Genomic DNA, 57,671 nt, shown 5'->3' on the forward strand with positions numbered 1-57,671 from the left:
CCGGCGCGGCCTACCCGACGGTCGCGTACCGCCTCTACACGATGACGGTGCGGCTCGACCCGGCCAAGGAGGTGGCGGCGGTGACGCTGCCGGCCAACTCGGCGGTGCACGTCTTCGCGATGACCGTGGGCACGGAGGAGGTCGTGCCGCCGCCGATCGCCGACGGGCAGTACTCGCTCGGCAACGTCGGGTCGGGGCTGGCCCTCGAGGCGCCGGGGTCGGACTCCTCCCAGCTCGGGACGGCGGCGGTGTCGTCGTCGGCCTCGCAGAAGTGGGTCGTGACGCTGCAGGAATCGGGTGTCTACCAGGTGAAGAACGCCCAGAGCGGGCAGTGCATGGACGTCTTCTCCAGCTCGCAGACGTCGGGCGCGCTCGTCGGGCAGTACACGTGCACCGGCACGACGAACCAGCAGTGGACGATCACCCGGTCGGGCACGCAGCTGAAGCTGACGGCCAAGCACAGCGGGCTGTCGCTCGCGGTCGACGGCTCCGGCAAGGTCGTCCAGGTGACCGACACCGGCGCGGCGACCCAGCGCTGGACGGCGACGGCGAACTAGCCGGCGCCGGTTGGGGCCGGGTCGGGCCCGGTTCGAGGTGTTGCGCGCGTGGAGACGCGCACGCGAACACCTCGAACCGGGCCCTCGCTCTGTCAGCGCCGCACGTATCCCTGCACGTCGGCGACCAGCTGCGTCCCGGCACCCGTGTGGAGACTGACCCGGCCGTCCGTGCCGACCTTGACCAGGACACTGTTGGAGACCGTCTGGCCGGCAACGAAGTTCAGCGTCGAGGTCGGTGGACGGCTCGACCCGCTCGGGTAGGCCGTCACCACCCCGGGCGCCCCGGGGGCCGTGACGGTGACGTTGAGCAGCACGGCGGTCACCCCGGTGGCGGGGACGCCCCCACGACCCGTGACCTGGAGCCCCACCACCTGACCTGCAGTCAGTGCCCTCTTGGGCGCCCCGAGCCCGGTCCGGGTGTCGAGCACTCGGGCCGGGGTCAGGGCCGTGAGGTCAGAGGACGACGGGAGCCAACCGGCCACGTCCACGACGACGTCCGAGGCCGAGTGCGAGTAGATGCGGACCTTCCCACCGTCCCCGAGCTTCGCCACCGTCATGCCCGACACGACCGCGCCCTTGGGGACGTTGACGTTCGAGGCGTCCGGCCGGGCCACGCCCGTGGGGTAGACCGTCAGGAAGCCGGGAGCCGACGGGCTCACCGCGGTCACGTTGAGCACGGCCGAGGCGGCACCGGACGGCACCCCGCCGCGACCGGTCACCTGCACGTCGACGCTGCCACCCGCGGGCACACGCACCTTCGTGGCGCGCGTGTCCAGCAGTCGTGCCGGAGGGAGGGCTGCGTAGTTGGGACCGGTTGGGTAGTAGCCCGCGACGTCGACGACGGCGTTGCTGTCGGCGTGCGAGTAGATGCGCGCCTTCCCGTCGCTGCCGAGCGTGGCCACGACCTGGTTGGCGATCGTCTGGGACTTGGCGTAGTTGAGGGTCGAGGCTGCGGAGCGTGTCGTCCCGGACGGGTACACGCTCATGAATCCGGGTCCCGCCGGGGTCACAGCCGTCACGTTGAGGACGACGGCCGACGCGTTCGCCGGCACCCCGCCCCGTCCGGCCACCTGGAGCGCGAGCTCGTGCCCACCTGTGATCGGGGCCTTGACGCTGCCGAGTCCCGTGCGGGTGTCGAGGATCCGGGCGGGCTGGAGCGGGACGTAGGAGTCGGCGAGGACCGAGACGACACCGGTGATGGTAGGACTCCCCGTGACGTCGAGGGCGCGACCGCCGGCTCCCTCCGCCGCCAGCGTCCACGTGTAGGCGCCCGCCGGGACGATCTTGCCGACCGCGTCTCGTCCGTCCCAGTCGACCACGGCTTCGCCCAGCGCGGCGTATGCCGGGGCGCACGGCTTGGTGATCACGCTCGCCCCGGCGCTGGTGCTGATCGTGAGCGAGCAGCTGGTCAGCGGCTCCGTGAAGACCCACTCACCGCGCCATGGCGACGGGCTCGAGCGGTAGCGAGTGCTCGGGGTGATCGGGTTGCCCTCGTGTCTGGGGGCACGGGGAGCGCGCGGCAACGCCACTGCCTTACCCTCGCCGGTGACGTCGTCGGTCCAGTAGATGCCGGAGCTACCGATGTGCATGGAGTCCCACCCGGGTACGGCCAGCACCGAGGACCCGCTCGATGTGTCCCAGACCGTCCGGGCCGGCCCGTTGTCGGTCAGGGCCGTGGTGACGACGAACTCGTCGAACGTCGACTGTGAACCGGGGCGAGAGACGCCCGGGATCACTCCGTGCACCCCTGTGCGCCACGCGTACCACCCGACCTGCTGCGTCCCGCTCGAGGCGCCCCCGTCACCGAACGCGTAGACAAGCAGCTCGGATCCGACTGCCAACGGCGTGATCGACCAGCCGGACGGCAGTCCCACCATCGCCGGGGTCAGCCAGGTCGAGATCTTTCCCGTCCCGAGGTCGACGCGACGGATGCTGCCGGCTCCTGAGTCGGCGGCCGCATACGGTCCCCAGAAGGTGCGCGCACCGACGATGCCGTAGTCGCGCCACGTTCCGGTCACCACGTCGTAGAAGCGGTTCGGGCCAGCGCCGGGACTCGCATCCAGGATTCGGTGCCCCGACATGCCCACGGGCCAGTAGCTGGGCCCCGTTGATCGCGTGACCACGCCGTCGTCCACTGCGATCCTCCCGGTCGTCTTGTCCTGGAAGGCCGTTCGCCGGCCGTCAGCCACGACGTTCGGGTAGGTGGACGCGGCAAGCCTGTCGGGCGGCCCGATCCCCAGTGGCGAGCGTTCGAGCACGGATGCCGAGCGCACGGACCAACCGCCGTCGAGGTTGTCGCTCCACAGGACACGCCCCGGCGGGAGGCTCGCCTCGTAGGCCCAGATCCTGGACGCCGGGGCCTGCCAGACACGCGTCGCCGTGGTGCCGTCCAGCCGGTAGACGCCGCCAGCAGCCCCGGCGGGGACTGCGGCGAGCACGACGTCACCTGTCTGCCGCACCGACGTCGCGTCGCGCAGCCCCGGGAGCTCAGTTGGACCTCCCCCGAGGGGGATCGAGAGGAACTGGTAGCCCGTCTCTCCCCGGACGCTGAGGTAGGTACGAGACGGTGTCATCAGGGCCGATCGGACCGAACGCGCAGGCACCAGGGCCGTCTCCGTGCCGGCGCCGTCCCGCCGGTAGACGGTGCCCCGGTAGACCCCGTCGTCGTCGCGTGTGGTGCGCAGGTAGACGAGGGCGTGCCCGTCCCGAGCCACGACACCGAACCTGTCCAGCGAGCTGACGGGCGAGGACATGAGCTGCTCGAGCGAGCCGCCGTCGCCGGTCAGCCGGAAGACGTGCACCTGCGTGAGGTGACGTCCGATCACCGTCCATCCGTCGGCTTGGCAGGTCGCCGTGACGGTCAGGGCCTGGGCAGGGTCCTCGGGGTCGACGACGGAGGCGACGAGCGCGTCGTCGCCGGTGCGCGCGTCGATCCTGTGCAGCTCGACCGTCCGCTGGCCGTTCGTGGCGACCACGTCCTGCGACTCCAGCCATCCCGCCGGAGCCCCGCTGAGGAGGGTCCTGCCCGGCGCGAGACGGCGACTGCCCTGCTCATCCGTGAGGTCGTCGTGCCAGCGGACAGCGCCGAACTTGTCGTCCAGGCCGGACGCCATGGAGCCGCAGCCGTTCAAGGCTGCTCGAGCCGGCAGGGCCAGGGTCTCGGCCGTGCCGTCGGGACGGACGAGGAACTGCTCCTGGTCACCGCGCAGGTGCAGCCCCACGTCCGTGGCCCCCGTGGGCACGGGCGTCGAAGGGATCGACACCGATCTACCGGTCGCGATGGTCTGGGTACCGATGGGGTCGCCGCCCGCCGATGGAGCGGCCGTCGCGCCGGGCACGGCGAGGGTGGCTGCGAGGACTGAGGTCGTCACGGCGATGGCCGTGGCAACCCAAGATGGTCGTGTGAGCACGTCTTCCCCTGTCACCTGCAGCGATGTCCGACGAAGTATGCCGCGCGCTGGCGCGAATCGGTGACGTTCCTCGCAGATCAGCCACACCGCAGGGAATCGTGACCAACCGTCCTCAACAGGGAGGGTGCTACGTCCCAATGGTGTCGGTCTGCGCTGCTACCTTCTGCTCGCGCCGGTAGCCGCCGGAGCACAGGGGACTCACAGAAGGCACCTCACACATGCGTTCAGCACTGCAGCGCGTGGGAGCGGCACTGGCAGGGGCGTTGATCGCCACCTCGGTCGTCGCGGCTCCCGCATCCGCCGAGCCCGCCACCCTCTCGGGGACGGTCGTCGACGACGCCACGGGCGCCGCCGTCCCGGCCTGCGTCACCGTCTACGACACGTCCTACTCCTACGTCGACCAGGCCTGCACCGACGACCTCGGCGCGTGGAGCGTCACCACGACCGAGTCGGGTGTCGCCTACAAGCTCGAGATCCAGCCCAACGACGGCATCCACCTGGCCGAGTGGGCCTCGGACGCGGATGGATTCGACACGGCCACCGAGATCGTGGCTCCCGCGACCGTCCCGTCGCAGGTGACCGAGGGCGCCGTCATCACGGGGCACCTCACCCGGTCCGACGGCTCTCCCGCGGACGACACCACGGTGTCGCTGTGGCCCGAGAACGCTGCTGCCGCAACCGGATCCGCCTACGTCTGGGAGGGCACCTGGCGCGCGCTCGTCGCTCCGGGGAGCTACCAGGTCGAGTTCAGCAACCAGCCGTTCCACCAGTGGGCCACCGGTGCCGCCGACCGTGGCGCGGCCGCGGTCTTCACCGCGACGGCCGGTGAGGAGACGACCGTCGACGACGTCCTGACCGTCGAGGAGGCGGTGTCGCTCCAGGGGACCATCACCGATGCCAAGACCGGAGCGCCGCTCGACGGCTGCGTGACGGCCTACGCGGCGGAGACCTACGACTACGCCTCGTCGGCGTGCACCGGATGGGAAGACGGCACGACCGGCCAGTGGAAGATCTACGGACTGCCCGTCGGGGCCGGCTACAAGATCGAGGCCACCAGGTACGACGGGATCCACCTCGGCGAGTGGGCCCAGGACGCGTCCGACTTCGGCACGGCCGACGAGTACGTCACTCCGGCGACCGTCGACGTCGCCCTCGGCACCGGCAGTGCTCTGACCGGCACCCTGCGCGGCACCGACGGTCAGCCCGTCGAGGGCGGCTACGTCTACATCGAGCCCGACGACGGCTCACCAAGTCTCTACGCGTCGATCGAGATGGACGGGACGTGGCGGTCCGTCGTCGCTCCCGGCGCCTACCGCGTCGAGCTCTCCTCCGGGGGCGCGGACCAGTGGGCCGTCGGCGCCTCGACCCGCGACGAGGCGACGGTCTTCACCGTCGCCGAGGGCGAGACCGTCGACGCCTCCGACCAGCTGCTCCCCGGAGCGCAGGTCACCGGCGCCGTCACGACCACGACGGGCACCCCCGTCGAGGGCGCGTGCGTCGACATCATCCGGATGCCCGTCGTCGACTGGCCCGAGACGGCCGGTCAGGCCTGCACCGACGCCGCGGGCCACTACGAGGCCGACCTCTGGAACGGTGGCGGCACCTTCACGGCGCGCATCTCCGACCCCGAGGGCCGCTTCGTCGGGGAGTACTACGACGACAAGGCAACCCTCGACGCCGCCGACACGTTCACCGTCGTCCGTGGCCGGCCCGCGGTTGTCGACGCTGCTCTCGCGAAGGGCGCGACGATCACCGGTCTCTCGGTCGACGCCAAGCTCGGCACGCCGCTCGAGGGCGCGTGCCCCAGGGCGTACGTCGGTCACGACGGCGACCGCGTCGACGGGCAGGTCGCGACGTGCAGCGACGCGTCCGGTCGATGGACGATCGCTGGCCTGCCGGCAGGGTCGTATGCCGTCCACCTCGGGATGGGGGAGGGCCCCTACCCGTCGGGTGACGTCTGGGCGTTCAAGGCGACCTCGCAGGCGACGGCCGACCTGATCACGGTCAAGGCCGGCGCGACGAAGACGATCCGCAACGTCAAGATCGACCCGCCGGTGACGCTCTCGGGCCGGATCACCGACCCGTTCGGCAACCAGGTCGAAGGGGCAACGGTCAACCCGCGCGGACAGCTGCCCGACCGCAGCGGTGAGTGCTTCGACTGCGCCACCACCGACGCGGACGGGCGCTACACGCTCGGCCCGATCGCCTCGGGGACCTACCGTCCCGTGGTCTACACGGGCTACTTCAGCTCGGGGACGTGGGCGCCGGAGTGGTCGGGCAGCTCGACGACGTACGAGGGCGCGACGCCGATCACCATCAAGGCGGGGCGGTCCGCCACCTTCTCGGCACAGCTCGCGCCCGCCAGCACGATCGCCGGCGAGCTCGTCAACGCCGACGGCTCGCCCGCCGGCGAGGGATGGATCGGCTTCGTCGAGAGCTCGACCGGTCGACACATGGGTGACTTCGACGTGTTCGGCGGCAACACCTTCCGACCCGTCACCCTGCCGGCCGGCGACTTCCGCATCCACCTGCGGAACGCCTACACGGGCGAGGAGGCCTGGTACGACTCGTCGTCGACCGAGTCCGGAGCCACCGTCGTCACCCTCCGTGAGGGCGAGGACCGCTACCTGACGATCCATCTGCCGGCGTCGGCCGGCTGAGTCGACCGCCGGGTCGGGCCCGGTTCGAGGTATTCCACGCGTGGAAACACGCACGCGAACACCTCGAACCGGGCTTTCTGCACGTCGGCGTCAGGTCGACACGTCCGGCAACGCGGTTCACACACGGTAAATCGCCGGTAGGTTTCAGCCGTGGAACAGGGGCTTTATGAGTCGATCGTGACGGAGGCGCTTCTCCGGCGGCTGCAGGCCTTGCCTGACGACCTCGCGGACCGCCGGCCCCTCCATCGGGCGGAGGCCGCCGACCGCATCGCGATCCACATCGGCCGTGAGGTCGAACGAGCACTGTCAGCCGTTTCTGACGAAAAGCGCGTTGAAGTGGGAGTCCGCGTCGCACGGGCAATCTTCGATCAGCTCGGCCAACTTTCCACTGCCGACGTCGACGAGAGCCCTGTCTCCGGTGGCGAGGTACTGCGTGGCGTTCTGACCCGTCTACCCGATGGGCGACCGCAGCCGGTCGACGAGCCGCTGACCCCGCTGCTTGACACTGCGCTTCTCACGAATGCACCGGGTGAACCGAATCTGTGGAAGCAGATCCAATCCGAGATCGCCTCAGCGGACTCGATCGACGTCGTCATGGCGTTCGTGCGCCGAAGCGGCATCAACCCACTACTCGAAGCACTGCGGCGCCATTGTGAGGCGGGCAAGGAGTTGCGGCTGCTCACGACGATCTACACGGGATCGACGGAGGGGTCCGCACTGGATCGGCTCATCGATCTCGGTGCCCAAGTGCGTGTCTCGTACGACACGACAACGACGCGTCTCCATGCCAAAGCCTGGGTGTTTCATCGCCGTACGGGTTTCTCGACCGCCCTGGTCGGCTCGTCCAACCTCACCCACTCCGCGCAAGCCACAGGTCTTGAGTGGAACGTTCGCGTGTCCGCGGCCAGGAACCGACCCGTCATCGACAAGTTCGCCGGCACCTTCGATGCCTACTGGTCGAGCGGCGAATTCGTGGACTACGAGCCCGACCAATTCGAGGAACAGGTTCGGACAGCCACGTATAACCCTGCGGGACCGAAGGTCATCCTGAGCTCCATCGAGGTAACGCCGCGGCCCTTCCAGGAGCGGCTCCTGGAGTTGTTGACTGTCGCGCGGCTGCACGATCGTCACCGCAATCTGCTAGTAGCAGCGACGGGCACGGGGAAGACGGTGATCGCCGCTGTCGACTATGCGCGTCTGCGTCCAACGCTCACCCGCTCACGTCTCCTCTTTGTCGCGCACCGCGAGGAGATCCTCGACCAGAGCATGGCGACATTCCGGCACGTCCTGAGAGACGCCTCCTTCGGCGAGAAGTGGGTGAGCGGGTCCCGACCACGGGAGTTCCAGCACGTCTTCGCTTCGATCCAGAGCCTGAATGCCACCGGAATCGACAACCTCGCACCGGACCACTTCGACATCGTCATAGTTGATGAGTTTCACCATGCGGCGGCTACCAGTTACGCGCGGCTCCTTGAGCGCCTGCGTCCGGTCGAGCTGCTGGGACTGACCGCCACGCCTGAGCGCTCTGACGGCCTGCCGATCCTTCATTGGTTCGACGACCGGATCGCCGCTGAACTGCGCCTCTGGGATGCCATCGAACAACAGCATCTGGTGCCGTTTCAGTACTTCGGGATCCACGACGGGATAGACCTGCGAGACGTCCCCTGGCGGCGGGGCGCCGGTTATGACGTAGGCGCCTTGAGCGACGTCTACACCGGCAACGACGCCTGGGCTCGCCAAGTCATCCAGCAGGTCCAACGCTTTACTGATCCCGGCCAGATGCGCTGTCTGGGCTTCTGCGTCAACATTGAGCACGCCCGGTTCATGGCCCGAAAGTTCGAAGAGCACGGGATCCCGGCGGTTGCCGTGTGGGCAGACACACCCGGCACGGCTCGCGAGCAAGCCCTGCGGGATCTCGCGTCAGGATCAGTACGGGCGGTCTTCTCCGTCGATCTGTTCAACGAGGGCGTCGACGTGCCCACCGTCGACACCGTGCTCATGCTGCGGCCCACTGAGAGCCCGGTGCTCTTCTTGCAGCAATTGGGCCGCGGACTGCGTAAAGCGCCGGGCAAGAGTGTCTGTTCGGTGCTCGACTTCGTCGGGACCCATCGCAAAGAGTTCCGCTTCGACCGTCGCTACCGCGCTTTGCTCAACGTGACGCGCCGTGAGCTGGAGTCGGCCGTCGTCCAACAATTCCCTTATCTGCCGGCAGGCTGCAATATGCAGCTCGATCGCGTTGCCTCAGACATCATCATTCGGAGCCTTCGCGAGGCGATCCCGTCCCGATGGCCGGCGAAGGTGGAAGAGTTCCGCTCCCTGCGTCACCGGGTGCCCGATCTCGGCTTGGCCCGGTTCCTTGACGAGTCGGGTCTTGATCTCGACGACATCTATGGTGGCAATCGCAGCTGGTCCGATCTCGTTCAAGCGGGTGGAGGCTCGACGAAGCAGCCTGGACCGCGTGAAGAGTCCTTGCGCCGGGCGGTGGGTCGAACGCTTCACGTGTCAGACCCTGTGCGCTTGAACGCCTATCGCTCACTCGTCTCTCACTCGAGGTCGCCGCTCGTCGCCACCATGGCAACGGCCGAGAGACGCCTTGTGCACATGCTGGTGGCCTCACTTGCCGATCAGCACATAAAGGCGGAGTCATTGCAGGCCGCAGTCGATCTGGTGTGGCAGCACCCGCAGGTCCTATCCGAGCTCAGCGAGCTGTACCCCATTCTTGACGGTAGATCAGATCACGTTTATGCGCCCTGGAGTGACCGTGAAGACGTCCCTCTTCAGGTTCACGCCCGATATACGCGCTCAGAAATCCTTGGCGCTTTTGCAGGAGGGCCAAACGCAGTGCTGCCTCCTTGGCGAGAGGGTGTGCGTCACCAGTCGGATGCCCAGTGTGATCTGCTCGCCTTCACGCTGGACAAGACCAACGGCACATTCTCCCCCACCACGCGATATCGCGACTATGCCATCAGCCCAACGCTCATCCACTGGGAGAGCCAGTCCGGCACGCGCGAAAGCAGTCCGACGGGTCAGCGCTACATCAACCACGAGTCGATGAACCACTCGATCCTGCTCTTCGCTCGTATGCGCCAAGACGATCGCGCGTTCTGGTTCCTCGGCCCCGGGCGTTACCGCGGCCACACGTCCGAACGCCCGATGGCCGTCACCTGGGAGTTGGACCACCCGCTGTCCGGGGACTTGTTCGCAGCCTTCGCCGCCGCCGTAGCCTGACGCTGCCAGGCGCCGGCTAAAGGGCATTCCCGGTCTGGCGCGCTCGGGCCCAAAGTTCGGGACGTCGCCCTGTACGCGAAACGTCGCACCTAACCGGGCTTGCTTGTCGCGCTGGACGTCCACCGCGTGGCGATGACGACGGCGCCCGTCGTTGCTGGCCTTCCGGGGTACGGGCGTGAAAGAGCCCCTCCCCGGATATCGGAGAGGGGCTCTGACGTGTGGTGGAGCCAAGGGGACTCGAACCCCTAACCCCCTGCTTGCAAAGCAGGTGCGCTACCAATTGCGCCATGGCCCCGAGTGGGGGAGAGCGGCCTCAGGACGAGGTGTTGGCCTCGTCGGTCGCCGTCGGAGCGGTGGCCGGTGCGACGGGCGCCTGCACGTCGTCGGTGGCCTGGGTCCACAGGTCCTGCTCGGCCTGCTGCTGCTTCGCCTTCTTGCGAAGGAAGACGACGCCGGCGACGGCTGCACCGACGAGGGCGAGACGCTTCAGCATGCGAGGGATCCTCTCCGTGGTGGCGGTGATGGTGGGCCTAGGAGGACTTGAACCTCCGACCTCTTCCTTATCAGGGAAGCGCTCTAACCGTCTGAGCTATAGGCCCATCGTCACCTTCGCGCGGCCGATCCACCTCGTCAGAGATGACGACCGGACGCGAGGGGAAACGTTACCCGATGCACCTCGCCTCATACAAAACGGCCCCCGCCCGCGAGGGTGGGGGCCGCCTGCGTATGCCGTGTGGCCGCGTCCGAGACGCCGGCCGAGGACCCGCCGGGGCGGGTCTCAGTCGTCGGTGAGCGTCAGCTGCACGCCGCCGACGAGCGCCGAGCAGATGTTGTAGAGGAAGGCCATGACGGTCGCGATCGCCGTCATGAGGATGACGTCGATGACGCCGATGACGATCGAGAGCGACACGACGCGGCCGAAGCCGACGTAGTCCTTGATCGAGAACGGGTCGGACGTCGTGGTCTGGAGCGACTGGAGCACGCCCTCGATGTCGGTGAAGACGTTCATCGTCGACAGGATCATCCACAGGACGGCCGTGAGGATGACGCCGGCGATGCCGAGCGCGACGGAGAGCAGGAAGCTCATCTTCATGACCGACCACGGGTCGACGCGCGCGACGGCGAGGCGGACGCGGCGCGGGCCCTTGGGCTTGCGGTGGGCGGTCGTGGTGCGCGCACCTGCAGCGGCCGTCGTCGACGCCGCTGCACCGGACTGGCCGGAGCCGACCCGCTGCGTCGGGGCGGTGCGGTTGGTGACCGCCCCCCGCGAGAGCGACGTGGCCTGGTCGGTGCCCGAGGCGCCCGACGTGCTGCCGGACGACCCGCTCGAGCCGCTCGAGGCGTAGTAGGAGCCGTTCTGGCCCTGGTCGTCGGTGAAGCCGGAGCCGCTGCCCGTCCGAGTCGACGTGCCGGGGCCGCTCACGGAGCCCTCAGGGCTGGTCGCGCTCATTCGTCACCTCCGTTGTCGGTGTCCGACGAGCTCGCCTCGTCACCCGACGTCTGGTCCGACGGTACGCCATCGGCGCCGGGAACCGTAGCGGGCGCTCCCGGAGCGGACGACGCGTCGCCGGCCGGAGCGACGCTCTCACCGTCGGCGCCCTCGCCGTCCTCGACCTCACCGACGACGATCGCGGACTCGGCGTTGCGGGCCACGGCCACGATCGAGTCGCCCTTGTCGGGCGTCGCGAACTTGACGCCCTGCGACGAGCGGCCGGTGTGGCGCACCTCGTCGACGCGCGAGCGCACGATCTTGCCCTTCTCCATGACGACCATGACCTCGTCGGTGTCGATGACGGTCAGGGCTCCGACGAGGTCGCCGCCCTTCTCGGAGAGCTTGGCGACCTTGATGCCGAGACCGCCGCGGCCCTGGAGGCGGTACTCCGAGACCGGCGTGCGCTTGGCGAGGCCGTTCTCGAAGACGACGAAGACGTCGGGGCTCTCGCCCTCCTCGACGACCGACATGGCGAGCAGGTCGTCGCCGTCGCGGAACTTCATGCCCGTGACACCGGAGGTCGAGCGGCCCATCGGACGCAGCGCCTCGTCGGTCGCCGTGAAGCGCACCGACTGGCCCTTGCGCGAGACGAGGAGCAGGTCGTCGCGGTTGGAGGCGAGGCCGGCACCGACGAGCTCGTCGCCCTCGCGGAGGTTGACGGCGATGAGGCCGCCGGAGCGGTTGGAGTCGTAGTCGGCCAGGCGGGTCTTCTTGACGAGGCCCGCCCGGGTGGCGAGGACGAGGTAGTCGGCCTTGGCGTAGTCGCGGACCGCGAGCACCTGGGCGATCTGCTCACCGGGCTGGAAGGCGAGCAGGTTGGCCACGTGCTGGCCCTTGCTGTCGCGCGAGCCCTCGGGCAGCTCGTACGCCTTGGCGCGGTAGACGCGACCGAGGTTGGTGAAGAAGAGCAGCCAGTGGTGGGTCGTCGTCGTGAAGAAGTGCTCGACGACGTCCTCACCGCGCAGCGAGGCTCCACGCACGCCCTTGCCGCCACGCTTCTGCGAGCGGTACTGGTCGACGCGGGTGCGCTTGGCGTAGCCGCCACGGGTGATCGTGACGACGACGTCCTCCTCGGGGATGAGGTCCTCCATCGACATGTCGCCGTCGAAGGGCACGATCGTCGTGCGCCGCTCGTCGCCGTAGCGCTCGACGATCTCGGCGAGCTCCTCGCTGATGATCTCGCGCTGGCGCACGGGCGAGGCGAGGATCGCGGTGTACTCGTCGATGAGGGCCTGCAGCTCGTCGTGGGCCTCGATGAGCTTCTCGCGCTCGAGGGCCGCGAGGCGACGCAGCTGCATGTTGAGGATCGCGTTGGCCTGGATCTCGTCGATCTCGAGCAGCTCGATGAGGCCGTCACGGGCGACGTCGACGGTGCGCGACCCGCGGATGAGGGCGATGACCTCGTCGAGCCGGTCGAGCGCCTTGAGCAGGCCGCGCAGGATGTGGATGTCGGCCTCGGCCTTGCGCAGGCGGAACGTCGTGCGCCGGACGATGACCTCGACCTGGTGGTCGACCCAGTGCCGGATGAAGCCGTCGAGCGGCAGCGTGCGCGGCACCTCGTCGACGAGGGCGAGCATGTTGGCGCCGAACGTCGTCTGCAGCTGGGTGTGCTTGTAGAGGTTGTTGAGCACGACCTTGGCGACGGCGTCGCGCTTGAGCACGATGACGAGGCGCTGGCCGGTGCGGCCCGAGGTCTCGTCACGGATGTCGGCGATGCCCGAGATCTTGCCGTCCTTGACGAGGTCGGCGATCTTGAGCGCGAGCATGTCCGGGTTGACCTGGTAGGGCAGCTCGGTGACGACGAGGCACTGGCGGTTCTGGATCTCCTCGACCTCGACGACCGCCCGCATGATGATCGAACCGCGGCCCGTGCGGTAGGCCTCCTCGATGCCCTTGTGCCCCATGATCAGCGCGCCGGTCGGGAAGTCCGGGCCCTTGATGATGCCGAGCAGCGCCTCGAGGAGGTCCTCGCGCGAGATGTCCGGGTGGTCGAGGTAGTACTGCGCGCCGGCTGCGACCTCGCGCAGGTTGTGCGCGGGGATCTGCGTGGCCATGCCGACGGCGATGCCGGCGGAGCCGTTGACGAGCAGGTTGGGGAAGCGGCTCGGCAGGACGGCCGGCTGCATCGTCTTGCCGTCGTAGTTCGGGACGAAGTCGACGGTGTCCTGCTCGATGTCGCGGACCATCTCCATCGCGATCGAGGCCATCCGGCACTCGGTGTATCGCGGGGCGGCGGCGCCGTCGTTGCCACGGGAGCCGAAGTTGCCCTGGCCGTCGACGAGCGGGTAGCGCAGCGACCAGTCCTGCACGAGGCGCACGAGGGCGTCGTAGATCGCCGAGTCGCCGTGCGGGTGGTAGTGACCCATGACGTCGCCGACGACGCGCGCGCACTTGTTGTAGCCGCGGTCGGGGCGGTAGCCGCCGTCGTACATCGCGTAGACGATGCGCCGGTGCACGGGCTTGAGGCCATCACGCACGTCGGGCAGGGCGCGACTGACGATGACCGACATGGCGTACTCGATGTAGCTGCGCTGCATCTCGGTGTTGAGGTCGATCGGCTCGACCCGGTCGTGCTGGCCGATGTCGGCCGGCACGACGACCGCGCTGGCGTTCGGGTCGCCCTCGTCGTCGTCCGCGTCGGTGGCGTCCGGGTCGGGCCCGAGGATGTCCTCGATGCTCTGGTCGGGCGTCTCGTCACCGGACGTCTCAGTGTCGGGCGTCTCGTTGACGTCGTCTCCGTCGTTGGGAGGCAGGTCGTCGCTCACGTCAGATCCCTTTGTCTCTCAGTCACATTCGTACAGTTCGTGGGGCGCCGGTGATGGCGTATGCCGTCTCGCCCGTTTCACGTGGAACGTCACGTCCCAGCGGGGCGGGCCTGCCGGCATACGCCCTCGGTCGGCTAGATGTCGAGGAACTTCACGTCGCGGGCGTTCTTCTGGATGAAGGAACGACGGGACTCGACGTCCTCACCCATGAGGACGGCGAAGACCTCGTCGGCCTTGGCGGCGTCGTCGAGCGTGACCTGGAGCAGCGTGCGGGTGCTCTGGTCCATCGTCGTCTCGCCGAGCTCCTGGTAGTTCATCTCGCCGAGGCCCTTGTAGCGCTGGATCGGGTTGTCCTTCGGCAGGCGCCAGCCCTTGCCCTCGCCGAGCAGGCGCAGGCCGTCCCGCTCGCGGTCGCTGTAGGCGAACTGGTGCTCGGCGTTGCTCCACCGCAGGCGGAAGAGCGGCGGCTGGGCGAGGTAGACGTAGCCGGCCTCGATGAGCGGGCGCATGAAGCGGAAGAGCAGCGTCAGCAGGAGCGTGCGGATGTGCATGCCGTCGACGTCGGCATCGGCCATGAGCACGATCTTGTGGTAGCGCGCCTTCTCGATGTCGAAGTCCTCGCCGATGCCGGTGCCGAAGGCGGAGATGAGCGCCTGGACCTCGTTGTTGGCGAGGATCTTGTCGATGCGCGCCTTCTCGACGTTGAGGATCTTGCCGCGGATCGGCAGGATCCCCTGGGTGTGCGGGTCGCGGGCCTGGGTGGCCGAGCCGCCGGCGCTGTCGCCCTCGACGATGAAGACCTCGGAGATGCTCGGGTCCTTGCTCTGGCAGTCCTTGAGCTTGCCCGGCAGGCCGCCCGACTCGAGCAGGCCCTTGCGGCGGGTCGCCTCACGGGCCTTGCGGGCCGCCATGCGCGCGGCCGCGGCCTGCACCGACTTGCGGACGATGTCCTTGCCCTCGGAGGGGTGCGCCTCGAGCCAGTGGCCGAACTCGTCGGTCATGGCGCGCTGGACGAAGCCCTTGACCTCGGAGTTGCCGAGCTTGGTCTTGGTCTGGCCCTCGAACTGCGGCTCGGCGAGCTTGACCGAGATGACGGCCGTCAGGCCCTCGCGCACGTCGTCGCCGGTGAGGTTCTCGTCCTTCTCCTTGAGGAGGTTCTGGCGGCGCGCGAAGTCGTTGACGAGCTTGGTCATCGCCGCACGGAAGCCTTCCTCGTGGGTGCCGCCCTCGTGGGTGTTGATCGCGTTGGCGTAGGTGTGCACCGACTCGCTGTAGGCGTTGGTCCACTGCATCGCGAGCTCGAGGCTCAGCGACCGGGCCTCGTCCTCGACCTCGATCGAGATGACCTCGGGGTGGACCGGCTCGCTGCGCTTGCTGCCGTTGATGTGGTTGACGTAGTCGACGAGGCCGTTGTCGTAGCGGTAGCTGACCCGCTTGGCCGTGAGCGTCTTCTTCTCGCCGGAGCCGGAGTCGGCGCCCGCGTCGTGGGGCTCGTCGTCCTCGGTCGACTCCTCGACGACCTCGAGGTCCTCGTCGAGGTCGTCGAGGTCGACGTCGCGCTCGCCCGCAGGCTGCTCGATGCGCTCGTCGACGAGGTTGATCGTCAGGCCCTTGTTGAGGAAGGCCATCTGCTGCATCCGGGCCCGGATGGTCTCGAAGTCGTAGTCGACGGTCTCGAAGATGTCGGCGTTGGCCCAGAAGGTGATCGTCGTGCCGGTCTCGTCGGTGGCCTCCTGCTTCTCCAGGGGCCCGTCAGGCACGCCGTCGGTGAAGCTCATCCGGAAGACGTGGCCCTTCTGGCGGACCGCGGCCTTGAGCCGGGTCGAGAGGGCGTTGACGACGGAGCTGCCGACGCCGTGCAGGCCGCCGGAGACCTTGTAGCCGCCGCCACCGAACTTGCCGCCGGCGTGCAGCTGGGTGAGGACGAGCTCGACGGCGCTGATCTTCTCGACCGGGTGGATGTCGGTCGGGATGCCGCGGCCGTTGTCCTTGACGCGGACGCCGCCGTCGGCGAGGAGCGTGACGTCGATGGTGTCGGCGTAGCCGGCGAGCGACTCGTCCACGGCGTTGTCGACGATCTCGTAGACGAGGTGGTGCAGACCGCGGGGACCGGTCGACCCGATGTACATGCCGGGCCGCTTGCGCACGGCCTCGAGACCCTCGAGGACGGTGATCGCGCTCGCGTCGTAGTCGACGCCGTTGGGCCGGACGTCGGCCGGGACCGCGGGTGCCACGGGTGCCGCAGGAGGCGTGGTGTCGGAAGTCGCTGTGTCGGGTGCTGCCACGGAGTCGGATCCGGTGGAACTGGGGGTGGTGCTGGTGGTGATCGGCTCGTCAGCGTCGGACACGGCTCTCCTCGGTGGTCAGACCTCATGCGGGCGGCTCGACGTGGACGTCGAGCCGCAACCTCATCAGTCTAACGGTCCGGCGCCGGAAACCGTGCCCTCAGACGCGCGAAACGGCCACTTTCCGGCCCGAGAACCCGTGGATCCGAGGGGAGGATCACGCCCGGGGGCTCCAGCGCCCCTCAGGCACCCTCACCCGCCGCATCGCCGTCGGGCGCCTCGCGGCTGCCGCCGCCACCCATTCTCCTCCGTCCGGCGCGCGCTGACACCCGTCGTCCACAGGTCGTCCCGGCCTCGCCGGAACCTCGCCGGAACCTCGCCGGAACCTCGCCGGAACCTCGCACGAACCGCGCAAGAGGCCCGTGACGCGCGTATGCCGGGAGGCCGGGTCCCAGCGGAACCCGACCTCCCGGCATACGGCCTCGGTGGGGTGGACCCCCGGCGATCAGAGGATGCCGCGAGCCTGGAAGGCCGCGCGGACGGTGGCGGCGTCGGTCGAGCCGTAGAGGGCCGTCGCGGCGTCGACGGTCTTCTGCGCTGCCGCGGCCCACGTCGTCGACGGGGCGTAGGAGAACTGGGCCTCGAGGATGATCCGGGTCGCCTTGTCGCGGCCGAGGGCCTTGTTGACGTCCCAGAGCGCGTGGCTCCAGATCTCGCCGTCGTCGTGCACCTCGCCCGTGCGGTTGGCCACGGTCTTGGTCGTGTCGAGCCGACGGATGCAGTGCGGGGTCGTCGACGTGTAGGACGTCGAGTCCCAGTCCATGACGCAGGCCCACGGGGTCGTCGCCGTGTCGGCCGAGTTGGCCTGCGACATCGTCGCCGCGAGGTAGTCACCGAAGCCCTCGCCGATGGCGCCGGCGTCCGAGCTGCTGCCGAAGCCGGGCACCTGGTCGTCCTGGACCGCGTGGCCGTACTCGTGCCACACGACCTCCTGGTCCTCACCGTCGTCGACGCCGCCCGTGCCGATGGTGATGGTGTCCTGGCTCGGGGTGTACCAGGAGTTGTCCTGCGTCGTCGTGTTGACGCTGAGGTCCTGGGCCTCGTGGTTGACGTCGGCGAAGCCGAGCGACTGGATGTAGGTCTGCACCCGGTCGACCGCGTAGTAGCTGTTGACCTGCTCGAAGCGCGTGTCGCTGCGCGTGTAGGGGAAGGACAGCGTCGACGAGAAGGCGGCGGCGTTCTTGCCCTTCTTGCTGTTCGTGACGGTGGCCCAGCTGCCCTTGAGGTAGCCCGAGCCGTCGAGGTTGGCGAGCGTCACCGTCTTGTAGGCCGACGCCGGGACGGCCGAGTCGGCGTTGTTCGCGTCCTTGAGCGACTCGTTCTGCAGGGCGACGACCGGGTTGGGGTCGAAGACCTTGCCGGAGCCGCTCGCGAGGACGCGCTCGTCGGTGACCTTCGTGACCCGGCCGCTGCGCGCGTCGACGAGCACCTGCTTGTCCCGGTCGGTCGTGACCTGCCAGGCCAGGGTGGCCGGGGCTCCGGCGGCACCGGGCACGACGACGAGCCGGCTGGCGCGGGCGTTGCCGTGGCCCTTCGCGGCGGTCGCTGCGGACGCCCGCGCGACGCCCGGCGAGACCGAGGTGAGGCCGGTGACGGCGCGACGACCGTCGTCGGTCGAGGCGGAGGCACCCGTCGTGTGGACGGCGAACCAGCCGCCGAGCACCGGGACGCCGCGGTAGGTCTGGGCATACCAGCTGTGCGACCCGAGCAGGCTCTGGCGCACCTGGACGAGGGTGAGGTCCGCGGGCACGGAGGCGCCGGCGGCGGCGGGCAGGGGCGCTGCGACGGAGCCGGTGGCCGCCGTCGACAGGAGGGCTGCCACCGCGGCGACGACCGAGGCGGTGGCGATGAGAGGCGTACGACGCATGTCGAACCTTTCGAGGAGTGGGGCCAACGACACAGGCAACCACGCGCGGGAGGTCCGCGTCCGGAAAGGATTCGTAAAGACTTCCCCTCGTTTCGGCAGGGCCGACCCCCGGGTCGGGACGAGCCGGGCACATCGCTCGGATCGTGACCTCCGACAGCGCCCGGCGCAGGGCTCCGCGGCGGCGGCGGCGTCCCCGGGTCGGGCTGGTCCCGGACGGGACGTTCTGCTGCGGGGCGAGGTGTGGCGGTGGCTCAGTCGTGGGCGAGGGTGCGCTCGAAGAGGGAGTGGATCGCCTCGGGCAGGTGCGGCTCCTGGAGCGTCACGTCGCACCCGGCCTCGTCGCAGACGACGGAGTAGATGTAGGCGTCGGGATGGGTGCGCTCGGTCGAGGCGGCGATGCGCTGGAGCGTCGGCGCCTCGAGCAGGTGCTGCCAGTCCTTCGCGTCCCGCTCGGACAGGTCGCCCAGGGCCAGCCGCCGCTCGCGCACCTGGCCGGCGAACCCGCCGGTGCGCCGGAGAAGCACCTGGGCGTCGGCGCCCGGCGCCTGCCCGGGGGTCCCACCCCCGGCCGGTCCCGGCGCGGGGACCGCACCTCCGGCGCCGTCCGCCCCACCGGCCGGCGCACCCGCGTCTGCGGTGAGCACGCCGACCTGCTCCCACGCCGAGCGGACGGCCGTCTGCTCGGCGGACCCCTCGCCGTGAGCGCTCCCCGCGGCGGCCACCGTGAGGCCGGCGAAGGTCGCGAAGTCGCAGTCCGCCTTGATCCCGTCACCCGACACGACGGCGTACCAGATGGCGCCCGGGCCCTCCCACGCGTTGCCACCGATCGCGTCGGCCGCGAGCACGAACGCGCGGTTGGGGATGCCGGAGTTGATGTGGACGCCGCCGTTGTCGTCCTGCGTCTCGACGTAGTGGTCCATGTGGGCCGGCTGCGGGTCCGTGCCGAGCCGTGGGTCGTCGTAGGCCGTGCCGGGGTTGCGCATGTCGCGCAGCGCTCGGCCCTTGACGGAGGCGTTGAGCAGGTCGGCGCCGACGAGCCAGTCGGCCTGCGCCGCGCTCTGCCCGAGGGCCTTCTGCTTGACGAGGACCCCGAAGACGTCGGAGATCGACTCGTTGAGTGCGCCCGACTGGCCCTGGTAGAGCAGGCCGGCGGTGTGCTCGGTGACGCCGTGCGCCAGCTCGTGCCCGATGACGTCGAGGCTCTGGGTGAACCGCTCGAAGACGACGCCGTCCCCGTCGCCGAACACCATCTGCGAGCCGTCCCAGAAGGCGTTGTCGTAGTTGCGGCCGTAGTGGACGGTCGCGAGCAGCGGCATCCCCTTGCCGTCGAGCGAGTCCCGGTCGTAGGCCGTCGACCACAGCTCCCAGGTCGCGCCGAGCCCGTCGTAGGCCTCGTCGACGGCGACGTCGCCGGTCGAGGCCGCGCCCTCGGTGCGCACCGTCGTGCCCGGTGTCGTCTGGGTGCCCTGGGCGTCGGCGATCGTGCGGTGCGGTCCCGTGCCGTGGGCCGTGGGCGCGCCGACGTCCTCGCGACGCGGTGCCCGGCGCGTGGTCGGGCGGGCCGTGGGCGTGCGGCGCGAGGAGCGCAGGTCCTCGTCGTGACGCAGGGCCTCGCGCGCGTGGGCGGCGAGGGCCGGCTCGTCGCTGGCCGCCATGGCCTCGAGCATGTAGGGCGGGACGATCGTGCAGTGCGGCGTCCTGGTCTGCGTCGATGGCTGCGTCGATGGCTGCGTCGATGGCTGCGTCGAAGGCTGCGTCGAAGGCTGCGTCGAGGTCATGACGACAGTCTGCGTCGGAACACCGACACCCGCCCTCCGAGCCGTCCTACAGTTCGCAGCGTGATCAGGATCAACGTCGGGGGCCACGAGTACGACTCGTGGGACGCGCTGCCCGAGGAGGTCCGGGCCCAGCTGCTCGCCGCGGGCATCGACCCGGGACCCGACGGGCGGCTCGACTCCCTCGACCTGTCGCGGGCGAGCCGCACGGGCGGTCCGGTCACGCGGCGCACCGTCGTCACCGGACCGGACGGGGCGCCGCTGCCGCCCGTCGTGTCCCAGGTGCTGACCTCGATCGCCGACGCCCTCGGCTCCGCCCTCCGCGGCGAGCCCGCGGCCGGCGTCCGGACACGGCCGGAGGGGAGCACCCCACCGCCCGTGGCTGCGCCCGTGCCCCCGGACGCCACGACGGACACCGATCGCGAGCCGGCCCGCCACGGCGACCGGCGGCACGACGACCTCGAGACCGGGCCTGACGTCGGGATCGTGGACCCGGCACGGTCCCGCCGGGTGCCGCTCGCGCTGGGGTGGATCATCATCGCCGGCACCGTGCTGCTCGTCGCCACCGTGGTCGTCATCGGACTCTCCGGGGTCTGAGCGCGGCCGACCCTCGACGCCGACCTGCCGAACGGCCGGTCAGCCGGACAGACCGGTCAGCCGTAGGTGTCGCGCGGTCCCCGCGAGTCGGGGGAGCGGCGGGCGCCGCGGTTCCACGACGGCGCGCTCGGACCGACGACCCTGAGCTCGCTGACGGCGCCGGCCCCGATCTCCTCGTCGATCCGGGCGAGCAGCGACGACGCGAGCAGGCGCATCTGCGTGGCCCAGGCCGTCGAGTCGGCGCGCACCGTGAGGATCCCGTCGACGAAGGTGAGCGGCTCGACGTGCCCGGCGATGTCGGGGCCCACGATCTCGGGCCAGCGGCCCATGACCGAGCCGACCGCGACGTCGACCTTCCAGCCACGGTCGAGCAGCAGCCGGTCGAGCTGGTCACCGAGCAGGGCCGGGTCGCGGCCGTCGCGTGCCGAGCCCGACAGCACCGGCGCGTTGCCGATCGGGCGGCGGCGCTTCTTCGGCCGCATCCCGGGGCGCAGCCCCTTCTCGGCCGCGCCCGCCCGCGCCCGCGCCAGCGCGGACGCCGCGGCGTCGGCGATGCGGGTGTCCTCGTCGGTGGGCTCCGGGGCGTCCTCAGAGGCGCTCGCCGCCTCGGTCCCCTCGGCCCCGGGCGTCTCGTCACTCATCGTCGTCCTCCCCACCGGACTCCTCGCCGTCGGCATCGTCCACGACATCGTCCCCGACATCCTCCCCGGCATCCTCCAGGGAGGTCGGGGCGGACCCGGCGGACTGCACCTGACCGAGCACGACGGCATACGTGGTGCCGTTCTCGCGGAGCACGTCGGGCACGTCGGCCCCGACCGCGGCCGTGATGAGCACCTGCTCGCAGTCGGCGACGAGCGCCGCGAGCCGCTCGCGCCGCCCGGAGTCGAGCTCGGCGAAGACGTCGTCGAGCACGAGCACCGGGTCGTCGCCGAGGTCTCGCCGCAGGAGGCGGTATGCCGCGAGCTTGAGTCCCAGGGCAAAGCTCCACGACTCGCCGTGGCTGGCGTAGCCCTTGGCGGGCAGCTCGCCGAGCGAGAGGACGAGGTCGTCACGGTGCGGCCCGACGAGGGAGATGCCGCGCTCGATCTCGCTGGACCGCACGTGCTCGAGGGTCTCGAGCATCCCGGTGCGCAGCTCGTCGATCTCGGGCACCTCCCCCGCCGCGAGCCGCTTGGCGAGGTCCTCGTGGAGCGAGCTCTTGTAGGTGGCGCGGGCGTTCGACGAGGCAGCACTCACCGCGTCGTAGCACTCGGAGAGGTCGGGGACGAGGTCGCGCAGCAGCCGCAGCCGCGCGTAGAGCAGCTGGGCACCGACCGAGGCCAGGTGGTCGTTCCACACGTCGAGCGTGTGCAGGGCCGCCTCGCGGGCCTCGTCGAGCGGCTGCTCGCCGTCGCGCGGCGGGCGGGGCGGTCGCCTGGACCCCTTGCGGAGCACCGGCGCCGCGGACTTGAGCAGGGCGTTGCGCTGCTTGAGGATCTTGTCGTAGTCCGACCGCACGCCCGACCACCGCGGCTGGCGCTGGACGAGCAGCTCATCGAGGAAGCGCCTCCGCTCCGACGGGTCGCCCTTGACGAGGGCGAGGTCCTCGGGCGCGAAGAGCACCGTGCGCACCGTCCCGAGCACGTCGCGCGGTCGCGAGACGGGGGAGCGCCCGAGCCGGGCCCGGTTGGCGCGCCCCGGCGTGATCTCGAGCTCGACCATCGTCTCGCGGTCGTCGCGGACGATGGCCCCACGCACGATCGCCTGCGCCGCGCCGAACCGCACGAGCGGCTGGTCGGTCGCGACCCGGTGCGACCCGAGCGTGGCGAGGTAGCCGACCGCCTCGACGAGGTTCGTCTTGCCCTGACCGTTGAGGCCCACGAGCGTGGTGACGCCCGGCGTCAGCGCGAGCTCGGCGCTCGGGTAGCTGCGGAAGTCCTTGAGGGTCAGGTGACGGACGTGCAAGGAGGGTGCGGCGCTCTGCTCAGGCCTTCTTGGCGGTCTTCTTCGCCGCGCGCTTCTGGCCGCGCGCGGAGTCGGCCATGTCGGTGGCCTGCGTGGACGACGCCCGTCCCGAGGAGGCCGCCTTCTTCGCGGCACCGACGTTGGCCTTGGACGCCGTCGACGCCGCCTTGGCGCTGGCCTTCTTCGCCGATCCGCGCTTGGCGGCCTGCTTCGTGGGTGACTCCTTGCGGGCGGACCGCTTGGCCGTCGCCGGCACGTCGCCCTGGCGCAGCTTCTCGCCCTCGGCGATCGTCATGACCTGGTGCCCGCCGAACTGGCCGCGCAGCGCCGCGACGGCCTGCATCGTGGGCGAGCTCGACTGGCGCGAGGCGAACCGCGCGAAGAGCGAGGCCGAGATGACCGGCATCGGCACCGAGAGGGCGATGGCCTCCTCGACGGTCCAGCGACCCTCGCCGGAGTCGTTGGTGTAGTCGGACACGTCGTCGAGGTGCGGGTTCTCCTCGAGCGCGTCGACCATGAGGTCGAGCAGCCAGGACCGCACGACGGTGCCGCGGCTCCACGCCTTGAAGGCGCCGGGGACGTCGGTGACGATGTCCTTCTTCTCGAGCAGCTCGTAGCCCTCGGCGTACGCGGCCATGAGGCCGTACTCGATGCCGTTGTGGACCATCTTCGTGTAGTGCCCGGCGCCGACCTTGCCGGCGTGGACGAAGCCCTCCTCGCGCGGACCCTCGGGCCGGAGCGCGTCGAAGATCGGCATCGCCTTGGTGACCCACTTCTTGTCACCGCCGCACATGAGGCCGTAGCCGTTCTCGAGGCCCCAGATGCCGCCGCTCACGCCGCAGTCGACGTAGCCGATCTTCTTCTCGCCGAGCAGCTTGGCGTTCTCGAAGTCGTCGGTGAAGCGGGAGTTGCCGCCGTCGATGACGAGGTCGCCCGGCTCGAGCAGGTCGGCGAGCTTGGCCACGGTCTCACGGGTCGGGTCGCCGGCCGGCACCATGACCCACACGACGCGGGGGGCGTCCAGGGCCTTGACGAGGGCGGGCAGGGTGCGCACGTCGGCGACGTCGGGGTTGCGGTCGAAGCCGACCACCTCGTGACCCGCGCGACGCAACCGCTCGCGCATGTTGCCGCCCATCTTGCCGAGACCGATGAGACCGAGCTGCATGTCGCGAGCCTTTCTGCGGGGGAGTCTGCGTGAAGCGTGCGGGGCGGATCAGGTGGCGCGGTTCGAGGCTACGCCAGCCCGGCGGCATACGGCACCGGGTCCCGGGAGGCGCGTGAGCTCGGTGCGGGGAGGGTCGTCAGCTGGCGAAGCGGACCGGCATGAGGACGTAGCGGTAGCTCGTGTCGGGCTCGGAGTCGGCCTCGGCCTGGCCGGTCAGGACGGCCGGGCGGCTCGGCTGGGTGAAGGACAGCCTGCTCCACGCGGTGCCGACGGCGTGCAGGCCGTCGAGGAGGAACTGGGGGTTGAAGGCGATCTGGATCTCGGGCCCGTTGAGCGTCGCCTCGACGGCCTCGGAGGCCTGCGCGTCGTCGCCGGTGCCGGCCTCGATGGCGACCTGGCCGTCGGTGAACTTCAGCAGCACCGGGGTGTTGCGCTCGGCGACGAGTGCGACGCGCTTGACCGCCTCCTCGAGCGCGGCGGTCTCGACGACCGCCTCGGTGTCGACGGAGGTCGGGAAGATCGAGGTGACCTTGGGGTACTCACCGTCGAGCAGGCGCGTCGTCGCGCGACGCTGGCCGGCCTCGAAGCCGATGAGGCCGTCGCCGCCCTGGCCGAGCGCGAGCTCGACCGAGCCGGACGCCCCGAGGGCGCGCGCCGTGTCGGAGAGCTGACGGGCCGGGATGAGCGCCACGTGGCTCGCGTCGGTGGCCGACGGGCTCCAGGAGAGCTCGCGCATCGCGAGGCGGTAGCGGTCGGTCGCGAGGAGCGTCACCTTGTCGCCGTCGATCTCCATGCGCACACCGGTGAGGATCGGCAGGGTGTCGCCCTTGTCGGCGGCGATCGAGACCTGGGCGACCGCCTGGGTGAAGACGTCACCGGCGATGGTGCCGCTCGTCTCGGGCGAGAGCGGCAGCGTGGGGTAGTCGGCCACGGGCATCTCGCGGAGCGCGAAGCGCGACGAGCCACAGGCGACGTTGACCTTGCTCCCGTCGGTGCTCACGTCGATCGGCTTGTTGGGCAGGTTGCGCGAGATGTCGGCGAGCAGGCGCCCGAGGACGAGGACCTGGCCGGCCTCGGCGACGTCGGCCGGCACGGTGATGCGCGCGGACACCTCGTAGTCGAAGGCGGACAGCGTCAGCGTGCCGTCCTCGTTCGCGTCGACGAGCACGCCCGCGAGCACCGGAACCGGCGGGCGCGCCGGGAGCCCACGGGCCACCCAGGTCACGGCCTCGGCCAGGACGTCTCGCTCAACCCGAAACTTCACGGTGCACTCACTTCGACAGGGAACGACATTGGGGCTCAGACACTAGTGCCTGCCGGTGACTGGCACCACAGACACTCCCCGAATCGGCTACGTGGCGAAATCACGTGATTCCCCGTCAGGTCCTTCGACCCTCAGAGGCCGGGCCGGGGCGCGAGGACAGACCCTCGTTGTCGGGGCTCCCCTCTATGACTGGGATCTCGTCATAGTCATAGGTGCTGTGGATGCTGTGGACAACCCGCGTCGGTGCTGGTCAGCCCGTCGATGGGGGTGTGCACGGCGTGTGGGGCCAGGTCGGACGCGGCGGCTCCGCCCTGTGGACGGATTTCGCCCGTGCACATCGTCCTCACAGGTGGCCCGGGGGTTGTCCGCAGCTTTGCGGCCGTCGTCCACACGTTTCCACAGAGGCGTGTGGAAGACCGGTCTGCATATGTCCGATTTGAATGGATTGCTGACTAGTCACCTGTGCACGGCGACGGCCCTTGCTTCCACAGAGTTGTCCACAGGCGGTGGACAACTCTGGCATTCCCCCATCCCGTCGCGTCTGTGCGCCCCGGGTCACGGGGAGGTCACGCTGTGCACACAGGTGTGGACAAACCTGTGGACAGATGTGGACGCATGCCGTGTGCCCGGCGAGGTGCGGCCGTCCCCGAACGAGGCGACTAGTCACCAACGGGCGCGATGACGCAGCGACGGGAGACGGCGAGGAGGGACTCGAAGAGGGCCTGACCGTCCGGAACTGGCCCGAGCTGGGCGAAGATCTCGCTCGTCACGGCGCCGAGCAGGAGCGTCCAGGCCGCCAGTCCCTGAGCCAGGGTGACGGCGTCGAGCCCGGTCGCCTCGAACATCGGCGAATCGAGCATGTCCCCGACGCCGGCCTCGGCGCGCGGCCGCTCGAGGCCGAGACGGTCCGGGTCGGCGAGCCGCCCGGCGAGCCGGACGTCCTCGAGCAGGGCGACGAGGAGCACGAGGACGGCGGTGCCCGGCTCCTGGGTGCGCTCGGCGGGAGCCTCGTAGTCCGGGACCGGGGAGCCGTAGATGAGGGCGAAGTCATGGGGTCGGTCGACCGCCCACGCCCGCAGGGCACCTCCGATGGCGTCCCACCGTGCCTCGAGGTCGTCACCGGGGACGGCGTCGTGGGCGCTGCGGACGGCCGTGGCGAGCGACCAGTACGAGTCGACGATGAGGCGGGTGAGCAGCTCGTCGCGGCTCTCGACGTAGCGGTAGATCCCGGACGACACCATGCCGAGGTCGCGGGCGACCGCGCGCAGGCTGAGGGCGGCTGCGCCGTCGGTCGCCAGGTGCTCGCGGGCGACCCGCAGGATGTCGGCCTCGACGGCGAGGCGGTTGCGGGCGCGCTTGCCCAGCGGCGCGGCAGGGGCGTCAGGACGAGTCTCGGCAGGAGTCTCGGCAGGAGCGTGGCCATGAGGGCCGGTGGGCATGACGTCGAGCGGGTCCATGGGCCGAGCCTGCCACAGGTCGGGAGAAAATGTGAGCAGTGCTCTTGCTTTTGTGGTCTCGCGGTGTCACGATTGAAATGTGAGCGGTGCTCACACCTTGACCGAAGGAGCAGACCATGACCCACCACCTCGTCCTCGGCGCCGGAGGCGTCGGCCGCTCGACGACCGCCGCCCTCGTGGAGGTCGGCCACACGGTGACGCTCGCGTCACGCTCGGGCCGGGTCAGCGAGCGGCCGTGGCACGACTCCCACCCCGACGCCGTCGAGGTCGTGGCCGTCGACGCCGGCGACGCAGCCGCCCTGACCGCCCTGGCGCGTGGCGCCGCGAGCATCGTCAACGCCGTCAACCCGCCGAGCTACATGTCGTGGGACACCGACTGGCCACCCGTCGCGGCCGCCACGCTCGCCGCCGCCGAGTCCTCCGGCGCCGGACTCGTCATCATCGGCAACCTCTACGGCTACGGCGAGGTCGAGGCACCCATGCACGAGGACGACCCGATGCGCCCGACCGGACACAAGGGTCGGATCCGCGCCGACATGTGGACCGAGGCCCTGGTCCGCCACGAGGCCGGTCGCCTGCGCGTCACCGAGCTGCGCTCGAGCGACTACTTCGGTCCGGGCACGACGCCACGCACGAGCTACCTGAACGACGTCGTCATCGACGCGCTGCTCGCGGGCCGACCGCCCGTCGTGCCCGCCGGCCGCGCCGACGCGCCGCACTCCTGGACCTACGTCCCCGACGTCGGCCGCCTCGCAGCCCGGGTCGCCTCCGGTGACGACGGCTGGGGTCGCGCCTGGCACGTCCCCACCGCTCCCGCCCGCACCTTCGACGAGGCCGCCGCCGACGTCGCGCGCCTCGCCGGCGTGACACACCGCCGGGTACGCGTGCTGCCCCGGCCGCTCGGCACCGCGGCCGGTCTCGTCGTCCCCTTCATGCGCGAGCTGCGCGAGACCCGGCACCAGTTCGAGCGGCCCTTCGTGCTCGACTCGGACCTCACCCAGCGCACCTTCGACCTCGCCCCGACCCCCTGGGACGAGGCGCTGGCGACGACGATCGCCGCACGGCGGTCTGCGAAGACTGCCCCCGCGGGAGCCGCGGCCTGACGCGGACGCGGCCCGACGGCATACGCCATCGGGCCGCGTCAGCGGGCGTCAGTGGGCGTCAGTGGGGCTGGGTGGAGCTCAGTGCGACTGCTGGCGGATCCGGTTGGTCAGCTCGGTGACCTGGTTGTAGATGGCGCGGCGCTCACCCATGAGCTCACGGATCTTGCGGTCGGCGTGCATGACCGTCGTGTGGTCACGGCCGCCGAAGTGCTGCCCGATCTTCGGCAGGCTCAGGTCGGTCATCTCGCGGCAGAGGTACATCGCGATCTGACGGGCCGTCACGAGCTGGCGCGAGCGGCTCGAACCGCAGAGGTCCTCGAGCGTCACCGCGTAGTAGGCCGCGGTCACCGCCATGATCGTCGCCGCCGTCACCTGGTTGGGCGTCTCGTTGGGCAGCACGTCCTTGAGCACGATGACCGCGAGCGGCAGGTCGACCGCCTGGCGGTTGAGGTTGCTGAAGGCCGTGACGCGGATGAGGGCGCCCTCGAGCTCGCGGATGTTCGTGCTGAAGTTCGTCGCGATGTACTCGAGGACGTCGTCCGGGACCTTCATCCGGTCCTGGATCGCCTTCTTGCGCAGGATCGCGATGCGGGTCTCGAGGTCGGGCGGCTGGACGTCGGTCAGCAGCCCCGACTCGAAGCGCGTGCGCATCCGGTCCTCGAAGCCCGACAGCTCACGCGGCGGCAGGTCACTGGTGATGACGATCTGCTTGTTCGCGTTGTGCAGCGTGTTGAAGGTGTGGAAGAACTCCTCCTGCGTCTGCAGCTTGCCCTGGAGGAACTGGATGTCGTCGATGAGCAGCACGTCGACACTGCGGTAGCGGTTCTGGAACGCGCTCGCCTTGTCGTCACGGATGCTGTTGATGAAGTCGTTGGTGAACTCCTCGGAGTTCACGTAGCGCACGCGGACGTTGGGGAACATCGTGCGGGCGTAGTGCCCGATCGCGTGGAGCAGGTGGGTCTTGCCCAGCCCGGACTCGCCGTAGACGAAGAGCGGGTTGTACGCCTTGGCCGGGGCCTCGGCGACCGCGACGGCCGCCGCGTGGGCGAAGCGGTTGCTCGCGCCGATGACGAAGGTGTCGAAGGTGTACTTCGGGTTGAGCCGGGTGTCGCCGGGCGAGCTGGGCTCGGGGCGCTGCTGCAGGCGCAGCGGCCCGCTCTCGCCACCGCTCAGCGGGTCGGGACCGAGCTCCATCCGCGTCTGCACGTCGTATGCCGGCTGGCGCGGCTCGTCGAGGTCGGCGCCGTTGAGCGCGGGCGCGCTCTCGGCGAGGTCGCGCAGCGGGTTGGCCGTCTGCCCGTAGCCGCCACCGTTGTGGTGGCCACCGATGACGCCGGAGCCGTTGCCGGCGGCCGACGTGCCGCCGCCAGGACCGGCACCCTGACCGCCCGCCTGACCGCCGGTCTGGCCGCGCGAGCCGTCGTGGACCTGACCGCTCGGCTCGTCGGTGATGACGCCGAGATCGGGCTCGAGGCTCTCGTCGACGGACACGGCGAGCTGCACCGGGTGGCCGAGCTGGCTGGCGAGGGCCTCGTGGATCTGCTCACGGACCCGCTGCTCGAGGAAGTCCTTGGTGAACGTGTTGGGCGCGCGCACGAGCGCCGTCTGGTCGAGCACGCCGACGAGGCGGCACAGCCGGACGAAGGCGCGCTCCTGGTTCGACAGGCCCACCGAGTCGAGGGTGCCGAGCGTCTGCTGCCAGATCTGCGCGTAATCGACGCCTGTCTCGGCCACCTGATCCCACCTGCCCCTGAGTCAATTCCGTTGCACCTGTTGCGTTCCCGGCTCGGTTCGGCGCGAGCGCGGGGCTCGAGCCTGCCGGGTCGGACCTACGGGGTCCGTCCGTGTCCTGGTGAACGATGCCCTGTTGTCCACACGTTTGTCCACAGCCTGTGCATGGGGTGGCGAGGATCGTGAGAGTCGAAAACCTACAGCCGCAGGCTCGCTGGTGACAATCGAGTCCACCACAGATCTTCGGCTTCACGGCGTGTCGCCTTGCAATCGCCGCGGGACCTTCGAGGATCGTGGGTTTTGGCGTCCTCGCCCGCGCGGCTCCGTCGGTTTGACCCTCTCTCGGCGGCTCCCGTATCGTTGACCGAGCGTGTCTGCGACCTCTTTCGCATGCCCATGGCCCCGAGCCCGGCCCAGCCGGACCATCTCGGCCCTCCACGGGCTTGCCGATTGCGGTCGCAACGGCCACCACTAGCCCCACAACGGGAGCCGGGCTGGCGTCGTCATGACGTCGGACGGGCCCCTGCAACCTACGGAGAACCTCGTGAGCAAGCGCACCTTCCAGCCGAACAACCGTCGCCGCGCCAAGACGCACGGCTTCCGCCTGCGCATGCGCACCCGCGCCGGCCGCGCCATCCTCGCCCGCCGCCGCAGCAAGGGCCGCGCCGAGCTCTCGGCCTGAGCAGCCGGAGGCCGCGGCGTGCTGCCGGCACGTCACCGACTGCGTGAGCGGACGGACTTCACGACGGCAGTACGCGGGCCCGGCGCCAGCAGAGCAGGCGGGCGACTCATCGTCGTGCATGCCAACCGGACCGATGCGCGTGCGGAACTTCCGCCGCGCGTCGGTTTTGTTGTGTCCAAGGCGGTCGGCAACGCCGTCGTGCGCAACCGGACCAAGCGCCGGCTGCGCGCCAGCGTCGCGACCCGGCTGACCGGCATACCTGCTGGTCTCGACCTCGTCGTGCGGGCCAACCCTGCCGCGGCCGACGCGACCTGGGACGAGCTCGACCTCGCGGTCGGACGCCAGCTCGAGAAGGCGTGCCGGTCATGAGCGCTCGCCTCAACCACGTGCTCGCAGCACCTCTGGTGATCGCGGTCAAGCTCTACCAGCGCTTCATCTCCCCCCTCTCGGGCCCCAGCTGCCGCTTCTACCCGAGCTGTTCGGCGTATGCCGTCACCGCGCTCACCCGGTTCGGCCCGGTTCGTGGTGGTTGGCTCGCGATCCGCCGGCTCGGCCGCTGCAACCCGTGGAACCCGGGCGGGGTCGACCCCGTTCCGATGACGTGGGCCACGCGCAACGACGTGCGGCCCGAGGACTTCCGCCCGGCTGGACCTGCCGATGGACCTGCCGAGGACGAGCACGACCACCAGCACGACGCGCACGCAGTCCCGCACCGGGAACCCACGACCTGACCAACCGGCATATGGTTGCCGATCAGTGGTGAGTGGCCCAGACACCTCGAGCCCGAGCTGAACCGGCCGACCCACCAGACCACAGAGGAAACACGTGATCGACTTCTTCAACACCCTGCTCTATCCGATCAAGCTCGGTGAAGCCTGGGTCATGTACGGCTGGCACTGGCTCTTCGACAAGATCGGCCTGAACGGCGACCTGGCCGGCTGGGCCTGGGCCATGTCGATCGTCGGCCTCACCGTCGTCGTCCGGATCCTGCTCATCCCGCTCTTCGTGCGGCAGATCCACTCCTCGCGGCGGATGCAGCTCATCCAGCCCGAGATGCAGAAGATCCAGAAGAAGTACAAGGGCAAGCGCGACCCGGAGTCCCAGAAGGCGCAGCAGGCGGAGATCATGGATCTCTACCGCCGCACCGGGACCAACCCGTTCAGCAGCTGTCTGCCGATCCTCATCCAGAGCCCCTTCTTCTTCGCGCTCTTCCAGCTGCTCAACAACCTCAAGGCCCAGGCCGAGGGCGTGCCCGGTCACGACGCGATCGGCCCGATCACCCGCGAGGTGGCGGCCCAGATCGAGAGCTCGACGATCTTCGGAGCCAAGCTGTCGGACTCGTTCCTGACGCCCGGCGCCAGCCTCAACGTCAAGATCCTCACGGCCGTCCTCATCATCCTCATGTCGGCCACCACCTTCACGACCCAGTACCAGCTGATGCGCAAGAACATGCCTGCAGCTGCCTTGGACAACCCGTTCGCCAAGCAGCAGAAGGTGCTGCTCTACCTGATGCCGATCTTCTTCGCGATCTCCGGCATCAACTTCCCCATCGGTGTCCTGATGTACTGGCTCACGACGAACCTGTGGACCATGGGCCAGCAGTTCTACGTCATCCGCAACATGCCGGCTCCCGGCTCCGAGGCCGAGCGCGCTCGCCGCGAGCGGATGAAGCGCAAGGGCAAGGACATGCAGGAGCTGACCGTGCCGGGCCTCGAGTCGACCGAGACGGTCCCCGACGACGCGCCCAAGTCCGGCCAGCGCCAGCAGCCCAAGGGCAAGAAGCGCACCCGAACGCAGCCGACCAAGAACCGCCGCTGAGCTTCATCCACACACTTGTCCACACTGCCTTGGGGCCTCTGACCTGCGGAAACGTGAGTTGTCCACAGATCTGCCCCCGGTGACCGAAGGAGTTTCCATGAGCGACACGCAAGCCACGGACGTCGAGACGCCCGCCGACGCATCGGCTGAGACCACGCCCCCGCAGACCGAGCAGACCGAGCAGACCGAGCAGCACGAGCCCACCCAGGTGCCCGACACCGCGGCGGCGGAGGCCGCCGGTCAGGCGCAGACCTCGCAGGACTCCGGCGACGCGGAGCCGGTCGAGACCGGTGAGACGGCCGACGAGTCCGACGAGTCCAGCCACTCCGACAAGCCCGAGACGGGCGACAAGAAGACGCGCGTCCGTCAGCTCGAGCGTGAGGGCGAGGTGGCGGCCGACTTCCTCGAGACGCTCCTCGACATCGCCGACCTCGACGGGGACATCGACGTGGACGTCGACGGCGACCGCGCCGCCATCGCCATCGTCGACTCGGACGAGGGTCGCGTGCCGCGACGGCTCGTCGGCACCGACGGCAAGGTCCTCGAGGCGCTCCAGGAGCTGACCCGACTGGCCGTGCAGGTCGAGACCGGTGAGCGCAGCCGCCTCATGCTCGACATCGCGGGCCACCGCGCGCAGCGCCGCACCGCTCTCGTCGAGCTGGCCAAGGTCGCCATCGCCGAGGTGCAGGAGTCGGGGACGAAGCGCTCGCTCGAGCCGATGACGGCGTTCGAGCGCAAGGTCGTCCACGACGAGGTCGCCGCTGCTGGTCTCGTCTCGGAGTCCGAGGGCGTCGACCCGCACCGCCACATCGTCATCCTGCCTGCCTGACCACCCTCCCGTTTCACGTGAAACGGGACTCGACCCGCTGCATCCGAGACGGTATCCACGAGGAGTGAGAGCGCGTGACCCACGATGCTCTCGACCCGGCGGAGCTGCCCGCCACACCGGCAGCCGCGTCCGCCGTCTTCGGTGACCGGCTCGACCTGGCCGAGTACTTCGTGGCGATCCTGGCCGACACCGGGATCAGCCACGGCCTCATCGGTCCCCGTGAGACGCCTCGGCTCTGGGACCGCCACGTGCTCAACTGCGGTGTGGTCCACGAGGCGATCCCACGCACGGGGGAGACCCAGCAGGTCATCGACGTGGGGTCGGGTGCCGGCCTCCCCGGCCTGGCTCTGGCCATCGCCCGTCCCGACCTGGACCTGCACCTCGTCGAGCCGCTCGCCCGCCGCACCGGGTGGCTCTCGGGCACCGTCGCCCAGCTCGGCCTGACGAACGTCACGGTGCACACGGCGCGGGCCGAGACCATGTGGGACCGGCTCCATGCCCCGTGGGTCACGGCCAGGGCGGTGTCGCGCATCGTCCAGCTGGCCGAGTGGACCCTGCCGTTGCTCGAGGCGGGCGGCAGCCTGCTCGCTCTCAAGGGGAGCCGTGCCGCGGAGGAGCTGGCCGAGGGTCGCACGGCCCTGACCCGTCTCGGCGTCGTCGAGGCCGAGGTGCACGAGTACGGCGGCGACCTGCTCGGTGAACCCACCATCGTGCTCCGAGCCACCGTCGGTGAGGTCGTGGACCGCCGGCGGTTCCGCTCTCGCCAGCCCTCCAGCGCCGGATCGGCCCGACGACGGGCTGATCGCCCTCGCGGTTCGCGACGCTCCGGCCCGGAAGCGGGCGGGCGTCCGCGCCATCAGCCATGATCGTGTCCAGACCATTTCGATGGACGCCCCACGCAGATCTCGTCGCGGGCCGTCCCTCAACCCCGGAGGTGCACTCCCTGTGACGATGTCGACCAACCTGGGCTGGCCGAGCGAACCCGAGCCGGGACCGGAGCACCGACGTCTCGGGTGGCTGGCGCGCATGTTGGGCGTTTCACGTGAAACGAACGACGCGACTCAGGCGGAGGCAGGTCACGAGACCCCGCAGGCGACCACGGACGAGAGAGCAGTTGCGCTGGAACAGCCGACCACCTCCGGCACCGTCGAGGAGGAGTCCCCGGTGGACACCACGACGGAACGGGACGACGAGGAGACGCCGGCCGCTGACGACGTCGTCCACGCCGAGGACGGCCCCGAGGCCACCGCTGACGGCGGAGCTGCCTCGGCAAGCCTCGAGTCTTCCGTCGAGCCGGCCGAGCCGGCGGGCGACGGGACGGTCTCGGACACCGAGGCGCCCGGCGTGCAGCCCGACCCCGTCGAGTCTGCCCATGACCCGGTTCCGGCGGACGACGCTCCGCCCCCGGCCGAGATGGTGACGGCGGTCGACAGCTCGGACCCGGCTCCGACCGACGAGGCGGACTCCGACGCGGGATCCTCGCGTGAGGCCCTGCCGTCCGACGAGGCCGGTGGCGCGACGCCCGAGGCCCACCTGCCGGAGGTCGGTGACGCGCAGTATGCGGCTTCCGCACCTGTGGACAACGCGGTGGACGACTCCTCGGGAAATGCCCCTGTTGAACGGGAAACCACTGCGAACGAGGCTGGGGACAACGTTGTGGACGAAGCCAGGCGCGCCTCCGAGCTCACGGCAGATCATGCGGATCGTGAGGCCCTCGCCGCAGCCATCCCGACTGCGGGTCAGGACACGCCCCTGGCGATGGAGCTCGCCGAGAACGCCCGTCGGCGCATCCAGCTCACGGGCCGTCCGTTCCCGAAGCCGGTAGGCCCTCGGGTGCTCACCGTGGCCAACCAGAAGGGCGGTGTCGGCAAGACGACCACGACGGTCAACGTGGCCGCAGCGCTGGCGCAGTCGGGACTCAAGGCACTCGTCATCGACCTCGACCCCCAGGGCAACGCCAGCACCGCCCTCGGGATCGACCACCACGCCGAGGTGCCGTCCATCTACGACGTGCTCGTCGACGGGACCCCTCTGCTCGACGTGGTGCAGCGGTGCACGACGGTCGAGAACCTCTACTGCGCGCCGGCCACGATCGACCTCGCCGGCGCCGAGATCGAGCTCGTGTCGCTCGTGGCGCGCGAGTCGCGTCTGCAGAAGGCGATCGCGGCAGCCGCGGAGTCGGGGCACGAGTTCGACTACATCCTCATCGACTGCCCGCCCAGTCTCGGGCTGCTCACCGTCAACGCGATGGTGGCGGCCAGCGAGGTCTTCATCCCGATCCAGTGCGAGTACTACGCCCTCGAGGGCCTGTCCCAGCTGCTCAAGAACATCGACCTCGTCAGGCTCCACCTCAACCCGGCGCTCCACGTCTCCACGATCCTGCTGACGATGTACGACGGCCGCACTCGCCTTTCGGCTCAGGTCGCCGACGAGGTGCGCGAGCACTTCCCCACGGAGGTCCTGCGCACCTCGGTGCCGCGCTCGGTCCGGGTGTCGGAGGCGCCGAGCTTCGGTGAGACCGTCATGACCTACGACCCGGCGAGCAGCGGCGCTCTCGCCTACCTCGAGGCGGCGGGGGAGATCGCTGACCGTGGCGCGGCGGGTCGCACCTGACGGACCGGACACCATCGTCTCGCGGGGCCGTCACCATCGGGTGGCGGCCCCGTTTCACGTGAAACGCACGGATCGCCTCAAGGGGGTCCAGCCCTGTCCACATGCAGAGAGCGGCGCGATTCGTCCAGACTGTTTCACGTGAAACGAGGACGTGACGTGGTGGCCACAGCGCACCGGCCAGGAGCGCCGATCGACTGTACGGGTCGTTTCACGTGACGCTCAATCGAGCGTCGGTGACGGCCGGGGTCCGAAGATCGGCCGGCGGCTGACGTCGCACCCAGAGGGCTCGAGGGGACCCACAGGGCCGCGACGAGACCGAATGTTCCACGTGAAACGTCGTGTCCATACCGCCACCGGCAGCGTTCCACGTGAAACGGGAGCCGCTGACTCCCGACGACGCGGCGAGACATGGCGCCGGGTGCGCAGGCTCGCCGCTCGCCAGCACCTAGACTGACCGACGGACGCGATGGCCGCGTCGGAGATGACGAGGGGTTGTCGAATGGCGGAGAAGCGTCGAGCACTGGGTCGAGGCCTCGGGGCACTCATCCCGAGCGCGCCGAGCGGAGGCGCGGGTCGACCCGTTGACGTCTTCTTCACCGAGCAGAAGCAGGCAGAGCCCGCCGTGGCCGGCACCGCGGACGGTAGCGGCCCGACCGCCCCGGCCACACCGTCCGCTCCCACGGACCATGGCGGCGCGAGCACGCCTGAGGCTGCCGTCGACTCGGTCCGCTCGGTCGACTCGGCTGGCTCGGTCGAGCCCGCTGCCGCGACGACGAGCAGCGGACTGGCCGTCGTCCCGGGCGCCGAGTTCGCCGAGCTCGACATCGAGTCGATCCGTCCGAACCCGAAGCAGCCGCGCACGGTCTTCGACGAGGACCACATGGCCGAGCTCGTCCACTCGATCCGTGAGATCGGCGTGCTGCAGCCCATCGTCGTGCGGCGTATCCCCGCCGACCAGCTCGACGAGGCCGAGGGCAAGACCTTCGAGCTCATCATGGGCGAGCGTCGCTGGCGAGCGTCGCAGGCGGCGGACCTCGGTGTCATCCCGGCCATCATCAAGGACACGAGCGACGACGACCTGCTGCGCGACGCGCTCCTGGAGAACCTCCACCGCAGCCAGCTCAACCCGCTCGAGGAGGCTGCGGCATACCAGCAGCTGCTCGACGACTTCGGGTGCTCGCACGAGCAGCTCGCCACGCGCATCGGTCGCTCGCGACCCCAGATCTCCAACACCCTGCGCCTGCTGAAGCTCCCACCGCTCGTCCAGCGCCGCCTCGCAGCCGGAGTGCTGAGCGCTGGACACGCACGTGCCCTGCTGGGCATGGCTGACGGCGCCGCGATGGAGCGGATGGCTCAGCGCATCGTGGCCGAGGGCCTGTCGGTGCGCAACGTCGAGGAGCTCGTCGCCCTCGGTGAGGGCAACGATGCCCCCAAGCCCCGCCGCCCGCGTGCGGGAAGCCGCCACCCGCAGCTCGACGACTTCACGTCCGGGCTCTCGGACCACCTCGAGACCCGGGTCGCCATCGCCCTGGGCCAGCGCAAGGGCAAGATCACCGTCGAGTTCGCCTCGATGGAGGACCTGCGCCGCATCCTCGGCCTCATGGGCATGTCGTCCCCGTCGCGGGACTGACGAGCCCGCTCGCCGCGGGCCGCCGTCAGAGCCAGGCCGGCGGCCGCGGGATGCGCACGACCGTGAGGCCGTCGACGCGCAGGACGTCGGCGTGGGGATCCTGCTGCACCGCCCGGGCGATCGCCGCGCACTCGGCCGGAGCGCACCACCGCGGGTAGAGGCCCTGCTGGTCGTAGAGCATCGACCGGACCGTGACCGCCGTCATCGTCCCCTGGGCCGTTGCCTTCCAGCGAGGCTCCATCCACATGACCACCGCGTCGTCCGGGTGCTGACCCACCACGGCTGCCGTGTCGCTGACGATGACGTCGTACTGGTCTCGTGTCGCTCGGTGCTCGCCGAGGTCGGTGCGCCAGGAGAGCACGCCGACGACGGCGATGATCGCCAGAGCCACAACGCCCGCGATCCGTGACGGCCGAATTCCCTTGAGCAGCAATGCTGCCGGCAGGCAGACCGCGGGCCACGCCCAGAGCGATGCCCTCGTCCCCGTGACGACGCCGGAGTAGATCGTGAGGCCGGCCTCGAGTCCGACGACGAGGAGGACGGCGCCGAGCACGACCACGGCCGCCCGCCGCGTCGAGGCGTCGACGAGCGCCCAGACGAGGCAGACGACCGCGACCACGGCCGCCCACCCGAGGAGTCCCATGAGGGAGGCGAACTGGGTGCCGTAGCGCGCGAGGTTGGTCACGAGGTCGTCGAGACTCTCGAGGGGGTTCGGTCGACGCCAGGCCGAGATGGTCAGGCCGAACGTGCCGAACGCGAGCCAGTTGAAGGCGTAGACCGTCAGGATGCCGACGCCGTACGCCGCGACGAAACCGGCCGCACCGACGAGGAGGCGTCGCACCGACCGGTCGAGCTCCGTCACGACGAACGTCAGGAAGACGAGTGCCGCCACGGGAGGGTAGGAGAGGACCGCCAGGACGACGGAGAGCAGCATCCAGACGGCGAGCGTCCAGCGGCGCCTCCGGGCCCAGGGGAGCGTCCACACCGCTGTGGCGGCGACGATCATCGAGGCCGAGAGGGTCCCGGGCCAGTAGACGAGGCGGACCCAGATCGCCGACACGAAGACGGCGAACGTCAGGACGAACGTCGAGAGCCGGTTCGGCGGGGCCAGGGCGCGCACGAAGCCCCACACGAAGGCTGAGTAGGCCACGACGAAGACGGTGGAGGCCACGACGATCGAGGTCCGCTGCCCGATGACGTACCAGTAGACCGTGTTGAGCCAGCGCCCCTCGTAGAGGTTGCGGCTGAACTGCGCCGCCGACCCCGGCTCACGCCTGGCCAAGGTGAACGGCCAGTCGTCGTGGCGGATGAACGGGTGGGCCACCTGCAGCACGGCCCCGGTCACGACGAGCGCGAGCCCCAGAGCCGCCAGGACCACGAGCCACTCCGGCACGGCGCGGCGAGTGACCCACGGCGGCCGTCTGCGCACGGCGGACTCCACCTCGACGTGCGCGGTGTCGGTCATGCGGCTCCCCGGGTCCGTTCGAGTCGGCCAGGCGGTCGCAGCCCCTGACTGTGCTCCGCCCCCACCGTAACCCCGGGACCTGCGCGGTCTCTGGCACGTCGGTGCGAGGACCCGGTGCGTCGCGGATCGGGTACGTCCTGCAGGATCGAGGCACAGGGTGCACAGAGAGGACGAGGATGCCCGAGGGTCACACCATCCACGCGCTCGCCGATCGCCTCGACCGAGCCTTCCGGGGCCATGCGGTCGAGGCCACGAGCCCCCAGGGCCGGTTCGCGGCCGACGCAGAGCGTCTGGACGGACGCGTCTTCGAGCGGGCCCAGGCGTGGGGCAAGCACCTCTTCGTCGACATCGGAGACGCCACGCTGCACGTCCACCTCGGCCTGATCGGGATGTTTCCCGTGAAACATCTCGACGGCGCCGTGCCGCCGGCGCCCGTGGGAGCTGTTCGGCTGCGCCTCGTGGGCCCCGAGCACTGGGCCGACCTCCGCGGGCCGATGATCTGCACCCTGGTCGACGACGCACGCCAGCGTGAGATCGTCGCGACGCTCGGGCCGGACCCCTTGCGGCGCGGACAGCGACTGGAGCCGGGGTGGGAGCGGGTCCACCGGAGCAGGCGCACGGTGGCGGAGCTGCTCATGGACCAGTCCGTCGTGGCGGGCGTCGGAAACGTCTACCGCTGCGAGGTCCTCCATCGCCTCGCCGTGGACCCCCTCACCCGCGGCGTCGACGTGTCGGAGCAGGTCTGGCGCGAGATCTGGGACGACCTCGTGCTTCTCATGCCCCTCGGTCGTGCGTTCTCGCAGATCATCACCATGCCGGACCAGGTGGAGGCCGCCGCCCGGGCCAGGCGCTCGGGACGGGCACGAACGATCAGCCGACGTCTGACCGGAGAGCGGCTCGGGGACACCTTCGAGCGGCGGTTCCTCGTCTACAAGCGCACTGGTGAACCCTGCCCGAGATGCTCGAATCCCTTGCAGGAGAAGGAGATTGCTGGAAGACGACTCTACTGGTGCCCGGCGTGCCAGGTGCGGCACTGAGCTCCGCGGCACGGCGGCGACTCACCAGCCGGTGAACGGCTCACGGGCCACCACGGGGATCTCGACGTAGTCGTGGCAGCCGAGGACAGGCAGCATCAGCCGTGGTGGCTGCGGCATCCGGGAGTGGCCCTCGTCCTCCGTGAGGTCGACCGGTGCACCCAGGGTCAGGACCTCGTGGCGCACCCGCATCCGTCCGCCACGAGCGGCTCGCAGGTTGGCGAGCCAGTCGACCCCTCGTCCGTAGGTCAGGGCGATCGTCACGACGTCGCCCCGGTCGAAGGCCATCATCGGCACCCGGAAGGTGCGTCCGGAGCGGCGCCCGACGTGCTCGAGCTCGACGAACCAGCCATGGCCGGCGAGATGGACGAGAGCCTTGTTGAGGTATCTCTTGTTCAGCTGCGTGACGGCACGGGGAATCGGCATCGGGACCTCCGCCTCCAGCCTCGCACCGCAGACGCGCGCCGGCACCCCGGAACGCCACGACCCCCCGAGGCTCCTCAACCGGGTGACCCGGCCGGCTCACGTCCCCGCCTAGGCTGGCGCCATGGCCCTCACCGGATCACGGCCCGCGCCGACCCACGTGCTCGCCCACCTGTCCGACCCGCACCTCATCGCCGGCGCCGGCCTGCTCGCCGGGCACATCGACACGGAGGCGCAGCTGCGCAGGGCCCTGGCGCGCGTCGAGTCGTCGGGCGAGCGGATCGACGCGCTCGTCATCTCGGGTGACCTCGCCGACAGCGGCGACCCCGCGGCGTACGACCTGCTGCGCGCTGTCGTCGACCCCGTCGTCGAGCGTCTCGGCTGCGCGCTCGTCCTGACCGGCGGCAACCACGACGAGCGCCGGCCGATGGCCCGTACGCTCTACGGCATCGACACCGACGCGCCGCAGGACACCGTCACCGACTGCCACGGACTGCGCATCATCGCGATCGACTCCGCGGTGCCGGGCTATCACCACGGCGGCTTCTCCGACGACCAGTATGACTGGCTGGCAAGGGAACTCGCCGCACCAGCCGAGCACGGCACGATTCTCGTCATCCACCACGCGCCCATCACCTACCGCTCCCCGGTCATGCAGCTGCTCGACTTCGACGACGTGGACCGACTGCGCGGGGTCGTCGAGGGCAGCGACGTCCGTGCGGTCCTCAGTGGCCACCTCCACGTGACGAGCTTCGGCACGCTCGGCTCGGTCCCGGTCCTCGTCGCCGGCGGCGTCAGCTACGTCGACGACGTGGGAGCCCCGCGTGAGCTGCTCATGGGTGTCGACGGCCCCCAGTCGTGGAACCTCGTCGAGGTGCACGCCGACCAGGTCGTCGCCACCGTCGTGCCCGTCGAGCAGCACACGACGTGGCCCGCGCTGTCGGAGGCGGTCACGGAGTTCATGGAGACGGTGCCGGAGAGCGACCGGCGTGAGGTCTTCTCCCGGAAGCGCACGTGACCCGGGCAGACACTTCGACAATCGAAGTGTCGAGTCGGGGGCTCCCCGATCGACATGGGGGTGAGGGCCCGACAGGCGGGCCGCGCACACCAAGGAGTCACCCATGAGCCAGCTCGAGAAGGCCACATCGGCCGACGGCACCACCATCGCCTACGAGGCCTACGGCACGGGACCGGTCGCGGTCGTCGTCGGCGGCGCGTTCTGTGACCGGGGGGCGTTCCGCGACGTCGCCCAGGCGCTCGGCGAGCTGGGGATGACGGGCGTGACGTACGACCGTCGGGGCCGTGGCGACAGCGGCGACACCCAGCCCGGAGCCGGCGCTCAGCGCCGGGACGTCGTCGCCCGCGAGATCGAGGACCTCACGGCCGTCATCGCCGCGACAGGTGAGTCCGACTCTCCTGCCTACGCGTTCGGTGCATCCTCCGGTGGCGCCCTCGTCATCGAGGCCATCGCAGCCGGGACGCCCATCGCGAAGGGGGCGGCCATCGAGGTGCCCTACCGCAGCGACGCGTGGCCGGCTCCGGACGACTACATCGGCACCCTCGAGCGCTTCGAGGAGGCGGGTGACCGCGAGGGCATCCTGCGCTACTTCAACAACATCGTCGTCGGCATGCCCGACGAGATGGTCGAGGGCATGAAGGGCACGCCGATGTGGGAGCCGATGCTGGCGATGACCTACACGGTCAAGTACGACGGCTACTGCCTCGGTGGCGACGACCAGAGCCTGCCCACCGAGACCCTGCGCCGCGTGACGGTGCCCTTCCTGTCGATCTGCAGCAGCGGGACGATGATGCCGGCGCTGCACGACTCGGCAGCCGTCCTCGCCGACGCGCTGCCCGATGGCCGCGCGGTCGAGCTCCCCGGCGACTTCCACCAGGTGCACGCGGACGTGCTCGCTCCGGTCCTCGTGGAGTTCTACCGCGCCTGAAGCACGTATGCCGGTGGGTCGCCTTGCGTGACAAGGCAACCCACCGGCATACGGCACGTAGCGGCTGGTCAGCCGGCCAGCATCGCGAGCACGGGGTTGTGCTCCGGCGGCACCACCTCGCGGGGCGGTCCCGGCGGCGTGCCGTCGCCGAACGGCGACCCGCCCAGCTCCTCGCGTCCGTGCGGCGTCGCCCAGTTCTCGAGCGCGGGACCGAGGGGCACGACGCCCGTCGGGTTCACGTCGGTGTGCACGACGTAGTAGTGCCGCTTGATGTGCGCGAAGTCGACGGTGTCGCCGAAGCCCGGCGTCTGGAAGAGGTCGCGCGCGTAGCCCCACAGCGCCGGCATCTCGATGAGCTTGCTCCGGTTGCACTTGAAGTGGCCGTGGTAGACGGGGTCGAAGCGCACGAGCGTCGTGAAGAGGCGCACGTCGGCCTCGGTGATGTGGTCGCCGACGAGGTAGCGACGGGTCGACAGGCGCTCCTCGAGCAGGTCGAGGTTCTCCCACAGCCGGCGGTAGGCCTTGTCGTAGGCATCCTGGGTGCCGGCGAAGCCGCAGCGGTAGACACCGTTGTTGACGTAGCGGTAGATCGGCTCGCTGACCGACTCGATCTCGTCGGCGAGGGCAGCGGGGTAGAGGTCCGGCGCGCCCTCGCGGTGGAGGTCGCGCCACTCGGTCTCGAGGTCGACGGTGATCTGCTTGAAGTCGTTCGTCACGACAGCACCGGTGGGCACGTCCACGATCGCGGGCACCGTGATGCCACGGGGGTATTCGGGGTCGCGCTTGAAGTAGGCGTCCTGGATGCGGGGGATCTGCAGCACCGGGTCGAGGCCGCCGGGATCGAGGTCGAAGGTCCAGCTGCGCCGGTCGTGCGTCGGGCCGCAGATCCCCATCGACAGTGCGTCCTCGAGCCCGAGCAGCCGGCGCACGATGATCGCGCGGTTGGCCCACGGGCACGCCCGGGCGACGACGAGACGGTAGCGCCCCGCCTCGACGGGGAAGCCGTCGCGTCCGTCCGCGGTGATGCGGGTGGTGATGTAGTTCGTGTCGCGCTTGAAGCTCTTCTCGACATAGGTGCCCGGCTCGCTCATGCTCCCCACCCTAATTCGGTATGCCGTCCGGCCCGGGGAGCGCCCGCCGCCGCCCCGCGCCCCTCGACACCGCCCAGACACGGTCGCGACACGGCCTCGATACGGCCTCGACACGGCGGTTCCCGTGGTCCTGGTGCCGTCCGGCGGGCGGCGGGTCAGAATGGGGGCATGAGGGCTGCCCGGAGACACGATGCGTGAGCTCCGGCCCCTCACGCCCGACCTCGTCCCCGACCTCGTCGGCGCGTGCGCGCCGTGCACGTTCTGGCAGACGGTGCCGCACAACGGCCACGGCGACCCGGACGACCCGCACGACCTGCTGACCGACTGGATCGAGACGGTGACGGCCGACTGGGGTCCGCCGGGCCGCGTCGCCTACGTCGACGGCACGCCGGCGGGGCACGTCGTCGTCGCACCGGCGAGACACGTCGCACGGCTCGCGGCCTTCCCGACCTCACCGTCCGACCCGTCGACGCTCATGCTCGTCACCGCGATCACGACACCCGAGTGCGCGGGCAGTGGACTGCGCAAGGCCCTGGTGCAGTCGGCCGCCAAGGACGCCCTGCGCCACCGCATGCGCTCCCTCGAGGCGGTGGCCGCGCGCCCGCTCGCGGTCTCGAGGCACACCTGCGTGCTCGACGTCGGCTTCCTCGAGAAGGTCGGCTTCCGGGTCGAGCGCGACCACCCGGCATACCCCCGCCTGCGGATCGACCTGCGCACGGTCGTCACGCTGCGCGACGAGGCGGCGGCAGCCATCGCCCGGGTGCTGGACCGGGTGCCGGGGGTCCGGCCGGTGCCCGAGACGCACCCCAACGGCTCGAGCCACGCGCACGTGACCGACCGCGGCTGAGCCCCGCAGGGGCACGCACCGAGGGGTCAGCCGACGGTGCGCTCGGCCCCGACCTGCTGCGCGCGCATCGTCTCGAGGTGGCGGCGGAGGTCGTCGAGGCGCAGGACGCCGGTGCGTGACGTGTCGGCCTCGCCGAGGTAGACGCGCTGGAGGGCGACGACGACGGCCTCGGCGACGTGGTCGAGCGTCTGGGCGTTGGCCAGGGCCGCGGCGTCGCCGTCGTGGTTGAGGTAGCCGAAGTCGAGGCGGACCGCCGGCATCCGGGTGCGGCGCAGCAGCGGCCACGTGCGCGCATGCGCGCGGCAGTCGGTCAGTCCGGTGCGGGCCACGACCTCGCGCAGCAGCAGGTCGGCGAAGCTCTCGCCGATGACCGACCAGTCTGCGTGGGCGGCGTTGTCGGGGTGGCCGTAGAAGTACGTCGCCGCCCCGTGGGCCGAGCCGGTGACCGAGTGGTCGGTGTGGAGGGAGAGCACGAGGTCGGCCTCGCAGGAGTTGGCGAAGGCCGCCCGCTCCTCGTCGGTGCCGCCGTCGGTGGCCTCGGTGCGGGTGAAGACGACGCTGACACCGTGGGCGGACAGGCGCCCCTCGATGCGACGCGCGAGGTCGAGCGCGAGACGGCCCTCGACGAGACCGCGAAGGCCGTGGGCTCCGGAGTCGCCGCCGCCGTGTCCGGGGTCGAGCACGATGGTGCGCCCGCTGAGGCTGTAGCCACTGCGCCGGATCTGCTCGCGCTCGCGCAGGGCGTTGGCCGACCCACCGCTGACCGAGCGCCGCAGGCCGGCGAAGGCCCGCATCGTCTCGGGTCCGACGGTGCCGTCGGGGACGAGCCCGACGGCGGCCTGGAAGGCACGCAGCGCGGAGTCGGTGCTCGGGCCGTGGAGGCCGTCGACCTTGCCGGGCGTGAAGCCGAGCTCGACGAGGCGGGCCTGCAGGGCCACGACGTCGTCGCCCTCGACGAAGTGCTCGGGGACGTAGCGCAGCACACGGTCACCGAGCGCCCAGCGCGCACCGTCGAGGACGGCATACGTGGAGCGGCCGACGATGCCGTCGACGATGAGGCCCCGCCGCTGCTGGAAGGACTTCACGGCCTGCTCGACGTGCTCGTCGTAGACGGGGTCACCGAAGCGGTCGCTGTGCCCGGAGCCTCCGGGGAGGTCGCCCGAGAGGACGAGCCGCTCGCACACGGCGGCCACGGCCGGGCCGGAGTCGCCGCGCCGGAGCACGACTGACTGCTGTGGGGTCATCTCGGCTCCTTTCCTTGGAGGGCTCCGGAGGGGTCGCGGGTGGCTGTGCGTCAGTCCGGAGCGGTCGGGCGCCGTCAGCAGCGTAGTACGCGAAAGGGGTGGCACCGTGACGGTGGACCACCCCTTCGACGTTTGCCGGTCAGGCGATGAACTCCTCGAGCTCACGGAGCAGCTTCGGCTTCGGGTGCGCGCCGACGATCGTCTTGACGACCTCGCCCTTGACGTAGACGTTGAGCGTGGGGATCGAGACGACGCCGTAGCGGGCGGCGGTGTCGACGTTGGCGTCGGTGTCGAGCTTGACGACCTCGATCTTGTCGCCGTACTGCTCGTTGATCTCCTCGAGGATCGGGGCGACCTTGCGGCACGGGCCGCACCACGTCGCCCAGAAGTCGACCAGCACGGGCTTGTCGCTCATGAGGACGTCGTCGGCGAAGGTGGCGTCGGTCGTGTTCTTCAGTGCCATGGAGATTCCTTCTCGTGTTGGCTCGGGTTGCCAGGGGCGGCGGGGCTGGGTCGTGCGTTCGGGTGTCGGGACCGACGTTAGGCGTCGGCGCCGACGGTGACGCGCGGGTCGGGGATCTCGCCCGAGTCCGTCTCGTCGATGACCGCGGCCTCGGCGGCGGCCTGGGCGGGGGAGGCGGTGTCCTCGAGGGCGGCGAGGTAGTGCTCGGCGTCGAGCGCGGCGGCGCAGCCGGAGCCGGCGGCGGTGATGGCCTGGCGGTAGGTGTGGTCGACGAGGTCGCCGCAGGCGAAGACGCCGGGCACGTTGGTGCGGGTGGAGCGGCCGTCGACGAGGACGTAGCCGGCGTCGTCGAGCGCGACGGACTCGCCGTCGGTGCCGTGGGTGTCGTCGGTGTCGTGGGTGGGGACGAGGAGCTCGTTGCGGGGGTCGTGGCCGATGGCGACGAAGAGCCCGGTGACGGCGAGGTCGCGGGTCTCGCCGGTGACGGTGTCGCGCAGTGTGATGCCGGAGAGCTTGTCCTCGCCGTGGAGCTGGGCGACCTCGGAGTTCCAGGCGAAGCGGATCTTGTCGTTGGCGAAGGCGCGGTCGGCCATGATCTTGCTGGCGCGCAGCTCTTCGCGGCGGTGGATGATCGTGACGGTGCGGGCGAACTTCGTCAGGAAGGTGGCCTCCTCGATGGCGGAGTCGCCGCCGCCGACGACGGCGATGTCCTGGTCGCGGAAGAAGAAGCCGTCGCAGGTGGCGCACCAGGAGACGCCGTGGCCGGAGAGCTCCTTCTCGCGGGGCAGGCCGAGCTCGCGGTAGGCCGAGCCCATCGCGAGGATGACCGAGCGGGCGCGGTGGAGGTTGCCCTCGCCGTCGGTGACGGTCTTGACCTCGCCGGTCAGGTCGACGGCGGTGACGTCGTCGGTGACGAGCTCGGCGCCGAAGCGTTCGGCCTGGGCGCGCATGCCGTCCATGAGGTCGGGGCCCATGATGCCGTCCTTGAAGCCGGGGAAGTTCTCGACCTCGGTCGTGTTCATCAGTGCGCCACCGGCGGTGACGGCGCCCTCGAAGACGAGGGGCGCGAGGTTCGCGCGGGCGGCGTAGACGGCGGCGGTGTACCCCGCAGGGCCCGAACCGATGATGATGACGTTGCGGACGTCGGACATGTGGGCTGCTCCTCGTGAAACTCGTGTCGTGGCCGCTCGTCCCCACCCCGAGACCGGCGCGAACCGGTACGGCGGGAGGCCGCGAGCCGCATAGGCCTCAACCGATCCTAGGCGGTTGTTGTTCCCGCGCCCGTCAGCCCGCAGGGCAGCGCCCGTGTGGCGGGACCACGCGTGGTTCCAGCGCCCTCGTGGGGCTCACGGGACGGGCGTGGCGCCCTTGAGCAGCCCGGGGGCGCCGGTCGTGCAGCTGCGCTCGACGGCCCAGGCGGTGCTGGCCCCGGCCCGGGTGACGACGACGACGACGGCAGGTCGCCCGTCGAACGTCGCCAGGTCCGCGGAGACTCCTTCGGGGGCCGGGTCGGTCGCACCGATCGCGCCGATCTCCTCGAGGCAGGCCTCGAGGCCGATGGGCGTGGCGATGGGCCCGATGGCGGGTGACTCCGCCGCGAGGTCGCGGAGCGGCTGGCCGGGGTCGTCGAGCAGGGCCCGGGCCTGCGTGGCGAGCGTGCCGGCGGTGTATGCCGTCGTGCTGAGCTGGATGTGCAGCCCGGCGGGGCTGGACGGCTGGCCCGACGGCTGGCCCGACGGCTGGCTGGACGGGGAGGTGGCGGCGCCCGAGCCGTACGTGTCGCCGACGACCGCGGCGCCGTTGGGTCGCTTGGTCACGTGCAGGGCCGAGGCGCCCACGGCGACGACGGCCGCCGCGGCGGCGACGGCGGCGACGAGGTAGATCGGCTTGGGACGGTCGCGCCGCGCGGGCATCGCGAGGACGGTGCCGTCTGCGGCAGCGCCCCCACCTCCCGTGGCGGCCATGTCCGGGCCGGAGGCGGAGGCGGACAGCGGCCCGGGGTCGACGCGCAGCCGCGCCGCGTCGAGCAGGGCGCCCGAGATGCGTTCGGAGACCTCGTCAGGCATCGGTCCCGGGTCGGCCGCGCTGACGAGCAGGGACCGCACCCGCTGCTCGACGTCCGCATCGAGCTGGGGCAGGGGGCCGTCGTCCTCGATCTCGTGATCGGGGTCGACGGCCGGGTGGACGGCCGGGATGACCGGTGTCGGCTCGCTCGCCGCACGCCCGTCGGGGTCGCGGACGCGAGGGTCGTGCTCAGGGGTGTTCGCGGACTCGTCCACGGATGTGGTCCTTCGGGCAGAGCGTGCGGTGGTCGTACGGGCAGGCAGGGGTATGCCGGTCGCCGTGGTTTCGACGGCCCCCTGTGGCCGTCGGGTTCCACCGGATTCAACCATTCTTCGGCCGGTGCCCGGGTGGCGACCCGGCGAGCGCTCGGCTCGACCGGTCCCCAGCCTCCCGTACCCCGTGGGGTCGGGCGCGGACCGTGGTCAGTCCTGCTCGACCGGCCGGACGCCCGGCGTCAGCCCCAGATGCTGGGCCAGGGCAGCGCGGCCGCGCGCGCAGCGCGACTTGATGGTCCCCTCGGCCACGCCGAGGATGACGGCCGCCTCCGCCACGGGGACCGCATGCATGTCGACGAGCACGAGCGCCGCCCGCTGCCCTTCGGGAAGCTTGGCGAGGGCCTCCTGGATGTCGAGGCGCACCTCGGTGGAGGCGTGGTGGTCGTGCCGGTCGGCGAGCTCGTACTCGGGCAGCTCGGCGGTCGGCTTGCGCCGGCGCAGCCGGTCGAGGCAGGCGTTGACGATGATGCGGTGCAGCCAGGTGGTGACGGCCGCCTCGCCGCGGTAGGACTCGGCCCGGCGGAAGGCTGCGATGAAGCCGTCCTGGACGGCGTCGGCAGCGAGCTCGGGGTCGCGGACCGTGCGCAGCGCGACGGCCCACATCCGGTCCTTGTGGCGTCGGAACAGCTCGGCGAAGGCATGGTCGTCGCCGTCGACGTGCAGTGCCAGCAGCTCCCGGTCGCTCAGATCGGCGATCGGGGCGGCAACCCCCGGGCTCACGGTCAGCGCACCGTCACTTCGCTGATCTGCGCGCGGTAGTGGTTCGCGGCCTCGGCGGGCGCCGCCTTCGTGACGAGGACGAGGAGCTTGCTGGCGGGCTGGAGGTCCCCGCTCGCCTTGATGACGACGGTGCCGTTGGCGTTCTTGGCCGAGCCGACCTTCTGGGCACCGTCGAGCGAGTCGGTCGAGCCGGAGTCGGTGAGGTAGACGGTGACGTTCTGCTCGGCGGGAAGGACGAGCTCGACCTCCTTGACGGCGGTCGGCGCGCTGAGGTCGAGCAGGACCCCGACGCCGTCCTTGTCGCCGTTGAAGGACGCCGTGCCGTACCAGCGCGACTCCCAGCCCGTGCCCGGGTCGCCGTCGGCGACGTTCTTGACGTTGCGGTCCGACTCGGTGCCGTCCTGCGGGTCGAAACCCGTGCCGCCGACGATGCTGACCGGCGCAGCCGGCGGCGCCTGGGTCGTCGTCGGGGGTGCCTGGGTGGACGTGGCCGGAGGCTGGGTGGCGCTCGGCGTGCGCGTCTTGGTGACGGTGACGGCGGTCGCCGGACCGTCGTGCTGGCCGATCTTCATGACGTTGCTGATGCCGATGACGAGGGCGACGAGCACGAGCACCCCGACGATCGCGAGGGCGATGCGGGACTGGGCGCCGCTCGGGGCCTCCGGGGCCTCGCGACCGAAGACCGGCAGCGGCGGCTCGAGACGGGTCGTGGGGGCCTCGTCGAGCGCGTCGACGAGGCCGATGTCCTCGCCGTCGAAGTCGTCGTCGTGGGCGGAGCGGCGCTCGGCGGCCCGGGCTGCGGCCTTGTCGGCGGCGGCCCGGGCGAACGAGCCGACCTTGTCGCCGATGGCACCGGCCACCCCGGCCGCAGCGGCTCCGGCCGCGGCGATGCCGCCGTGGGTCCGCTCGGTGGTGGTGTCGCGAGAGGTCGGGGTCTCCCCGAGCTGCGCCTCGGAGACGCTGTCGAAGAAGATCGTGCTGGACTGGCTCGGGTTGCCGGCGCCCGCGACCGACGTCGTCCCGGCCGCCCCGGCACCAGCCGCGGCAGCCCCGGCGGCGCCGACCGCGGCAGCCCCTGCGGCCCCGGCGCGCACCGACGGCATGACGCGCGTCGGCTCGAGGGACTCGCGGTCGTCCCGGCTGCGCAGGCCGATCCCGGTGGCCCCGTCGGACGTCGCCTGCTCGCTCGACCACGGCGCGATCTGGAGGGCGAGGTCGCCCGGCGACACGGGTCCGCGCCGGCCGCTGCCGAGGGTCATCCGGCAGATGAGGTCGAGGTCGTTGGGCACGCCCACGGCGATCTCGGAGGGGGCCGCCACGCCGCCGACGATGGTCGGGGCCGCCTCGAGGCCCACCGGACCGCCCGCGGGAATCAGCCCGTCGTCGACGGACACCATGGGCCAGCGACCGGTGAGGCCGGCATACGCGATCTTGACGAGCCCGACGGCGTCGGCGCGGGACGCGCGCTCGTCGGAGAGCCGGTCGGCGTCGGTCAGGGCGGCCTCGGTGGCGAGGCCGCGCACCTTGACGGCGCCGTCGGACATGCGCAGCACCGAGCTCGGCGTCAGGGCGAGGTGGTGCAGGCCGCGGTGGGTGGCCTTGTCGAGGGCCGTGGCGGCCTCGCCGGTCAGGCGGCGCACCTCGTCGGGTGACAGGCCACCGCTCTGCAGCAGGTGCGAGAGCGGGACGGCGCCGGTCAGGGGCTCCTCGACGATGAAGCCGACGCCCTGGTCGGTGCCCACGTCGAGGACCCGCACGAGACGGGAGTCCTCGATGCCGGCGGCACGGCGGGCGGCATCGAGAGCGGCGGCGGCGACCGACGAGCCGGCCGGGAAGCAGACGAGCACGACCTCGCGCTCGAGGGTGTGGTCGTTGGCCCGCCAGCGTTCGTGGTGGACGCCCTCGGAGGTGCGCAGCGTGACCGCGTAGCGGCCGCCCAGGACGGATCCGGGTCCGACTCCCTGCACGTGCGTCACCCTCCCTCGTCATGTCGTGCGCGGATGCGTGGCTCGCCACCCATCCTAGGCGGACTCAGGTGCGATCCCCGTCGTCCGCATCGCCGAGCGCCTCGTGTGCCGCGGTCACGGCCTCGATGTCGGCGATCTCGTCGACGCGCGAGGTGCCCTTGACGACCGCGCGGATGACGCCGGCCAGCAGGACGAGCCCGACGAGGATGCCGCCGACCCAGTAGATGGCGCCGTCGAGCGGGTTGGCGGCCACCGGGATGGTGGCGGGCGAGCCGATCTGGGTGCCGTCGGCGGTCGTGAGGAAGGCCCGGATCTCGGCGCGGCCGGCGGCCACGGCGGCGACCTCGACGGGCACGTTGGTGCGCGACGACGGTCCGATGGTCACGGGGGCGGGCTGCTCGACGATCCGGATGCGCGGGTTGTCCGGGACGAGCCGCAGGCGGATGTCCTCGACGGTGTAGTCGAGGCCGTTCTCGACGGTGATGCGCAGCGTGCCGTTCTCGGCGAGCAGGTTGATCGTGCTCGTGCGGGGCACGACGCGGATGGCGCTCGTCGCGGCCTTGATGTCGGCGTCGACGGAGTTGGCCAGGGTGACCCACCCGGCAGGGTTCCAGCGCCACCGCGCGCTCGCGAGCTCGTCGAGCACCTCGCGGTAGGTGCGCTCGAACTCCTCCCCGTCGCGCAGCACCGACGAGACGCTGAGGAGCGTGTCGCGCTGCTCGGCCATCCGCGCGAGGCGGCGAGCGTTCAGCACGGGCCTCGGCGCGGCCGAGGCGACGGGGACGACCGGCTTCGTCTGTGGCACGGCCTTGTCGTTGCCGCTGTCGGTGAGCAGTGACGCGGCATCGACGGTCTGGAGCCACGGCGCGCTCGAGGTGGCGGAGAGGAACGTCGCGAGGCCCGCGGCGTCGGGGTCGTAGGTACGCGGAGCCGTGACGAGCACGGAGCGCGGCGTGCCGGCGCGCTCGCCGAGCAGCACGAGCGTCTCGGCGAGGTAGCGCTGCACCGACAGGACGGGGCTGGCGTCGGTGCGCTTGGGCAATAGGGCGGACAGGCGCGTGTCGTACGCGAGCAGCCGGGTCCCGCTCGCCGTGACCCGCCGCGCGGTCGGGGTGTATGCCGTTGCCTTCGTCACCGCGGGCGCGCTGACGACGATCCCGGCGGGCTTCTTGACCGTCGTGCCGGACAGGAGCGTCTTGATGCCCTGCTCGCGCCCGGCCGGCATCAGCCCGTCGACGGGCCAGACGATGTCGGCCCGCGCCGGCTGTCCCAGGCGGGCCGCGAGGGTGGAGGCCCGGCTGACGAGGTCGCGCACGAGGGAGTTCGCCGGGTCGATGCCGACGGTGGCGGCGATGTCGGCATCGGCGTACGGCAGGGCCCAGACGCTGCGGCCGCTCAGCTGCGCGACGACCGCGTCGCCCAGGCGCGCGATGGCGAGCGTGGCCTCCGACGGGGTGCCGCCGGGTGGAGCAGACGTGGTGGTGGACGGAGTGGCCGCCGGGGTGGGTGTCGTGCCGCCGGGGGCCGGGGCGCTCGTGGCGGACCCCGGCGCGGGGGTGCCCGTGGCGCCCGGGGTGCCGGTCGTGGACGGGGAGGGGGTGCCGGAGGTGGCCGACGGCGACGTGGTCGTGCCGGTGCCGCCGGGTGTGGACGTCCCGGTCGGCGTGGGGCCGGTCGTGCCGGAGTCGGCGACGAGGTCGGGACCGAGCACGGACGGGTCGACGGCGAGGTCGACCGGCGTGCCGCGAGTGCCCTCGAGGATGCGGGACACGCGCGAGTCGGGACCGATGGCCTGCTCCCAGGCCGACTGCCGCACCGCGTCGTCACGCGAGGCGAGGTCGACGTCGGGGTCGAGCGTCACGGGCACGACGGTCGCGACCTTGAGCGGGACGTACTCCTTGCGGCCGTTCCAGGCGATGAAGGTCCGCGTCATCCCGGTGGGCTCGCTCGCACCCTCCTGGACGACCTCGACGGAGATCGGCAGCGCCGCGAACGCGTCGTCGGACCTCAGCCGCTCCCACGGGACCGTCGCGGTGAAAGGCCGCGTCTGGCCTGCGGCCACCGTGGCCAGGGACGTCGTGTCGACGGTGCGCCCGGAGGTGTCCGTGCGGCCGCTGGCCCAGTCGTCGAGGGCGCTGCGCTGGTTGACCGTCACGTCGCCGCGCACGACCCGGACCTCCGGACCCGAGAGCGGTCCGGTCAGCGGCGCCGTCACCGTGCCGGTGATCGTGACGTCCTTGCCCGGGCCGACCACGGCGGGCGTCAGCGTCTCGAGCACGATGACGGCGACGTCCTTGGCGGGCACCACGGCGGGTCGGTGGGCGGTGGACGAGCCGGGCCCGGCGGCATACGTGCTCGGCACGGCGGCGGACGGCGCGGCGCTCGCCAGGGCACCGCCGGCCGTCATCCCCAGCGCCACCAGGGTGGTCGCCGTGGCGGTCAGGCGGCGCACGAGGCGGGTCCCGCGGCGCCCGCTCGTGTCCGGACGCCGCGACCCTCGAAGGATCACGCCGTCCCCGCCAGCCGGTTCCACGCCGCCTGCGCGATGCGGCGCTCGTTGGGGAAGGTGAGCCTGCGGTGCACCTCGTCGAGCCGCATCCACGCGACGTCGATGGCCTCGTGGTCGGGGTCGTTCTCGATGGAGAGCTCACCGCCCGTGGCCTCGAGAAGGTAGTGGTGCACGAACTTGTGGACGCGCTTGTCGGTCGTCGCGAACCAGTAGTCGATGGTGCCGAGCTCGACGAGCACGCGGCCGACGATCCCGGTCTCCTCGGCCACCTCGCGGGCGGCCGTCTCGACGAGCGTCTCGCCCGGCTCGACGTGCCCCTTGGGCAGGCACCACTCGACGCGCCCCGCACGGTTGCGCCGGGCGATGATCGCGATGAGGGCCAGACCCTCCTGGACGTCCACGACGATGCCGCCCGCAGAGCGCTCCTCGACGGCGGGCAGACGCCTCCCCGGCACGGGGCTGGGGACGGGCTGCGCGCTCACATCGCCACCATAACGGGCGGGGCCCGGACCGCTCTCGTCGTCGCGGAGACCCGCACGCGAGCGGTGCCGACCGGCGGTCCGGGTCGGGTGCCGGTCGTCTCCCTCGCGCGTGGGTGCGCGCGCCCACCCCTGCGCATGCGGGCGGTCAGGACCCGGGCGAACGCTCACTAGGCTGGTCGCGTGCCAGACCGACCCGACACGCCTCCCGCCGACGGCCACGAGCCGGCCGACGCCGGACTCCCGCTTCTGCGGGCCGCCGTCGCCCGGCTCGCACCCGTCCTGCCGATGCTCACCGAGCTGGGGGAGCGGTTCGCCGCCGCCGGGCACGAGCTGGCGCTCGTCGGCGGGCCGGTCCGAGACGCCTTCCTCGGGCGCGTCTCGCCCGACCTCGACCTCACCTCGGACGCCCGCCCCGACGACATCCTGGCGATCGTCGTCGGCTGGGCCGACGCCCACTGGGACATCGGTCGCGAGTTCGGCACCATCGGGCTGCGCAAGGGCTCGCACGTCATCGAGATCACGACCTACCGCGCCGACACCTACGACCGCACGTCGCGCAAGCCCGAGGTGATGTTCGGCGACAGCCTCGAGGGCGACCTCGTCCGGCGCGACTTCACCGTCAACGCCATGGCGATCCGGCTGCCGAGCCTCGAGTTCGTCGACGTCCACGGCGGCCTGTCCGACCTCGTCCGGCAGCGGCTCATGACACCTGCCGCGCCCGAGGAGTCCTTCGCCGACGACCCGCTGCGGATGATGCGGGCCGCGCGCTTCGCCTCCCAGCTCGGCTTCGACGTCGCGCCCGAGGTGCGGGCCGCCATGGTCGAGCGCGCCGGGACCCTCTCGATCATCTCGGCGGAGCGGGTCCGCGACGAGTTCGTCAAGCTGCTCCTGTCGCCCCGGCCGCGGCTCGGCCTGACGCTCCTCGTCGACACCGGCCTCGCCGACGTCTTCCTGCCCGAGCTGCCCGCGCTGCGTCTCGAGCTCGACGAGCACCACCGCCACAAGGACGTCTACGACCACTCGCTCATCGTCCTCGAGCAGGCGATGGACCTCGAGGGCCCCGCCGACGGCCCGCCGGAGTCGGTGCCGGGCCCCGACCTCGTCCTGCGTCTCGCCGCGCTGCTCCACGACATCGGCAAGCCCGCCACCCGGCGCTTCGAGGACGGCGGCGGGGTCTCCTTCCACCACCACGAGCTCGTCGGCGCCAAGCTCGCGAGCAGGCGGATGAAGGCGATGCGCTTCGACAAGGACACGACCAAGCAGGTCGCCCGCCTCGTCGAGCTGCACCTGCGCTTCCACGGCTACGGCGACGGACAGTGGACCGACTCGGCTGTCCGGCGCTACGTCAACGACGCCGGACCCCTGCTGACGCGGCTGCACCGGTTGACGCGCTCGGACTGCACGACGCGCAACGCCCGCAAGGCCCAGCGGCTGTCGCGGGCCTACGACGACCTCGAGAAGCGCATCGAGCGCCTCGCCGCCGAGGAGGAGCTGGCGAGCGTCCGCCCCGAGCTCAACGGCAACGAGATCGCCGAGACGCTGGCGATCCGTCCCGGGCCGGTGCTGGGCGAGGCCTACGACTTCCTCCTGTCGGTCCGCCTCGACGACGGACCGATCGGCAAGGACGCCGCCCGCGAGAAGCTGCTCGCCTGGTGGTCCGCGCGCGAGTCGGTGGACTGACGGTCGGGTCGGTCGACCACAGCGGCACGGCCGCACGGCCGCCGTGGGGAGTTCTCCCCATCGCGACGCCCGGCGACGCCGTCGTACGCTCGACGGGACCTCGTTCCCGCGAGCCATCGCCGCCGGGACGGGTGCGTCGCCCGATCTGACACGGCACCTCGTGAATGATTGACTGACCGCGCCGTCCCCGACCCCTGCGGGAACGACCGAAAGGAACGAGCCCATGAGCACCCTCGCCTACCCGAGCGCCGACTTCCCGGGCCAGCCGTCGGTGGCCCTCGAGGTGCCGGAGGGATGGGAGCCCGCGCACGCACCGGGCACCACGATGGCGGCCCGGCTCCCGCGCGAGGGTGCGTTCGCGCCCAACGTCGTCGTCACCATCGAGCAGTGCGGGCCGTCCTTCCGCATCGAGGACTCCCTCGAGCAGATCGCCTCCCTCGCCACCTCGCGGGGCGGCGCCGTCTCCGAGCCGTATGCCGCCGACCTCGGTGGCGCCCAGTTCGTCGGGTGCGACGCGACCTGGCCCGACGACGACGTCGAGACCGTCCTGCAGGCCAACCTCTTCCATCTCGTGACGTGCGGTGCCTCGGGGCCGTCCGACGCCCCCGCGCACCTCGTCCAGCTGACCGGTGCCGTCGGCGGCGCCGATGCCGTGGCCGACTACGAGCTCATCCGCCAGGTGCTGACGACCGTGCGCGTCACGCCGTGGGGCGCTGCTGTCGATGCCGGCGCCGACGCCGGGACGGACGCCGACGCATGAGCACGACCCTCCCGGCCATCGCGGCGGGCCTGGCGACCGACGTGGGTCGCGTCCGAGCGCACAACGAGGACTCGGCCTGCACCCGGGGCACCGTCTACGTCGTCGCCGACGGCATGGGTGGCCACGCTGCCGGTGAGGTCGCGAGCCGCATCGCCGCCGAGACCGTCGCCGAGCTCGCCGACCGACCCGTCGTCCAGGTGCGCGACATCGTCGCCCAGGTCGGCGAGGCCAACCGCCGCATCCTCGCGTCCGCGGCCCGGCACCCGGAGCAGACCGGCATGGGCACCACCGTCGCCGGCCTCGCCCTCGTGTCCGTCGGCGGCTCCCGCCACTGGGCGGTCTTCAACATCGGCGACTCCCGGGTCTACCGCTGCCTGGACGGCCGGCTCTCCCAGGTGACCGTCGACCACTCGGAGGTCTGGGAGCTCGTCGAGCGTGGCCTCATCACGCCCGAGCAGGCGCACCGGCACCCGGGACGCAACGTCGTCACGCGGTCGCTCGGGCGCGACCCGATGGGCGTCGTCGACACGTGGGTCTTCCCGCCCTACCCGGGCGAGGTCTTCGTCATCTGCTCCGACGGCCTGTCCAACGAGCTGACCCGCGAGGAGATCGAGGCCGTCCTCGCCGAGCACCCCGACGCCGCCGCCGCCGCGAACGAGCTCGTGCGCCGTGGTGTCGAAGCCGGTGGACGCGACAACGTCACTGCTATCGTCGTCGCGGTGCAGGGCGAGGACTCCGACTCCGACGTCGACGAGGACACGACCCCGCGCGAGAACGTGAACGGCTCATCAGGGGAGAGCAGGTCGTAGACGTGAGTGGCCCGTCCGTTGTGGTCGACCGGGCCCCCGAAGGCTGGACGCACATCGGGGGCCCCGGCATGCACCTGCTCATCGGCCTCGACGAGGACGACGAGCGCACCATCGCCGCGAGCGACGCGGCCGACGGCGGTGACATCGACGACGTCGTCGAGGTGCTGACGGCCGGTGGGATGCGCAAGGCGCACCACTTCGTCGGCGTCCACTGGCAGCCCCGCACCCGCATCGTCGCCTTCGGCCCGGTGTCGGCCGTCGTGACGCTCGCCGACGGCAGCGAGCACGACGTGCGCGCCACGAGCAGCAAGGTCTGGACCGACCTCGAGCTGCCCGACCACCCGGACCGGGTCGTGCTGCGGGTGCTCGAGGAGTCCGAGCGCGCCCAGCCCGTACCGCCCCAGGGCCTGACGGCCGGACCGCCCTCCGCGCGTGCCGGAGCAGTGGCAGGTGCCGGCGACGAGGCGGCGCCGGTCGCGGTGCCCGACGAGCCCACCGAGCGCACCGAGCCCACCGAGCGCACCGAGCCCACCGAGCGCACCGAGCCCACCGAGCCCACCGAGCCCACCGAGGCGACCCCGGCCACCGAGACCACTCCGCAGTCCGCCCCGACCACGAGCGCCCTGGACGCACCGGTGACGGAGGCCCACTCGGAGGCCCGGTCGGAGGCCCGGTCGGAGGCCCGGCCCGAAGCGGCCGCCGCGTCCGACTCGGTGCCCGTGCCTGACGGCGCCACCCCGTCCGGCGGCATCCCGACCTTCGCCGCATCCATGGCCGACGGCGGTACGTCGACGGATCGCCCGGACGCGCAGGACGGCCCGAGCCGGTCGCCGTGGGGACGCAGCTGGGTCCGGGACGACTCCGCGTCCACGACCTCCGACGATGGTGCGCGTGGAATCGAGTCCAGCTCTGCCACAACGAGGTCCGATGGCACCGACGCGAAGGCGCTTGTGGCACAGG

At 71.1% G+C, this 57,671-nt stretch carries 45 protein-coding genes and 2 tRNA genes (1 of these 47 running past the window's edge); 21 read left to right on the forward strand and 26 right to left on the reverse strand.

Features of this window, described 5'->3' with window-relative positions:
- On the forward strand, positions 1–557 hold a 557-nt coding region (locus ACSQ2D_RS00005; RefSeq protein ID WP_435983967.1), incomplete at its 5' end, for an RICIN domain-containing protein.
- Positions 558–649: 92 nt separating this feature from the next.
- Here ACSQ2D_RS00005 and ACSQ2D_RS00010 read toward each other — a convergent pair.
- Positions 650–3,928 (reverse strand): hypothetical protein, encoded by a 3,279-nt coding sequence (locus tag ACSQ2D_RS00010; RefSeq protein ID WP_435983968.1) that lies wholly within the window; start codon positions 3,926–3,928, stop codon positions 650–652.
- A gap of 257 nt (positions 3,929–4,185) precedes the next feature.
- Here ACSQ2D_RS00010 and ACSQ2D_RS00015 point away from each other — a divergent pair, with 257 nt between their 5' ends.
- Both ACSQ2D_RS00015 and ACSQ2D_RS00020 read left to right on the forward strand, forming a co-directional pair.
- Positions 4,186–6,627: a hypothetical protein gene (locus tag ACSQ2D_RS00015; RefSeq protein WP_435983969.1), complete on the forward strand. Its 2,442-nt coding sequence runs from the start codon at positions 4,186–4,188 to the stop codon at positions 6,625–6,627.
- Between the two features lie 150 nt (positions 6,628–6,777).
- On the forward strand, positions 6,778–9,855 hold the full coding sequence (locus ACSQ2D_RS00020) for a DUF3427 domain-containing protein (RefSeq protein ID WP_435983970.1): 3,078 nt from the start codon (positions 6,778–6,780) through the stop codon (positions 9,853–9,855).
- A gap of 219 nt (positions 9,856–10,074) precedes the next feature.
- On the opposite strand, the gene ACSQ2D_RS00025 is transcribed toward ACSQ2D_RS00020, so the two are convergent.
- The 8 genes from ACSQ2D_RS00025 to ACSQ2D_RS00060 all read right to left on the reverse strand — a co-directional run bounded on the left by ACSQ2D_RS00025 (position 10,075) and on the right by ACSQ2D_RS00060 (position 20,102).
- A tRNA-Ala gene (locus ACSQ2D_RS00025) sits at positions 10,075–10,150 on the reverse strand.
- An 18-nt stretch (positions 10,151–10,168) separates the two neighbouring features.
- Positions 10,169–10,348: a DLW-39 family protein gene (locus tag ACSQ2D_RS00030; protein WP_435983971.1), complete on the reverse strand. Its 180-nt coding sequence runs from the start codon at positions 10,346–10,348 to the stop codon at positions 10,169–10,171.
- A 29-nt stretch (positions 10,349–10,377) separates the two neighbouring features.
- Positions 10,378–10,454 (reverse strand) — tRNA-Ile (locus ACSQ2D_RS00035).
- A gap of 179 nt (positions 10,455–10,633) precedes the next feature.
- Positions 10,634–11,305, reverse strand: coding sequence for a DUF3566 domain-containing protein (locus tag ACSQ2D_RS00040; RefSeq protein ID WP_435983972.1), 672 nt, complete (start codon positions 11,303–11,305; stop codon positions 10,634–10,636).
- On the reverse strand, positions 11,302–14,112 hold the full coding sequence (gene gyrA / locus ACSQ2D_RS00045) for a DNA gyrase subunit A (protein ID WP_435983973.1): 2,811 nt from the start codon (positions 14,110–14,112) through the stop codon (positions 11,302–11,304). The genes ACSQ2D_RS00040 and gyrA overlap by 4 nt, the downstream gene beginning before the upstream one ends.
- A gap of 134 nt (positions 14,113–14,246) precedes the next feature.
- On the reverse strand, positions 14,247–16,346 hold the full coding sequence (gene gyrB / locus ACSQ2D_RS00050) for a DNA topoisomerase (ATP-hydrolyzing) subunit B (RefSeq protein WP_435983974.1): 2,100 nt from the start codon (positions 16,344–16,346) through the stop codon (positions 14,247–14,249).
- Between the two features lie 556 nt (positions 16,347–16,902).
- Positions 16,903–18,324: a M4 family metallopeptidase gene (locus ACSQ2D_RS00055; RefSeq protein ID WP_435983975.1), complete on the reverse strand. Its 1,422-nt coding sequence runs from the start codon at positions 18,322–18,324 to the stop codon at positions 16,903–16,905.
- Between the two features lie 251 nt (positions 18,325–18,575).
- Positions 18,576–20,102: a protealysin inhibitor emfourin gene (locus tag ACSQ2D_RS00060; RefSeq protein WP_435983976.1), complete on the reverse strand. Its 1,527-nt coding sequence runs from the start codon at positions 20,100–20,102 to the stop codon at positions 18,576–18,578.
- 60 nt (positions 20,103–20,162) lie between these two features.
- On the opposite strand from ACSQ2D_RS00060, the gene ACSQ2D_RS00065 reads away from it, so the two are divergent.
- Entirely contained in the window at positions 20,163–20,696 is a 534-nt protein-coding gene (locus tag ACSQ2D_RS00065) for a hypothetical protein (protein ID WP_435983977.1), read from the forward strand.
- 56 nt (positions 20,697–20,752) lie between these two features.
- On the opposite strand, the gene ACSQ2D_RS00070 is transcribed toward ACSQ2D_RS00065, so the two are convergent.
- The 5 genes from ACSQ2D_RS00070 to ACSQ2D_RS00090 form a co-directional block, all read right to left on the reverse strand.
- Complete coding sequence (locus ACSQ2D_RS00070) at positions 20,753–21,337, reverse strand: DUF721 domain-containing protein (protein WP_435983978.1); 585 nt, start codon at positions 21,335–21,337, stop codon at positions 20,753–20,755.
- The gene (gene recF / locus ACSQ2D_RS00075) at positions 21,330–22,640 is read right to left on the reverse strand and encodes a DNA replication/repair protein RecF (RefSeq protein WP_435983979.1); all 1,311 of its coding nucleotides are present in this window, start codon (positions 22,638–22,640) and stop codon (positions 21,330–21,332) included. The genes ACSQ2D_RS00070 and recF overlap by 8 nt, the downstream gene beginning before the upstream one ends.
- Positions 22,641–22,659: 19 nt before the next feature.
- On the reverse strand, positions 22,660–23,805 hold the full coding sequence (gene gnd, locus ACSQ2D_RS00080; protein ID WP_435983980.1) for a phosphogluconate dehydrogenase (NAD(+)-dependent, decarboxylating): 1,146 nt from the start codon (positions 23,803–23,805) through the stop codon (positions 22,660–22,662).
- A 136-nt stretch (positions 23,806–23,941) separates the two neighbouring features.
- A complete protein-coding gene (gene dnaN / locus ACSQ2D_RS00085) occupies positions 23,942–25,069 on the reverse strand; it encodes a DNA polymerase III subunit beta (RefSeq protein WP_028785240.1) in 1,128 nt (375 codons plus the stop codon).
- A 659-nt stretch (positions 25,070–25,728) separates the two neighbouring features.
- The gene (locus ACSQ2D_RS00090) at positions 25,729–26,526 is read right to left on the reverse strand and encodes a TetR/AcrR family transcriptional regulator (RefSeq protein ID WP_435983981.1); all 798 of its coding nucleotides are present in this window, start codon (positions 26,524–26,526) and stop codon (positions 25,729–25,731) included.
- A gap of 116 nt (positions 26,527–26,642) precedes the next feature.
- Between ACSQ2D_RS00090 and ACSQ2D_RS00095 the strand changes: the two genes are divergently transcribed.
- Positions 26,643–27,629, forward strand: a complete 987-nt coding sequence (locus tag ACSQ2D_RS00095) for an NAD-dependent epimerase/dehydratase family protein (RefSeq protein WP_435983982.1) — start codon at positions 26,643–26,645, stop codon at positions 27,627–27,629.
- A gap of 78 nt (positions 27,630–27,707) precedes the next feature.
- Here ACSQ2D_RS00095 and dnaA read toward each other — a convergent pair whose 3' ends face one another.
- A complete protein-coding gene (dnaA, locus tag ACSQ2D_RS00100) occupies positions 27,708–29,363 on the reverse strand; it encodes a chromosomal replication initiator protein DnaA (protein ID WP_435983983.1) in 1,656 nt (551 codons plus the stop codon).
- Positions 29,364–29,904: 541 nt separating this feature from the next.
- On the opposite strand from dnaA, the gene rpmH reads away from it, so the two are divergent.
- From rpmH to ACSQ2D_RS00140, 8 genes are all read left to right on the forward strand, one after another.
- On the forward strand, positions 29,905–30,042 hold the full coding sequence (gene rpmH / locus ACSQ2D_RS00105) for a 50S ribosomal protein L34 (RefSeq protein WP_020141619.1): 138 nt from the start codon (positions 29,905–29,907) through the stop codon (positions 30,040–30,042).
- Between the two features lie 18 nt (positions 30,043–30,060).
- Positions 30,061–30,411, forward strand: a complete 351-nt coding sequence (gene rnpA, locus ACSQ2D_RS00110) for a ribonuclease P protein component (RefSeq protein ID WP_435983984.1) — start codon at positions 30,061–30,063, stop codon at positions 30,409–30,411.
- Positions 30,408–30,773, forward strand: coding sequence for a membrane protein insertion efficiency factor YidD (gene yidD, locus ACSQ2D_RS00115; protein WP_435983985.1), 366 nt, complete (start codon positions 30,408–30,410; stop codon positions 30,771–30,773). Before rnpA ends, yidD begins: the two co-directional genes overlap by 4 nt.
- Positions 30,774–30,867: 94 nt before the next feature.
- Positions 30,868–31,860 (forward strand): membrane protein insertase YidC, encoded by a 993-nt coding sequence (gene yidC, locus ACSQ2D_RS00120; protein WP_435983986.1) that lies wholly within the window; start codon positions 30,868–30,870, stop codon positions 31,858–31,860.
- Between the two features lie 97 nt (positions 31,861–31,957).
- Entirely contained in the window at positions 31,958–32,689 is a 732-nt protein-coding gene (locus ACSQ2D_RS00125) for a protein jag (RefSeq protein WP_435983987.1), read from the forward strand.
- 74 nt (positions 32,690–32,763) lie between these two features.
- Positions 32,764–33,555: a 16S rRNA (guanine(527)-N(7))-methyltransferase RsmG gene (gene rsmG, locus ACSQ2D_RS00130; protein WP_435983988.1), complete on the forward strand. Its 792-nt coding sequence runs from the start codon at positions 32,764–32,766 to the stop codon at positions 33,553–33,555.
- Positions 33,556–33,853: 298 nt separating this feature from the next.
- Complete coding sequence (locus ACSQ2D_RS00135) at positions 33,854–35,302, forward strand: AAA family ATPase (protein ID WP_435983989.1); 1,449 nt, start codon at positions 33,854–33,856, stop codon at positions 35,300–35,302.
- A 499-nt stretch (positions 35,303–35,801) separates the two neighbouring features.
- Positions 35,802–36,932 carry a ParB/RepB/Spo0J family partition protein gene (locus ACSQ2D_RS00140; protein WP_435983990.1) on the forward strand — a complete coding sequence of 377 codons (1,131 nt, stop codon included), beginning with the start codon at positions 35,802–35,804 and terminating at the stop codon, positions 36,930–36,932.
- A gap of 25 nt (positions 36,933–36,957) precedes the next feature.
- Here the strand turns inward: ACSQ2D_RS00140 and ACSQ2D_RS00145 are convergent, their stop codons facing one another.
- Positions 36,958–38,397 (reverse strand): hypothetical protein, encoded by a 1,440-nt coding sequence (locus ACSQ2D_RS00145; protein WP_435983991.1) that lies wholly within the window; start codon positions 38,395–38,397, stop codon positions 36,958–36,960.
- Positions 38,398–38,573: 176 nt separating this feature from the next.
- Between ACSQ2D_RS00145 and ACSQ2D_RS00150 the strand changes: the two genes are divergently transcribed.
- Complete coding sequence (locus tag ACSQ2D_RS00150) at positions 38,574–39,434, forward strand: Fpg/Nei family DNA glycosylase (RefSeq protein ID WP_435983992.1); 861 nt, start codon at positions 38,574–38,576, stop codon at positions 39,432–39,434.
- Between the two features lie 21 nt (positions 39,435–39,455).
- Here the strand turns inward: ACSQ2D_RS00150 and ACSQ2D_RS00155 are convergent, their stop codons facing one another.
- Positions 39,456–39,857 carry a nitroreductase family deazaflavin-dependent oxidoreductase gene (locus tag ACSQ2D_RS00155; RefSeq protein ID WP_435983993.1) on the reverse strand — a complete coding sequence of 134 codons (402 nt, stop codon included), beginning with the start codon at positions 39,855–39,857 and terminating at the stop codon, positions 39,456–39,458.
- A 121-nt stretch (positions 39,858–39,978) separates the two neighbouring features.
- On the opposite strand from ACSQ2D_RS00155, the gene ACSQ2D_RS00160 reads away from it, so the two are divergent.
- Both ACSQ2D_RS00160 and ACSQ2D_RS00165 read left to right on the forward strand, forming a co-directional pair.
- On the forward strand, positions 39,979–40,872 hold the full coding sequence (locus tag ACSQ2D_RS00160) for a metallophosphoesterase family protein (RefSeq protein WP_435983994.1): 894 nt from the start codon (positions 39,979–39,981) through the stop codon (positions 40,870–40,872).
- A 103-nt stretch (positions 40,873–40,975) separates the two neighbouring features.
- Entirely contained in the window at positions 40,976–41,800 is an 825-nt protein-coding gene (locus ACSQ2D_RS00165; protein WP_435983995.1) for an alpha/beta fold hydrolase, read from the forward strand.
- A gap of 68 nt (positions 41,801–41,868) precedes the next feature.
- Here ACSQ2D_RS00165 and ACSQ2D_RS00170 read toward each other — a convergent pair whose 3' ends face one another.
- A complete protein-coding gene (locus ACSQ2D_RS00170) occupies positions 41,869–42,891 on the reverse strand; it encodes a glutathione S-transferase family protein (RefSeq protein WP_435983996.1) in 1,023 nt (340 codons plus the stop codon).
- A gap of 190 nt (positions 42,892–43,081) precedes the next feature.
- Between ACSQ2D_RS00170 and ACSQ2D_RS00175 the strand changes: the two genes are divergently transcribed.
- Positions 43,082–43,738 carry a GNAT family N-acetyltransferase gene (locus ACSQ2D_RS00175; protein WP_435983997.1) on the forward strand — a complete coding sequence of 219 codons (657 nt, stop codon included), beginning with the start codon at positions 43,082–43,084 and terminating at the stop codon, positions 43,736–43,738.
- 26 nt (positions 43,739–43,764) lie between these two features.
- Here the strand turns inward: ACSQ2D_RS00175 and ACSQ2D_RS00180 are convergent, their stop codons facing one another.
- The 8 genes from ACSQ2D_RS00180 to ACSQ2D_RS00215 all read right to left on the reverse strand — a co-directional run bounded on the left by ACSQ2D_RS00180 (position 43,765) and on the right by ACSQ2D_RS00215 (position 53,462).
- Entirely contained in the window at positions 43,765–44,982 is a 1,218-nt protein-coding gene (locus tag ACSQ2D_RS00180; protein ID WP_435983998.1) for an N-acetylmuramoyl-L-alanine amidase, read from the reverse strand.
- Positions 44,983–45,121: 139 nt separating this feature from the next.
- The gene (gene trxA, locus ACSQ2D_RS00185; RefSeq protein WP_020141635.1) at positions 45,122–45,445 is read right to left on the reverse strand and encodes a thioredoxin; all 324 of its coding nucleotides are present in this window, start codon (positions 45,443–45,445) and stop codon (positions 45,122–45,124) included.
- Positions 45,446–45,522: 77 nt separating this feature from the next.
- A complete protein-coding gene (gene trxB, locus ACSQ2D_RS00190) occupies positions 45,523–46,596 on the reverse strand; it encodes a thioredoxin-disulfide reductase (protein ID WP_435983999.1) in 1,074 nt (357 codons plus the stop codon).
- Positions 46,597–46,791: 195 nt separating this feature from the next.
- Complete coding sequence (locus ACSQ2D_RS00195) at positions 46,792–47,724, reverse strand: hypothetical protein (protein ID WP_435984000.1); 933 nt, start codon at positions 47,722–47,724, stop codon at positions 46,792–46,794.
- Between the two features lie 207 nt (positions 47,725–47,931).
- Positions 47,932–48,504 carry an RNA polymerase sigma factor SigM gene (gene sigM / locus ACSQ2D_RS00200; protein WP_435984001.1) on the reverse strand — a complete coding sequence of 191 codons (573 nt, stop codon included), beginning with the start codon at positions 48,502–48,504 and terminating at the stop codon, positions 47,932–47,934.
- A 2-nt stretch (positions 48,505–48,506) separates the two neighbouring features.
- Entirely contained in the window at positions 48,507–50,471 is a 1,965-nt protein-coding gene (locus tag ACSQ2D_RS00205; RefSeq protein WP_435984002.1) for a hypothetical protein, read from the reverse strand.
- A gap of 64 nt (positions 50,472–50,535) precedes the next feature.
- Positions 50,536–52,923, reverse strand: a complete 2,388-nt coding sequence (locus tag ACSQ2D_RS00210; protein ID WP_435984003.1) for a DUF6049 family protein — start codon at positions 52,921–52,923, stop codon at positions 50,536–50,538.
- A gap of 53 nt (positions 52,924–52,976) precedes the next feature.
- Positions 52,977–53,462 (reverse strand): NUDIX hydrolase, encoded by a 486-nt coding sequence (locus tag ACSQ2D_RS00215; protein ID WP_435984004.1) that lies wholly within the window; start codon positions 53,460–53,462, stop codon positions 52,977–52,979.
- Between the two features lie 180 nt (positions 53,463–53,642).
- On the opposite strand from ACSQ2D_RS00215, the gene ACSQ2D_RS00220 reads away from it, so the two are divergent.
- From ACSQ2D_RS00220 to ACSQ2D_RS00235, 4 genes are all read left to right on the forward strand, one after another.
- A complete protein-coding gene (locus tag ACSQ2D_RS00220; protein ID WP_435984005.1) occupies positions 53,643–55,142 on the forward strand; it encodes a CCA tRNA nucleotidyltransferase in 1,500 nt (499 codons plus the stop codon).
- A gap of 223 nt (positions 55,143–55,365) precedes the next feature.
- Positions 55,366–55,902, forward strand: a complete 537-nt coding sequence (locus tag ACSQ2D_RS00225) for a hypothetical protein (RefSeq protein WP_435984006.1) — start codon at positions 55,366–55,368, stop codon at positions 55,900–55,902.
- Entirely contained in the window at positions 55,899–56,711 is an 813-nt protein-coding gene (locus ACSQ2D_RS00230) for a PP2C family protein-serine/threonine phosphatase (RefSeq protein ID WP_435984007.1), read from the forward strand. Before ACSQ2D_RS00225 ends, ACSQ2D_RS00230 begins: the two co-directional genes overlap by 4 nt.
- Before the next feature lie 2 nt (positions 56,712–56,713).
- Positions 56,714–57,671, forward strand: the 5' portion of a protein-coding gene (locus tag ACSQ2D_RS00235; RefSeq protein ID WP_435984008.1) for an FHA domain-containing protein. Its footprint extends 1,841 nt past the window's final position; the window shows 958 of its 2,799 coding nt (coding positions 1–958); its start codon is at positions 56,714–56,716; its stop codon lies off the right edge, out of view.

It is taken from the genome of Terrabacter sp. LjRoot27 (assembly GCF_964254175.1).
Classification (GTDB): domain Bacteria; phylum Actinomycetota; class Actinomycetes; order Actinomycetales; family Dermatophilaceae; genus Terrabacter.

Excerpts from the sequence above, each read along its gene's own strand:
- ACSQ2D_RS00015 (WP_435983969.1), top strand. The coding sequence starts at position 4,186 with ATGCGTTCAGCACTGCAGCGCGTGGGAGCGGCACTGGCAGGGGCGTTG.
- ACSQ2D_RS00030 (WP_435983971.1), bottom strand. The coding sequence starts at position 10,348 with ATGCTGAAGCGTCTCGCCCTCGTCGGTGCAGCCGTCGCCGGCGTCGTC.
- ACSQ2D_RS00040 (WP_435983972.1), bottom strand. The coding sequence starts at position 11,305 with ATGAGCGCGACCAGCCCTGAGGGCTCCGTGAGCGGCCCCGGCACGTCG.
- ACSQ2D_RS00055 (WP_435983975.1), bottom strand. The coding sequence starts at position 18,324 with ATGCGTCGTACGCCTCTCATCGCCACCGCCTCGGTCGTCGCCGCGGTG.
- ACSQ2D_RS00060 (WP_435983976.1), bottom strand. The coding sequence starts at position 20,102 with ATGACCTCGACGCAGCCTTCGACGCAGCCTTCGACGCAGCCATCGACG.
- ACSQ2D_RS00070 (WP_435983978.1), bottom strand. The coding sequence starts at position 21,337 with ATGAGTGACGAGACGCCCGGGGCCGAGGGGACCGAGGCGGCGAGCGCC.
- gnd (WP_435983980.1), bottom strand. The coding sequence starts at position 23,805 with ATGCAGCTCGGTCTCATCGGTCTCGGCAAGATGGGCGGCAACATGCGC.
- ACSQ2D_RS00090 (WP_435983981.1), bottom strand. The coding sequence starts at position 26,526 with ATGGACCCGCTCGACGTCATGCCCACCGGCCCTCATGGCCACGCTCCT.
- ACSQ2D_RS00095 (WP_435983982.1), top strand. The coding sequence starts at position 26,643 with ATGACCCACCACCTCGTCCTCGGCGCCGGAGGCGTCGGCCGCTCGACG.
- yidD (WP_435983985.1), top strand. The coding sequence starts at position 30,408 with ATGAGCGCTCGCCTCAACCACGTGCTCGCAGCACCTCTGGTGATCGCG.
- ACSQ2D_RS00125 (WP_435983987.1), top strand. The coding sequence starts at position 31,958 with ATGAGCGACACGCAAGCCACGGACGTCGAGACGCCCGCCGACGCATCG.
- ACSQ2D_RS00140 (WP_435983990.1), top strand. The coding sequence starts at position 35,802 with ATGGCGGAGAAGCGTCGAGCACTGGGTCGAGGCCTCGGGGCACTCATC.
- ACSQ2D_RS00145 (WP_435983991.1), bottom strand. The coding sequence starts at position 38,397 with ATGACCGACACCGCGCACGTCGAGGTGGAGTCCGCCGTGCGCAGACGG.
- ACSQ2D_RS00150 (WP_435983992.1), top strand. The coding sequence starts at position 38,574 with ATGCCCGAGGGTCACACCATCCACGCGCTCGCCGATCGCCTCGACCGA.
- ACSQ2D_RS00155 (WP_435983993.1), bottom strand. The coding sequence starts at position 39,857 with ATGCCGATTCCCCGTGCCGTCACGCAGCTGAACAAGAGATACCTCAAC.
- ACSQ2D_RS00160 (WP_435983994.1), top strand. The coding sequence starts at position 39,979 with ATGGCCCTCACCGGATCACGGCCCGCGCCGACCCACGTGCTCGCCCAC.
- ACSQ2D_RS00165 (WP_435983995.1), top strand. The coding sequence starts at position 40,976 with ATGAGCCAGCTCGAGAAGGCCACATCGGCCGACGGCACCACCATCGCC.
- ACSQ2D_RS00170 (WP_435983996.1), bottom strand. The coding sequence starts at position 42,891 with ATGAGCGAGCCGGGCACCTATGTCGAGAAGAGCTTCAAGCGCGACACG.
- ACSQ2D_RS00175 (WP_435983997.1), top strand. The coding sequence starts at position 43,082 with ATGCGTGAGCTCCGGCCCCTCACGCCCGACCTCGTCCCCGACCTCGTC.
- ACSQ2D_RS00180 (WP_435983998.1), bottom strand. The coding sequence starts at position 44,982 with ATGACCCCACAGCAGTCAGTCGTGCTCCGGCGCGGCGACTCCGGCCCG.
- trxA (WP_020141635.1), bottom strand. The coding sequence starts at position 45,445 with ATGGCACTGAAGAACACGACCGACGCCACCTTCGCCGACGACGTCCTC.
- trxB (WP_435983999.1), bottom strand. The coding sequence starts at position 46,596 with ATGTCCGACGTCCGCAACGTCATCATCATCGGTTCGGGCCCTGCGGGG.
- ACSQ2D_RS00225 (WP_435984006.1), top strand. The coding sequence starts at position 55,366 with ATGAGCACCCTCGCCTACCCGAGCGCCGACTTCCCGGGCCAGCCGTCG.
- ACSQ2D_RS00230 (WP_435984007.1), top strand. The coding sequence starts at position 55,899 with ATGAGCACGACCCTCCCGGCCATCGCGGCGGGCCTGGCGACCGACGTG.